The organism is uncultured Veillonella sp., assembly GCF_963543145.1.
In the GTDB taxonomy this organism is placed as follows: Bacteria; Bacillota; Negativicutes; order Veillonellales; family Veillonellaceae; genus Veillonella.
Genome location: NZ_CAUTZP010000001.1, coordinates 288,358 through 340,008, shown reverse-complemented (window position 1 = coordinate 340,008; position 51,651 = coordinate 288,358). Strand labels below are relative to the sequence as shown.

Annotated in this window: 57 protein-coding genes and 1 riboswitch (1 of these 58 only partly in view); of the genes, 5 read left to right on the top strand and 52 right to left on the bottom strand. The window is 35.5% G+C overall.

The annotated features are described in order from the left end of the window. Window positions 1-210 precede the first annotated feature (210 nt). Together RWZ05_RS01645 and RWZ05_RS01640 are read right to left on the bottom strand one after the other, a co-directional pair. A complete protein-coding gene (locus RWZ05_RS01645) occupies window positions 211-828 on the bottom strand; it encodes a phosphatase PAP2 family protein (RefSeq protein WP_314641448.1) in 618 nt (205 codons plus the stop codon). 199 nt (window positions 829-1,027) lie between these two features. Then, on the bottom strand, window positions 1,028-2,383 hold the full coding sequence (locus RWZ05_RS01640) for a VanW family protein (protein ID WP_314641446.1): 1,356 nt from the start codon (window positions 2,381-2,383) through the stop codon (window positions 1,028-1,030). A 105-nt stretch (window positions 2,384-2,488) separates the two neighbouring features. Here RWZ05_RS01640 and RWZ05_RS01635 point away from each other — a divergent pair, with 105 nt between their 5' ends. Then, complete coding sequence (locus RWZ05_RS01635) at window positions 2,489-3,499, top strand: site-specific integrase (protein ID WP_314641443.1); 1,011 nt, start codon at window positions 2,489-2,491, stop codon at window positions 3,497-3,499. A 78-nt stretch (window positions 3,500-3,577) separates the two neighbouring features. On the opposite strand, the gene RWZ05_RS01630 is transcribed toward RWZ05_RS01635, so the two are convergent. Further along, window positions 3,578-3,886: a LysM peptidoglycan-binding domain-containing protein gene (locus tag RWZ05_RS01630; protein ID WP_314641441.1), complete on the bottom strand. Its 309-nt coding sequence runs from the start codon at window positions 3,884-3,886 to the stop codon at window positions 3,578-3,580. Window positions 3,887-4,138: 252 nt separating this feature from the next. Between RWZ05_RS01630 and lexA the strand changes: the two genes are divergently transcribed. Then, entirely contained in the window at window positions 4,139-4,810 is a 672-nt protein-coding gene (lexA, locus tag RWZ05_RS01625; RefSeq protein WP_314641440.1) for a transcriptional repressor LexA, read from the top strand. A gap of 120 nt (window positions 4,811-4,930) precedes the next feature. Here lexA and dapA read toward each other — a convergent pair whose 3' ends face one another. From dapA to cobU, 26 genes are all read right to left on the bottom strand, one after another. Next, the gene (gene dapA / locus RWZ05_RS01620) at window positions 4,931-5,818 is read right to left on the bottom strand and encodes a 4-hydroxy-tetrahydrodipicolinate synthase (protein ID WP_314641438.1); all 888 of its coding nucleotides are present in this window, start codon (window positions 5,816-5,818) and stop codon (window positions 4,931-4,933) included. 20 nt (window positions 5,819-5,838) lie between these two features. Then, a complete protein-coding gene (locus RWZ05_RS01615) occupies window positions 5,839-6,870 on the bottom strand; it encodes an aspartate-semialdehyde dehydrogenase (protein WP_314641436.1) in 1,032 nt (343 codons plus the stop codon). Window positions 6,871-6,893: 23 nt separating this feature from the next. Next, window positions 6,894-7,691, bottom strand: a complete 798-nt coding sequence (dapB, locus tag RWZ05_RS01610) for a 4-hydroxy-tetrahydrodipicolinate reductase (protein WP_314641434.1) — start codon at window positions 7,689-7,691, stop codon at window positions 6,894-6,896. A gap of 76 nt (window positions 7,692-7,767) precedes the next feature. Continuing rightward, window positions 7,768-7,940, bottom strand: a riboswitch (Lysine riboswitch). Between the two features lie 41 nt (window positions 7,941-7,981). Further along, the gene (gene recN, locus RWZ05_RS01605) at window positions 7,982-9,646 is read right to left on the bottom strand and encodes a DNA repair protein RecN (RefSeq protein ID WP_314641431.1); all 1,665 of its coding nucleotides are present in this window, start codon (window positions 9,644-9,646) and stop codon (window positions 7,982-7,984) included. Between the two features lie 4 nt (window positions 9,647-9,650). Next, on the bottom strand, window positions 9,651-10,106 hold the full coding sequence (gene argR, locus RWZ05_RS01600) for an arginine repressor (protein ID WP_004695825.1): 456 nt from the start codon (window positions 10,104-10,106) through the stop codon (window positions 9,651-9,653). Between the two features lie 320 nt (window positions 10,107-10,426). Next, a complete protein-coding gene (locus RWZ05_RS01595; RefSeq protein WP_314641429.1) occupies window positions 10,427-11,002 on the bottom strand; it encodes a class I SAM-dependent methyltransferase in 576 nt (191 codons plus the stop codon). A gap of 24 nt (window positions 11,003-11,026) precedes the next feature. Then, complete coding sequence (locus tag RWZ05_RS01590; RefSeq protein WP_314641427.1) at window positions 11,027-11,911, bottom strand: NAD(+)/NADH kinase; 885 nt, start codon at window positions 11,909-11,911, stop codon at window positions 11,027-11,029. A 9-nt stretch (window positions 11,912-11,920) separates the two neighbouring features. Beyond that, complete coding sequence (locus tag RWZ05_RS01585; RefSeq protein ID WP_314641425.1) at window positions 11,921-12,724, bottom strand: TlyA family RNA methyltransferase; 804 nt, start codon at window positions 12,722-12,724, stop codon at window positions 11,921-11,923. Further along, window positions 12,721-13,200: a divergent PAP2 family protein gene (locus RWZ05_RS01580; RefSeq protein ID WP_314641424.1), complete on the bottom strand. Its 480-nt coding sequence runs from the start codon at window positions 13,198-13,200 to the stop codon at window positions 12,721-12,723. Before RWZ05_RS01580 ends, RWZ05_RS01585 begins: the two co-directional genes overlap by 4 nt. Before the next feature lie 28 nt (window positions 13,201-13,228). After that, a complete protein-coding gene (locus RWZ05_RS01575; protein WP_314641423.1) occupies window positions 13,229-14,107 on the bottom strand; it encodes a farnesyl diphosphate synthase in 879 nt (292 codons plus the stop codon). Window positions 14,108-14,116: 9 nt separating this feature from the next. Beyond that, window positions 14,117-14,323, bottom strand: a complete 207-nt coding sequence (xseB, locus tag RWZ05_RS01570) for an exodeoxyribonuclease VII small subunit (RefSeq protein WP_314641421.1) — start codon at window positions 14,321-14,323, stop codon at window positions 14,117-14,119. Next, on the bottom strand, window positions 14,298-15,521 hold the full coding sequence (gene xseA / locus RWZ05_RS01565) for an exodeoxyribonuclease VII large subunit (protein ID WP_314641417.1): 1,224 nt from the start codon (window positions 15,519-15,521) through the stop codon (window positions 14,298-14,300). The genes xseB and xseA overlap by 26 nt, the downstream gene beginning before the upstream one ends. Then, on the bottom strand, window positions 15,518-16,477 hold the full coding sequence (locus RWZ05_RS01560; protein WP_314641415.1) for a metallohydrolase: 960 nt from the start codon (window positions 16,475-16,477) through the stop codon (window positions 15,518-15,520). Before RWZ05_RS01560 ends, xseA begins: the two co-directional genes overlap by 4 nt. Beyond that, complete coding sequence (nusB, locus tag RWZ05_RS01555) at window positions 16,477-16,881, bottom strand: transcription antitermination factor NusB (RefSeq protein WP_314641411.1); 405 nt, start codon at window positions 16,879-16,881, stop codon at window positions 16,477-16,479. The genes RWZ05_RS01560 and nusB overlap by 1 nt, the downstream gene beginning before the upstream one ends. Then, window positions 16,871-17,266, bottom strand: a complete 396-nt coding sequence (locus RWZ05_RS01550; protein ID WP_314641409.1) for an Asp23/Gls24 family envelope stress response protein — start codon at window positions 17,264-17,266, stop codon at window positions 16,871-16,873. Before RWZ05_RS01550 ends, nusB begins: the two co-directional genes overlap by 11 nt. A gap of 11 nt (window positions 17,267-17,277) precedes the next feature. Next, entirely contained in the window at window positions 17,278-17,658 is a 381-nt protein-coding gene (locus tag RWZ05_RS01545) for an Asp23/Gls24 family envelope stress response protein (protein WP_314641407.1), read from the bottom strand. 134 nt (window positions 17,659-17,792) lie between these two features. Continuing rightward, complete coding sequence (gene efp, locus RWZ05_RS01540) at window positions 17,793-18,350, bottom strand: elongation factor P (protein ID WP_296004860.1); 558 nt, start codon at window positions 18,348-18,350, stop codon at window positions 17,793-17,795. A gap of 15 nt (window positions 18,351-18,365) precedes the next feature. Beyond that, window positions 18,366-19,439 carry a Xaa-Pro peptidase family protein gene (locus tag RWZ05_RS01535; protein ID WP_314641406.1) on the bottom strand — a complete coding sequence of 358 codons (1,074 nt, stop codon included), beginning with the start codon at window positions 19,437-19,439 and terminating at the stop codon, window positions 18,366-18,368. Between the two features lie 70 nt (window positions 19,440-19,509). Then, complete coding sequence (locus RWZ05_RS01530; protein ID WP_314641404.1) at window positions 19,510-20,208, bottom strand: pseudouridine synthase; 699 nt, start codon at window positions 20,206-20,208, stop codon at window positions 19,510-19,512. Continuing rightward, window positions 20,208-20,846: a histidine phosphatase family protein gene (locus tag RWZ05_RS01525; protein ID WP_314641402.1), complete on the bottom strand. Its 639-nt coding sequence runs from the start codon at window positions 20,844-20,846 to the stop codon at window positions 20,208-20,210. The genes RWZ05_RS01530 and RWZ05_RS01525 overlap by 1 nt, the downstream gene beginning before the upstream one ends. A gap of 7 nt (window positions 20,847-20,853) precedes the next feature. Beyond that, window positions 20,854-21,984 carry a threonine-phosphate decarboxylase gene (locus tag RWZ05_RS01520; protein ID WP_314641401.1) on the bottom strand — a complete coding sequence of 377 codons (1,131 nt, stop codon included), beginning with the start codon at window positions 21,982-21,984 and terminating at the stop codon, window positions 20,854-20,856. 24 nt (window positions 21,985-22,008) lie between these two features. Then, window positions 22,009-22,893 (bottom strand): GHMP kinase, encoded by an 885-nt coding sequence (locus tag RWZ05_RS01515; RefSeq protein ID WP_314641400.1) that lies wholly within the window; start codon window positions 22,891-22,893, stop codon window positions 22,009-22,011. Window positions 22,894-22,973: 80 nt separating this feature from the next. Then, complete coding sequence (cobS, locus tag RWZ05_RS01510; protein WP_314641398.1) at window positions 22,974-23,867, bottom strand: adenosylcobinamide-GDP ribazoletransferase; 894 nt, start codon at window positions 23,865-23,867, stop codon at window positions 22,974-22,976. Beyond that, a complete protein-coding gene (gene cbiB, locus RWZ05_RS01505; protein WP_314641396.1) occupies window positions 23,867-24,859 on the bottom strand; it encodes an adenosylcobinamide-phosphate synthase CbiB in 993 nt (330 codons plus the stop codon). The genes cobS and cbiB overlap by 1 nt, the downstream gene beginning before the upstream one ends. A 12-nt stretch (window positions 24,860-24,871) precedes the next feature. Further along, window positions 24,872-26,389, bottom strand: a complete 1,518-nt coding sequence (locus RWZ05_RS01500) for a cobyric acid synthase (protein WP_314641394.1) — start codon at window positions 26,387-26,389, stop codon at window positions 24,872-24,874. Further along, window positions 26,382-26,960: a bifunctional adenosylcobinamide kinase/adenosylcobinamide-phosphate guanylyltransferase gene (gene cobU, locus RWZ05_RS01495; RefSeq protein ID WP_314641392.1), complete on the bottom strand. Its 579-nt coding sequence runs from the start codon at window positions 26,958-26,960 to the stop codon at window positions 26,382-26,384. Before cobU ends, RWZ05_RS01500 begins: the two co-directional genes overlap by 8 nt. Before the next feature lie 63 nt (window positions 26,961-27,023). On the opposite strand from cobU, the gene RWZ05_RS01490 reads away from it, so the two are divergent. Continuing rightward, the gene (locus RWZ05_RS01490; RefSeq protein WP_314641390.1) at window positions 27,024-27,359 is read left to right on the top strand and encodes a hypothetical protein; all 336 of its coding nucleotides are present in this window, start codon (window positions 27,024-27,026) and stop codon (window positions 27,357-27,359) included. 47 nt (window positions 27,360-27,406) lie between these two features. On the opposite strand, the gene RWZ05_RS01485 is transcribed toward RWZ05_RS01490, so the two are convergent. The 11 genes from RWZ05_RS01485 to RWZ05_RS01435 form a co-directional block, all read right to left on the bottom strand. Then, entirely contained in the window at window positions 27,407-27,922 is a 516-nt protein-coding gene (locus RWZ05_RS01485) for a cob(I)yrinic acid a,c-diamide adenosyltransferase (RefSeq protein ID WP_314641388.1), read from the bottom strand. A 64-nt stretch (window positions 27,923-27,986) separates the two neighbouring features. Further along, window positions 27,987-28,394: a nucleoside-diphosphate kinase gene (gene ndk, locus RWZ05_RS01480; RefSeq protein ID WP_314641386.1), complete on the bottom strand. Its 408-nt coding sequence runs from the start codon at window positions 28,392-28,394 to the stop codon at window positions 27,987-27,989. 22 nt (window positions 28,395-28,416) lie between these two features. Continuing rightward, window positions 28,417-29,292 (bottom strand): zinc metalloprotease HtpX, encoded by an 876-nt coding sequence (gene htpX, locus RWZ05_RS01475; protein WP_314641384.1) that lies wholly within the window; start codon window positions 29,290-29,292, stop codon window positions 28,417-28,419. Window positions 29,293-29,347: 55 nt separating this feature from the next. Beyond that, the gene (gene thrB / locus RWZ05_RS01470; protein WP_314641382.1) at window positions 29,348-30,262 is read right to left on the bottom strand and encodes a homoserine kinase; all 915 of its coding nucleotides are present in this window, start codon (window positions 30,260-30,262) and stop codon (window positions 29,348-29,350) included. Between the two features lie 3 nt (window positions 30,263-30,265). Then, on the bottom strand, window positions 30,266-31,555 hold the full coding sequence (locus tag RWZ05_RS01465; protein WP_314641380.1) for a homoserine dehydrogenase: 1,290 nt from the start codon (window positions 31,553-31,555) through the stop codon (window positions 30,266-30,268). Between the two features lie 24 nt (window positions 31,556-31,579). Then, window positions 31,580-32,029 carry an ACT domain-containing protein gene (locus tag RWZ05_RS01460; RefSeq protein WP_314641378.1) on the bottom strand — a complete coding sequence of 150 codons (450 nt, stop codon included), beginning with the start codon at window positions 32,027-32,029 and terminating at the stop codon, window positions 31,580-31,582. 13 nt (window positions 32,030-32,042) lie between these two features. Beyond that, window positions 32,043-33,035 (bottom strand): lysylphosphatidylglycerol synthase transmembrane domain-containing protein, encoded by a 993-nt coding sequence (locus tag RWZ05_RS01455; RefSeq protein ID WP_314641376.1) that lies wholly within the window; start codon window positions 33,033-33,035, stop codon window positions 32,043-32,045. After that, on the bottom strand, window positions 33,032-33,886 hold the full coding sequence (locus tag RWZ05_RS01450; protein WP_314641374.1) for a ChbG/HpnK family deacetylase: 855 nt from the start codon (window positions 33,884-33,886) through the stop codon (window positions 33,032-33,034). Before RWZ05_RS01450 ends, RWZ05_RS01455 begins: the two co-directional genes overlap by 4 nt. A gap of 257 nt (window positions 33,887-34,143) precedes the next feature. After that, entirely contained in the window at window positions 34,144-34,938 is a 795-nt protein-coding gene (locus tag RWZ05_RS01445) for an RNA methyltransferase (RefSeq protein ID WP_314641371.1), read from the bottom strand. A 1-nt stretch (window position 34,939) separates the two neighbouring features. Then, a complete protein-coding gene (locus tag RWZ05_RS01440; protein ID WP_314641369.1) occupies window positions 34,940-36,685 on the bottom strand; it encodes an ABC transporter ATP-binding protein in 1,746 nt (581 codons plus the stop codon). Next, entirely contained in the window at window positions 36,672-38,399 is a 1,728-nt protein-coding gene (locus RWZ05_RS01435) for an ABC transporter ATP-binding protein (protein ID WP_314641366.1), read from the bottom strand. Before RWZ05_RS01435 ends, RWZ05_RS01440 begins: the two co-directional genes overlap by 14 nt. A 299-nt stretch (window positions 38,400-38,698) precedes the next feature. Here RWZ05_RS01435 and tpx point away from each other — a divergent pair, with 299 nt between their 5' ends. Both tpx and RWZ05_RS01425 read left to right on the top strand, forming a co-directional pair. Further along, a complete protein-coding gene (gene tpx / locus RWZ05_RS01430; RefSeq protein WP_314641364.1) occupies window positions 38,699-39,214 on the top strand; it encodes a thiol peroxidase in 516 nt (171 codons plus the stop codon). A gap of 94 nt (window positions 39,215-39,308) precedes the next feature. Continuing rightward, the gene (locus RWZ05_RS01425; protein ID WP_314641360.1) at window positions 39,309-39,704 is read left to right on the top strand and encodes a phosphate-starvation-inducible protein PsiE; all 396 of its coding nucleotides are present in this window, start codon (window positions 39,309-39,311) and stop codon (window positions 39,702-39,704) included. A 122-nt stretch (window positions 39,705-39,826) separates the two neighbouring features. Here the strand turns inward: RWZ05_RS01425 and RWZ05_RS01420 are convergent, their stop codons facing one another. The 12 genes from RWZ05_RS01420 to RWZ05_RS01365 form a co-directional block, all read right to left on the bottom strand. Continuing rightward, entirely contained in the window at window positions 39,827-41,734 is a 1,908-nt protein-coding gene (locus RWZ05_RS01420) for a glutamine synthetase (RefSeq protein WP_314641355.1), read from the bottom strand. Window positions 41,735-41,954: 220 nt separating this feature from the next. Continuing rightward, window positions 41,955-42,398 (bottom strand): GatB/YqeY domain-containing protein, encoded by a 444-nt coding sequence (locus tag RWZ05_RS01415; RefSeq protein WP_314641353.1) that lies wholly within the window; start codon window positions 42,396-42,398, stop codon window positions 41,955-41,957. An 84-nt stretch (window positions 42,399-42,482) separates the two neighbouring features. Further along, entirely contained in the window at window positions 42,483-42,662 is a 180-nt protein-coding gene (gene rpsU, locus RWZ05_RS01410) for a 30S ribosomal protein S21 (RefSeq protein ID WP_004695751.1), read from the bottom strand. Between the two features lie 157 nt (window positions 42,663-42,819). Beyond that, complete coding sequence (locus RWZ05_RS01405) at window positions 42,820-43,164, bottom strand: histidine triad nucleotide-binding protein (RefSeq protein ID WP_314641349.1); 345 nt, start codon at window positions 43,162-43,164, stop codon at window positions 42,820-42,822. Between the two features lie 11 nt (window positions 43,165-43,175). Next, complete coding sequence (gene mtaB / locus RWZ05_RS01400) at window positions 43,176-44,471, bottom strand: tRNA (N(6)-L-threonylcarbamoyladenosine(37)-C(2))-methylthiotransferase MtaB (RefSeq protein WP_314641347.1); 1,296 nt, start codon at window positions 44,469-44,471, stop codon at window positions 43,176-43,178. 24 nt (window positions 44,472-44,495) lie between these two features. Next, window positions 44,496-45,227, bottom strand: a complete 732-nt coding sequence (locus tag RWZ05_RS01395; RefSeq protein WP_314641345.1) for an RsmE family RNA methyltransferase — start codon at window positions 45,225-45,227, stop codon at window positions 44,496-44,498. After that, window positions 45,224-46,087, bottom strand: coding sequence for a 50S ribosomal protein L11 methyltransferase (locus RWZ05_RS01390; RefSeq protein WP_314641342.1), 864 nt, complete (start codon window positions 46,085-46,087; stop codon window positions 45,224-45,226). The genes RWZ05_RS01395 and RWZ05_RS01390 overlap by 4 nt, the downstream gene beginning before the upstream one ends. 55 nt (window positions 46,088-46,142) lie before the next feature. Continuing rightward, window positions 46,143-47,300, bottom strand: a complete 1,158-nt coding sequence (dnaJ, locus tag RWZ05_RS01385; RefSeq protein ID WP_314641339.1) for a molecular chaperone DnaJ — start codon at window positions 47,298-47,300, stop codon at window positions 46,143-46,145. 16 nt (window positions 47,301-47,316) lie between these two features. Further along, the gene (gene dnaK, locus RWZ05_RS01380; protein ID WP_314641336.1) at window positions 47,317-49,158 is read right to left on the bottom strand and encodes a molecular chaperone DnaK; all 1,842 of its coding nucleotides are present in this window, start codon (window positions 49,156-49,158) and stop codon (window positions 47,317-47,319) included. A gap of 28 nt (window positions 49,159-49,186) precedes the next feature. Then, a complete protein-coding gene (gene grpE, locus RWZ05_RS01375) occupies window positions 49,187-49,732 on the bottom strand; it encodes a nucleotide exchange factor GrpE (protein WP_314641334.1) in 546 nt (181 codons plus the stop codon). Further along, complete coding sequence (hrcA, locus tag RWZ05_RS01370) at window positions 49,732-50,760, bottom strand: heat-inducible transcriptional repressor HrcA (RefSeq protein ID WP_314641332.1); 1,029 nt, start codon at window positions 50,758-50,760, stop codon at window positions 49,732-49,734. Before hrcA ends, grpE begins: the two co-directional genes overlap by 1 nt. A 369-nt stretch (window positions 50,761-51,129) precedes the next feature. Beyond that, window positions 51,130-51,651: the 3' portion of a nitrite/sulfite reductase gene (locus tag RWZ05_RS01365; protein ID WP_314641327.1), read on the bottom strand. The gene runs 81 nt beyond the window's last position; 522 of the gene's 603 nt are visible here — the last part of the coding sequence; its start codon lies beyond the right edge, outside the window; it ends in the stop codon at window positions 51,130-51,132.

The following is a 51,651-nucleotide window of genomic DNA, read 5'->3' as shown; positions in this document are numbered from 1 at the left end:
GTTTATTTACCAATCTTTGGGACTGAAATAGCAACACTTTTTGTCCTATAACCCTAAAAAAATAAACTAGCTTATAGAAATATAGGCTAGTTTATTTTTTTAAGTATAATTACTTCCGATAACGATATATTATCGGAAGTAATTATATCAAGAAAATTGGGCCTAAATGGCCCAATCCCTTATGCTATATGGTTTTTCAGCTTATTAAGCTTATTTACGTTTAAATGTATACGGTTCGTATTCTACATCATTATTACGGTTAGTCCACCAGTTCCAACCAACTCTTGCTAACTTCCAAGCGATGAACCCTACAATGATCCCCAATACTAAGCCTGTTAATACATCTGTTGGATAATGTACAAATAAGTAAACTCTAGAGAATGCTACTACCACTGAAAATACCAATGCTAAAATCCCTAAATATCGTTTCTGAGGCGCTATTTGGCTCAAGCCTAGGTAAATAGTCATGGCAGATGCAAATGAACCAAAACTATGGCCTGATGGGAATGAAAAACTTGTCGCTTTAGGTAAAGCTGACTCTAATGGTACCGTAATATTCGGAAAATCTACAAATGGCCTTAAACGAGCCACAGTAGGTTTTAATCCTTGGTCACCGATGATAAACACAAATCCTAAGGCAATAATTATGGCTACGCCTAAAACTCGGTATTTTTTTTGAATCATCAATAATAACGCGATTATAATCCATAATGCGCCATTACTAGTAATCTTAGATATAATTGCCATAATAGGAGTTAAAAAACTATATACAAGGTGTTCATGTACATAGAAAATCACAGAGTGATCAAATTGTAAAATTGAGTCCATAACTTCCTCTTCTATTTTATTAAATGATACTTATTGAGAAACATTGAGAATGAATTAATAATTTTTTCTGTTATTGAGCAATCTATTCTTACATACTTGACTATGTATCAAATGATTTCTCATGTATAGTTCAAATAATAGCCTAAACTATTTCTATCATATGGTCAATAGTTTAGGCTATATTTAATAAAATCTTTAATTATGATTTCTTTTTCTCCGTTTTATTAGGTGGATTTGGTGGCGCTGCTGGTGTTGTAGGCATTGTAATGATCGTATCTACTGGATCATATACAGACTCAAAGGAATCTGTTTGTGTAACCCAGTTACCATAGGTAATGGTTCTATACGTATTCATCGTTAAACCAACATGCCCCTCCTGCACTTCTTTTTCTTTTAATGATGGATCTACCTTAGTGATAGTCTTGTTAGGAATTTCTCCATAATCACCGACCGAAATAGAAACATTTTTAGGCTTATCTTGAGCCGTACCTATAATGTAGATGGTTAACGTTCCGTTGTTCATAGAACTAAGGATATAAATCGATTGTTGGTAAGGATTTCTAAACTTAAAGTCTAAATAGCCCCAAGCTACCGTAGCATCACGACCAGCTTGAATATATCCTACTGGCTCAAAGTGTGGTGTACGTTCGATAATATTCATACCTGATAATAAAGCTGTATTAAATATGGTAGAACTTACTTGGCAAATGCCACCGCCAATACCTGGAACCAATTTACCATCTATCATAACAGGTGCATCATCATAGCCAGCCTCTGCAGTACGTTCACCGACAACATCGTTAAAGGAAAACTGTGCACCTGGTTTGATTAGGGTACCGTTTATTTTATCAGATGCTAATTGGATATTATGGGTTCTGCTTTCATTACCAGGATCATACTCCGTAGTGTAAGAAGCTAATACCGTATTCAATGGTTTTAAATCGGCATCACTTACTTTTACAGTATTCTGTGTAGTAAATACCATAGATAAGGTATTAATACTATCACCGGCTTGTAGATTATCTTTTAATTTCTTAAGAGTCGCATCAATATCGATACGTTTACCTTCTTTTGCTGGATGGAATACAACTTGTCCATTTTCAATGGTAAGGTATGCATCATGTCCTGGCGTATCAATTGTTTTTGCCAATTCAGTAAGATAGGTTTTACCTTTTACTTCATCAAGCTTATATTGTGGCTTAAAATGATGACCGTAGAATAAGGCATTAAATCTATTTGAAAGTAGCATCCGCATATCATTTTCATAGCCATATGTAGAAATAGCCTTTACCATAGCATCTGTATCGATTTGAACTCCTAAATCATGATAGGTAGCTTGTTGTTTTTTATTGTTCCCCATATCTATAGATATAGTTTGAGGGATTTTACTATTTACCTCTTGTAAGCGAGCCTGTAATTCATTCTTAGGTGTATTAGATAAATCTATATCATTGTAATATACACCATAAGAAATGTTTTCTATTGGAATATATGAACAGCCGCTCATCCCCAAAAGAACAAGTATAGTTCCTACTAAAAGATATTTCTTCGTCATTATTTATAAACTCTCCGGAATTAGTTATCATATTCTCTAATTATAGCATATTACCGTCCAATCTATGGTACAATTATATTGATAATTTTAGGGTAAGGGTGAACTATGTCAAAGTCTAAAGAACAACAGAAACATTTCTATTTGCGCAATAATGATGCGCTTATGAATAGCACTAAGTTGTCTATGAAAGCAAAACAAAGTATATTGTTATCTAAGGCTGAAAATACTGTTGATGCATACGAATCGGATTGGGACGATTTCGTAGATTGGTGTACCTATCAAAAGGTATCTTATTTTCCAGCTACACCAGAAACAATTGTGAACTATATAAATGATCTAGCTGATTATGCTAAGGCTAATACAATTTCTCGTCGTATTAGCGCCATATCTGAGAATTATAATGCCTCTGGTCATAGAGATAACCCTTGTATGGCACCTATAGTAAAACAAGCATTACGAGGGATTAGACGTTTAAAGGGTACATTCCAACAAGGTAAAACACCAGTTCTTCTAGAAGATATTGAAGAAATTCTAGAGTGTATGGATAAACTAGATATGCCTGAGTTGCAATTATTACGTGATAAAGCCATTCTTTTAATTGGATTTATGGGTGCTTTTCGTCGTAGTGAGATTGCGGCCATTACAATAGAACATCTTCAGTTTTCTCTACAAGGTGTTGAAATCTTTGTACCATCGTCAAAAGCAGACCAAGAAGGTCAAGGTGCTGTTGTAGCGATTCCTCATTTATCTGGTTCTCCTCTAGACGCAGTATGTGCCTTACAGCAATGGTTACGTGCCTCTGGTATTACTGAAGGGCCTGTATTTAGAGGTTTTACTAAAAATATGTCACTTCGTAAAACAGCCATATCCGATAAAATGATTGCAGAAATTGTAAAGAAATATATTTCTCTCATTGGTCTTGATCCAGCTATGTATGGTGCCCATAGTTTACGTCATGGTTTTGCAACCACTGCTGCAGCTTATGGTGTGGAAGAACGTAATATTATGAGACAAACACGTCATCATAGTGTTAACATGGTTCGTCGTTATATTAATGAAGCCAATAAGTTTGTAGATAATCCTATTTCAACAATCTTTGAAAAACGATTTAAATAAAAAGCAAAATGTAAATAACAAAAAGCAGCTAACTCTATCAGAGTAGCTGCTTTTCGGGTGGGATTATCCCATATATATTTAGTTTTGAGCCACATAGTCCAAAGCTCTAACTGGACTATCATTTTTCTTAACTGGTACTTTTAAAACTGTACCAGGAACTAATGCACCAGAGTCATCAATTTTGTTAAGTTCCTTCATAGCATATACCATTTCACGAATATCCATATCTTTATGAGCTGTGCGAGCTGCAATATCCCACATAGTATCACCTGCTTGAACTTTTACTTCACGAACAGCATGTGTATTTGCTTCTGCTACAGGGGTTGTCATATTATAGCCGAACAAGATAGTTAAGCACATTCCTACCATCATCAATACATTTTTCATCTCATACCTCACATTTATATCGAACATAATATCTAAGAACATTTGTTTGTCTACATGCTTATAATAGCACACGAACGAATGTTCGGTCAAGCGTTTGGAACAAATGTTTGCAAAAACTTTTAAAATTGCCTATAATAGGTATATAAGATAAGTAATTATCTTATATTTTTATTATATAGCACTAAATACGTAAATTTTTCCGCATATACATATTGATATTATTTAACGTTACATCGACTATGGAGGTTTATCGTGAGACGCCCTGCTACAGATATTAATACAAAACAGCGCCGTATATTAGATTTTATTAAAGACTCTTTACATAATGAATATCGTTGTCCTACTGTTCGGGAAATCTGTACGCATGTAGGCCTTAGCTCTACTTCTACTGTGCAATCTCACTTGAATGCGCTTGAAAAGTTTGGTTATATTAAACGTGATCCTAATAAAAATCGCGCTATTACAGTATTAGAGGATATAAAACCTTCTATTTCCGTAGACGGTAATGAAACATCAAGTTCTGATAATTTTGAATTCTTAGGGGCTGGTTTAAAACAAGTTCCTCTTATTGGTACTGTACAAGCTGGTATGCCTATTACAGCAGTAGAAAATTTAGAATCTACTCTTACTTTACCTGTTCAATTAACTGGTGATTCTGACTGCTTCTTATTACGCGTTCAAGGCGAATCGATGATGAATATTGGTATGTATGAAGGTGATATGCTCATCGTACGCCATCAAAATACGGCTAATAATGGTGATGTTGTTGTGGCGCGTATCGATGACGAAGCTACAGTGAAACGTTTCTATAAGGAAAATGGTCACATTCGTTTGCAACCAGAAAATGATGATTTCGATCCAATCATTGTAGATGATTGTCATATTGAAGGACTTGTTATTGGTCTTGTACGAGATAGAATATAATTTTTAAAATGGCTACAGATTAATATGTACCCCCTTTACTGGATAACCAGTAAAGGGGGTATTTTCATAAACAAAACCAGTAGCTACATAGTAGTTACTGGTTTTATGGTTATTACTATATTATTGTAAATATTCTGCTAATGCTTTATCAATATATGCAGCCTCATCAGCAGTTGGCTCACACATTGGTAAATTAAATACACCAGCAGGCAAACCAATTTTACGTGCTGCGTATTTTACAGGAATTGGATTTGTAGTGATAAACATAGCTTTAATAATCTCAGCTAAGCTTTGATGAAGACGAATAGCCTCATGATTATGACCCGCTTCAAACGCTTGAATCATAGCATTCATGTCTTTACCGGCCACATGAGATACTACAGAGACTACCCCACATCCCCCAACAGATAACATTGGTAATGTAAGACCATCATCACCACTGTACACCATGAAGTCATCTTTTGGCATTAAGCGTTTAATTTCTGATGCAATCATCAAATTTCCACTTGCTTCTTTGATAGCACAAATATGTGGATATTCATTGTGAAGTTGGACTAAGGTAGTTGGGAAAACCCCTGTTCCTACACGACTTGGTACATTGTACACCATGATTGGTAATGTAGTAGCTTCTGCAATAGCTTTAAAATGTAAATATTGACCTTGTTGGTTCGGTTTATTGTAATAAGGTACTACAACTAGCAAACCATCAATACCATCGATTTTAGAAACTTCTTTTACGAATTCTACGGAAGTTTTTGTATCATTAGTACCAACATTGGCAATAATTGTACCTTTATGACCACACTCTTTAGCGATAGCCCTAAATAAAGCTAATTTGTCCTCTTTAGACATACTTGGATTTTCACCCGTTGTACCGCATACAACAAGGCCATCGGAGCCATTATCTAATAGATGATTTGCAATAGCTACACTATTTTCTAGGTTTAGGGATCCATCATTATTAAATGATGTAATCATAGCCGTTAATACTCGACCAAAGGTTTTCATAGTTTCCTCCCCTTGATAGATTAAAATGCTTGTTTTTCTACCAAGTACTCAGCAATTTGCAACGCATTAAGAGCTGCACCTTTACGAATTTGGTCCCCTACAATCCAGAAATTCATCCCTTTATCGTTATATAAGTCTTTACGAATACGGCCGATTTCACAGTCGTTTTGATTAGATGTATATAAAGGCATTGGATAAATTTGATCTGCAGGATTATCTTTTACTTGTAAACCTGGGAATTTTTCACAAGCCGCTTTGAAAGCTTCAACAGATACAGGTTCTGCTGTTTCTACTAACACAGACTCAGAATGGGAACGATATACTGGAACACGTACAGTAGTTGGAACTACTTGAATAGTTTCATCATGAAGAATTTTTTGTGTTTCGTAAACCATCTTCATTTCTTCTTTTGTATAATCGTTGTCTAAGAACACGTCAATTTGTGGCAATAAGTTAAATGCTATAGGATAATGTTTTGGTGCAGAACCTGTAGGCAACAAGTTTGCTGTCATTTCTTCACCTGCAGTAAATTGTTTTACTTGGTTTTCAAGTTCTTCAATACCTTCTTTACCTGCACCAGATACAGCTTGGTATGTGCTTACAATAACGCGTTTAATAGGAGAAATATCATAAAGAGGTTTCAAACCTAGACTCATGATAATTGTAGAGCAGTTAGGATTTGCAATAATACCTTTATGTTTCAAAATATCTTCTGGATTAACTTCTGGCACTACGAGTGGAACCTCAGGATCCATACGGAATGCGCTAGAGTTATCGATAACAATAGCCCCGCGTTTCGCAGCTTCTGGTGCCAAAGTTTTAGATATGGAACCACCAGCGAAAAGTGCAATATCAATATCATCAAAAGATTCAGGCTTTGCTTCTTCTACAACATATGTTTTGCCATTTACAGTAAGTTCAGTACCAGCAGAACGAGCAGAAGCCAATAATTTTAGGTTTTCGTAAGGGAAGTTACGTTCTTCAATAAGTGTAATAAATTCAGCACCTACTGCACCAGTAGCACCTAGGATTGCAACATTAGGTTTTTTCATTGATAAATCTCCTTGCTCAAATATTATAAATAATGTTCTAAACCGTATGTTAAACCTGTTTTAGAACTAATTTTTTTACATGCTAATACAACACCAGGCATGAAAGATAAACGACTTAAACTATCGTGACGAATAGTAAGTGTTTCGTCATAGCCACCAAATAGTACTTCTTGATGAGCTACATAACCTGGTAGACGCACACTATGAATAGTAACATCATCAACCTTGGCACCACGAGCACCTGGTAAGCTTTCACGTGTTAAATCCTCATCGGCAGTCACCTTCGCTGCTTTTTTAGCATCATTAATTAATTTTGCTGTTAGAATTGCAGTGCCAGAAGGAGCATCATACTTGTGATTATGATGTAATTCTATAATTTCCACATTAGGGAAATATGGAGCTAATTCCGCTGATACTTTCATCATCATAACAGCACCAAGTGAGAAGTTTGGCGCTACTAGACAATTTGCATTATTAGCGCGGCCAATTGCATCGAGCTCAGCTCGTTGCTCTGCAGTTAAACCAGTAGTACCAATAACAACATGAATCCCAGCAGATAACATTTTTTTAGCGTTTTCATAGATAACAGCTGGATTTGTAAAATCTACAATAACATCAGGTTTATTTGTATCAATTACCTCATCGACGGAGGCATTCATCTTGATATTTAATTGTTCGATTCCTGCTACGGAGCCTACATCTTCACCTGCCTTAGTCGGATCAATGCCACCTACTAATGTTAATTCAGGATCATTATGTACTGCTTTGACTACTTCACGACCCATTTTGCCGCCAGCGCCATTTACCATTACTCGAATCATATATACCTCCAAAAAAGCCAGTGGATGCATCCACTGGCTTTATAGATTATATAGCTATATATACTCTTACTAAAAGCTCAATGATAGCACTCCACCAATACAAGATTGATGACAGTTGTCTATCTATTAAATAGACAACCAGAACGATGAGTTGCAATCATCGAACTTCGGCAAGCATCCCTTTTATCATGGATCAATGCATGCCGGCTCCTCATGATTACTCTTAATACTCGCACCTCTATCAACATATTTACTTAATACTATTAGTATAAGGAATTATGCGATTTTAGTCAATTAAAATGGTCAATAAGTTCTTTAGCCGCAGCTAGAGCTGTAGCAGACATTCCACGACCAGACATCATTGATGCAATCTGAGTAACTCGTTCTTCATCATTTAGTACTGCTAATGTAGATATTGTGCGATCATCTTGTTCAATTTTAGATAAATGATAGTGTTGTTTTGCAATACTAGCTGTCTGTGGCAAATGGGTAATACAAAATACTTGATTTGTTTTAGATAAATTCAAGATTTTTTCAGCTACTTTAAGTGCAATATCACCACTGATGCCAACATCAATTTCGTCAAATACCATAGTTTTGAAAGTATCACTACGGAATACTGATTTAAATGCTAAGGCGATACGAGCCAATTCACCGCCAGATGCAACTTTATGTAATGGCAGCAATTGCTCCCCTTTATTAGCAGAAAATAGCATTTCAATGGATTTAGCACCTAATGAAGATAGTTCATCCCCTTCTTCAATATTAAATTGAATATCACCCTTAGGCATTCCTAAATCAACTAATTCCTGATGTAAAGCGGTGACAATCACTTTAGCATTTTTAATTCTAACCTTGTGCAAAACTGTTAATGCTTCCTCTGCTACCTTTTTTGCTTCTTCAAGACGAGCTTCTAATTCATCTTGAGCAAATACAAGTCCTTCTAATTCTTCTAAACGAGCTTGAGCCTTTTCTTCGTATGCCAGAATTTCTTCTACCGTTTTGCCATATTTTTTCTTTAAACCATAGATGGTAGTATCTCGATCTTGGCAATATTTATATCGTTCTTCATCATAGCTAATCGTATCTCTGTAACGATCTAAGGACTGTGCCGCTTCTTCTAGTTGGAAATAAGCAGAGTCAACCATTTCAGATACTTCTTTTAATTCTGCATCGTATTTTACAAGGTCACTAACCTCAACCTTTATTGAGTTAATCGTATCTAATAATGGTTGACGACCATTATAAAATGCATCATAGCAAGAACTGAGTACCTTATCAATGTGTTCAAAACTATCTAGACGCTTAAGTTCTTCACCGATAGAAATGTCTTCACCAATACTTAAACCAGCATCTTCAATTTCGTCGATTTGATATCGTAACATATCGAGCTCTCTAGCACGCTCTGACATGTTCTCTTGTAAATTATCTACTTCTTGCTTAGCTTGCTTGTAGACTTTATAAGCCTCAATATAAGCCTTATAAGCAGTTTTACCTTCCTGATTAAAAGTATCTAAATATTCATGATGTGTATCAGCATCAAGTAATCGTTGGTTACTATATTGGCCATGAATATCTGCTAAATGTTGACCAATTTCTTTTAATGCTTTTAGTGGTATCGGATGATCATTAGCTAAGATCGATGATTTACCATTACGGTTAAAAGAGCGTGATAGAATTAATTGGCCGTCTTCAACCATTATATTTTTAGACTCTAATAATTTTTGAATACTTTGGTGATTAGCAATATCAAATATTCCGTCTATAACAAAACTATCTTTACCGTGACGAATAAACTCGCTGCTCGCGCGTTCTCCTAATAGGATACTAAAGGCATCCATAAGAATGGATTTCCCTGCCCCAGTTTCGCCGGTAAAGATAGTTATGCCATCATTAAATGAAATATTCATTTGCTCAATCAACGCAAAGTTGCGAATGCTCATTTGCGTTAACATATGATTAGTCCTTCATTAAATCTTGGATTTTCGCTAAAATCGCTGGAACTTCAGCTTCCGATTTTGCAATTAACAAAATAGTATCATCCCCTGCTAAGGTACCGATAATTTCAGTCCATTTTGCATGGTCGATAGAAAATGCTACAGATTGAGCAGAGCCAGGAATTGTATGTAATACAACTTGGTTTAAGCTGTGATCAACCTTAATTAAAGAATCTTGGAATAATCTGTTAATGCGACTGCGAGATAAAACTACGTTTTCCTCTGGAGATAAGGCATAACGATAATGTCCATCGCCTGTAGGAATTTTGATTAACATTAATTCCTTAATGTCACGAGAGACTGTAGCTTGTGTTACTTCAATACCTTCTTCTAATAAGGCCGCTGCTAGTTCCTCTTGTGTTTCAATCGCCTTGGACTGCACGATTTCTTTAATTTTGTTATAGCGATAGCGTTTCATTTTGAACTCCCTTTTTTAAAACTTGCACATAAAAGAGAATAATATCTTTCTGATAATATTATACCATATATTCATAATTAATATATGGTATAAATCGCATATATCATACTCGTTATGCATATTATACTAATATTTAAAATATTGTTAATTTTCTATATACTGATAACGTACAAACACTTAGCCTATAAGCTTCATCTATTTATAGAGAATTAATAATTTAAAAGTAGAAAAATATACATGTATAAATAAAAGCCCCTATAAAGGGGCTTTTACATATTGATTATGAGTTTTATTCATAATGAATAAAGATATATAGTTTTTTATCTTTTTTGTAATATAAACAACTCTGGTGGGTTATTAACTTGATTTAACGGCTGCCAATGACATACATTATACAATTTCTGTTCTAAATCTGATAAATATGATATAAGAGACTTCATTTCATCCATCCCTTCTGGTGTTCCAGGATAAGCAACAATTGTGATAATTCCCGACTTAGATAATTTATTTAGTCCTTCTTTAATGGCATCTATAGTATGATGCGGTTTTGTAATGATTTCATGATTACTACCAGGAAGATATCCTAAATTAAAAATCATTAAATCAATTACTTTATCTTTTAATTGATGTGCTACTGCTAAATCATGAGAGTCATGAATGAATGTTAAGCTCACTTCTGGCGCAATATCATTAGATTGTAATAAATCTTTACTAGACTTAATTGCTTTCATTTGAATATCAATACCATATAAGTGACATCCTTTTTGAGCTCGTTTAGCAAGATATAAAAGATCATGTCCATTACCACATGTGGCATCCACCACAACTTTGGCTTTTTTCATTGCCCGATCCCAAATTAAATGTTGAAATTGAACAGCATTGTTAATGTTAATCACGAAGCCACCCCACTTGAGATTTTGTTATAACAATTCGTCTCGACGAGACGCTAACTTTTTAAATAATGTACCAAAGAAACATTGATCTTTAAAACGTACAAATAAACAATATACTGGATTAGAGCTAATATGTAATGTTTCTTTGTTAGTAAACGTATAATCGAAGGTACCATCAATACAAATATGTAATTGTGGTTCTCTTTCAGGCATTGTAATTTGGATAGTATCATGTTCTTCTAATACTAGAGATACACCTTGAATTAAATGTGGAGCTACAGGTGTAACGATAATGGATCTATTATCTGGTTTCATAATAGGTCCACCAGCAGATAAATTATATCCCGTAGAACCTGTAGCAGAAGAAATAATTAATCCATCAGATGGATACATTTGTGTATGCTGATTATTAATAGACATATTAATTCGTGCCATTTTTGCTGGTTCTGCACGGGTAATAACAATCTCGTTAATAATAGGAACAAGTTCTTCCTCTTTCCCATCATTACAATCTATATATGCATATAAATGACCGCGTTTTTCAATATTATAATCACCTTTAGCAATACGCTTAATATGACTTTGAATTTGGTGAATTTCAATTTGATTTAAGAAGCCTAGTTCACCAAGGTTAATACCACATACTGGTACATTATATGGATAGATCTGTCGAGCTAAATGAATGATGGTCCCATCTCCACCAAAACTAAAAGCAATATCTATTTGTTTAAAGATTTCTGGTCGGCTTATAATATGAGTTTTCGGAATTTTAAGTACTCTTGCAGGTGCATCTGATTCGAGATCATCTGGCAAAAATACTTCAATACCTTCTTCTTTACAAATATGTGCAGCCATTTTTAAGACCGCCATAATATTGCTTTTCCCCATATTTGGGAAGAATCCGATACGCATAGTAATCTCCTATAGCGAATGAGCTTCAGTAACGACTGCATCAATTAATTCATCGTTAATAGTTAAAGCTCCTTCTTCGTACTTTTTAAAATAACCTAAGAACTCAATATTTCCTTCCATTCCTTTGATTGGTGAGAAGGTTAAACCATGGATATACAGTCCACAGTCATAAGCAACTTGTAGTATTCGGTGTAGAACCTCTTTGTGGATCGCACTATCTCGTACTATACCACCCTTACCAACATTTTCTTTGCCCGCTTCAAATTGAGGTTTTATTAAGGCCACAAGCGATCCCCTATCTTTTAATAAGGTAGTAGCAACTGGTAGAACTTTGTCTAAAGAAATAAAGGCCACATCAATAGAAATAAAATCTACAAGTTCACCTAATTGCTCTGGTGTGACAGTACGGATATTTTGTTTTTCCATATTGATAACACGAGGATCTTGACGTAATTTCCAAGCCAATTGGTTGTATCCAACATCAATGGCAAACACTTTAGCTGCACCATTTTGTAATGCACAATCAGTAAAACCACCTGTACTAGCACCTATATCAACCATGACAGCATCTTGTAAATCAATAGGATATGTTTGGATAGCTTTTTCCAATTTAAGCCCACCACGACTTACATAAGGCAAGGTATTGCCTTTTACAACAATATTAGCATCCACAGGAATTTTTATACCCGCTTTATCAATGCGCGTCGTATCCATAAAGATAAGTCCCGCCATAATAGCGGCTTTTGCTTTTTCTCTACTTTCAAAAAGTCCTCGATTGACAAGGAGTATATCTAACCGTTCTTTACTACTCATAGTACACCATTATAAAAATAAAAAAAATGAATATAGGCTATGAGAATACCGAGAATTAAACCACCAAATACCTCCACACGCGTATGTCCTAATAACTCTTTAAGCGCCTCATTACGAGTTATATGAACAGGAATATTTTTCTTCGTAAAATATTCCATAATTTGATTAAGTATTTGAGCTTGTCTTCCAGCCTCTAATCGAACACCTGCTGCATCGTACATAACGACTATAGAAAATACTAAGGATAAAATAAAGAGATCCGATACCCCATTTTTAAGGTAAATAGCCGTAGTAGTAGCAATGACAAATGAGGTATGGGAACTAGGGAATCCACCGGAGCCTACAAGGCGTTCTGGGCGAAATTTACCATGTCTTACCAGCTGCCATACGAATTTGATAGCTTGAGCAGTAAACCAACCCCCAAAAGCGGCTTGCGCTATGTAGTTATGTGCTATTTGTGGTAATATATCAATCATTCTTTGTACCTTCTGTAAGTAATACTTATTAATTCGTACGTTTTAAAAGATAATCAATTAATGCAGCTAATATAGATGTGTCATGTGAAACGGAGTTTAATGCGTCATGAGCTTGTTTACCTGCTGTAGCGGCTTGCTCTTTTGCTCCCTCTAGTCCAAGTAAGGATACATAAGTGGATTTGTGTTGGCGCATATCACTGCCAGGAGTTTTCCCTAATTCTTCAATAGTACCTGTTACATCTAGAATATCATCAGTAATTTGGAATAACAATCCTAAACAATTAGCATATTCCATTAACGCTGTTCTCGTAGCAGCATCTGCATTGCCTAAAATAAGGCCTAATTCTACAGAAGCATTAAATAAAGCGCCTGTTTTGCCGCGATGTAAAACTTGTAACTCTTCTAATGGAATTTGTTTATCTTCACTAAGCATATCAAAAGCTTGACCGCCAACCATACCTTCTGGGCCAGCTGCAGTTGCCACACATTGAATGGCATCGAGTTTTTCTTGAGCAGAGGCCTTCTTATTAGCTGTCATTAATTGAAAGGCGTACGTCAATAATCCATCGCCCGCTAAAATAGCTAAACCTTCACCATAAACTTTATGATTTGTTAAATTACCTCTACGATAATCATCATTATCCATGGCTGGTAAATCATCATGAACTAAGGAATACGTATGGATACACTCCATTGCACATAGAAACTCTTTATAATCAGCAGGATCCTTATGAAGCATTTCTAATACTGCTTTAGATAAGATTGGTCGGATTCGTTTTCCACCTTGCATTAAACTGTAATTCATGGATTCATAAAGAGGCTTAAATTCTGGATTTGGACTAGTTAATACCTCACCTAACCATTGTTCAATATTTTGTTTACTAGACACTAAATATTCTTTGAACATAGGATCTCCTTATTCGCTGATGCGGACTTCTTCGATAATTTGTTGTACCTCAGCTTCAACGGAATCGAGCATTTCTGCACATTCCTTAACTAAGGTTAACCCTTTCTTATATTGATTTAAGAGCTCAGAGATGGTCATCTCACCATCGTCTAACTGCTTAACAATCTCTTCTAAGGCTTTATATTTTTTTTCATAACTTTTTAGTGATGCGGCCATCTTTGTGCGCCTCCTTTACCGTGGCAGTAACATAACCATCTGCTAATGTAACTCGTATATCATCATTCGGTTGTAATTGGGACACCGAAGTTATAGGTTTATTATTATGCTCTACCTTGGCGAACCCTTTAACCATCATTTGTAATGGATTTAAAGACTCTAATTGTTGGGCTAATAATGCTAAACTATGCTTTTCAGTATTACATCTCTCTTTCGTAACATTTGTTAAGGTCTGTGAAAGTTCTTGTAAATATGATTTTTGCTTATGTAAAAACTGAAGTGCCGGTATACCGAGTCTTCGATTAAATAGTAATGTTAAATCTGTTCGTTTTTGTTGTAGTGTATAACGTATATATTCGTGTAAATATTCTTCTTTTTCTGTTAACTGATCTTGCAATGTAGTAAGTGGCAAAACCGCCATCTCTGCAGCATGACTCGGCGTAGCACCGCGTGCATCTGCCACATAGTCACATAAGGTGTAATCAGTTTCATGTCCTACAGCAGAAATAATTGGTGTGTTAGCCTTATAAATAGCTTCTACTACAGCTCTGTCATTGAAGCACCACAAGTCTTCCATAGAACCGCCACCACGACCAACGATAATAACATCTACATCTGGATCTGCATCAGCAGCAGCAATACCTTTGGCAATAATTGGTCCCGCAGTATTACCTTGTACAGGAACAGAGAACAATTTAAATTGAGCTAATGGATTACGTCGCTCGCTAACATGCAAAATATCATGTAATACAGCACCAGATTGAGATGTAACAATACCTATACAACTTGCCATGTACGGTAAACTTTGTTTATGACTATCATCAAAGTATCCTAAAGCAGTTAACTCACGTTTTAATGCATCAAATTCGAGCTGTAATGGGCTTTTAGATCCTATTTGCATATCGGATGCAATGAGATTTAAACGGCCCATTTTATTGTAAAAATTAACAGATGCTTTTACAGTAACTAATAATCCATTTTGAATGGCATTAGCTAGGCCTTTTTGCATTACCGTACTAGACCACATGGTAACATCAATAGCAGATTCCTCATCTTTCAAAGAAAAATACATGTGCCCACTACTATGACGTTTAGCATTGATGATAGTACCGCTTACATAAACATTTTTTAACAGATACTCCCTATCTAGGGTGCGCTTTATGAGATTGTTCAATTGTGTAATGGTTAATACATTCACGATGATCCTCTAGATTCTTGTAAAAAAGCAGCGCCAAAAGCATTGCCTGTGGCATTATCAACAGAATATTGTGGCTGTGCCACATGCAATGTCATACGATTCCGTTTACAATAGCTTTCCATTCGCTTACGAAGTAAACTATTGCTCATCACACCACCTACAGCGATAAGTGTATGAACTGGTTTTTCTTTTATATGATAGGTAATCATTTTTTCTAAAGCATTGCCCATAGAGGTAAATACTGCTCTAGCTAAATTCGATTTATCCATATCACTCATAGTTTCATTTATACGTCGCATAGCTGCACTACAAGGACCGGCAAAACTAATCCATCCATCTTTCATAGATGATGGTAATGGCTCATACTCTGTAGTTTGTAATGCTAACGCCTCTAGATGTCTACCGGCAGGAAATGGTAAGCCCATAGCAACACCGATGCGATCAACATATTGACCACCTTGTAAATCTTTAGAACCGCCAATGATGTGAGATTCAAAAATCCCATCACCTTGATAATGGCAATAGACTAATTCTGTAGTTCCACCTGACAGATGTAAGGCTAAAAATGGCTCAGTCGGAATATGTTCTAAATCTCTCAGTGCTGCCAAAATATGATTTTCTTGGTGCGCAAAAATATGTAAAGGCACATTTAACATATGACTCAAGGTTTGTCCTTGGCCTAAACCAACCATAAAGGCGGGCATGTAAGAATTTTCCTCTCGACGTGGAAAGCCACTAACACCGATACCGCTAATTGGTACTTGAGGTAACTCTGATATTAGCTTAGGCAATGCCTTTGTATGTTGAAAGACCATATTTGATTGTTGTAGTCCTCGCTCACCAGGTTTAACCTCTAATAGTTTACGTGCCTCTCCTACTATATGAAAGTCACTATCTATAATGGCACAACTCGTAGTGTAGCAGCTTGTATCAATGCCTAAGTAATATCGTTTCATTATCTACTCTTGTTATATGCATCTAATATTGCATTAATTAATTTATAAGAAGAATCAGAGCCAAATTCTTTTGCTAATTGAATGGCTTCATTAATAGCAATAGATGGTTCTAATGGTTCTACCTCGTTAGTCATTTCCCATACGGCAATACGTAGAATAGCGCGATCAACTTTATCTAGATTTGCTACTTTACGAGATTTACAGAATGGTTGTAAATCTGCATCTATTTTCTCTGCTGTTGCTAATACACCTTGTATAATGCTATTAGCATATGCTCTATCCATAGCTTTTTGAATATGACCTTCAGGAAACTGAACATCATTTTGATTACTATGAAATTCATTAGCATATAACATTTGAAATGCGTATTGACGTGCTTCCCGTCGATTTCGCTTAGTTACCATGTAAAACTGGCTCCTTTTCTTTTACAATACCTTCAATATGCACATCAACCTTTATATCATCTAGGTCAAGCATATTTTTTAAGGTTTGTTTGATTTCTAATTGTAATTGTTTAGATAATTCAATGAGATTATATCCGTACAATGCTTTAATATAAATGTTGATTTCAATAAAGCCTTTACGATGTTTTACATTAATACCTGGCAAACTGCGTTGCCCAAAAGCATGAGAAATACCTTCTACTAACTCATCGTAAAAGCGTGGGCTTAAAGAATGGATACCAGGAATTGTACTCAAAGTTTTAGTTGCTACATCTATGATGACAGAATCGGCAATATCAATAGTATCCGTATCTAAGCCATAATTTAATTGATTGTCTTCACTCATATAGATACCTCCTATGGTAGTTGTGGATTAACTAAATCATCAATAATGATATCTTGTACAACTACATCAATGGTTTGAACCTCAATTTCTGTGTAAGATACTAAGGCTGTCTTAATTCGTTCCTGTAGTCTTAAGACTACGTCTGGAATACGGTATCCATATTGAATACATACATATAGTGTAACAGAAATAGCCCCTTCATCGTTAAAGGAAATCTTTACACCTTCATGATCAGACTTACGTCTAAAAAATGTATTAACTCCATCATTAAAGGTGGAGCTCATATGATGTATACCCTTTGTCTCAAGTGCTGCCATTGTAGCAATTGTAGCGTATACATCTTCATTAATCTTAATTTTACCCGACTCTAGTTCAGTATTTTTCTTCGTCATACTGGCCTCTTTCAAAAAAAGCACTTGTCCCTATATATAATTACATAGACGACAAGTGCTTACAGTGCAAATGTTACGATATATGGGAATACGATTCCATGAAAAGATCTAGTCCCAATACATATCAATGAGTATTAGGCACGTTCAATGTATTGACCTGTACGAGTATCAATACGAAGTACATCGTCAACTTCAATGAAGAGAGGTACTTTTACAGTGTAGCCTGTTTCTAATACAGCTGGTTTGTTACCACCAGTTGCAGTATCGCCACGGATACCAGGATCTGTTTCAACTACGCGAAGCTCTACAGCTACAGGTAAGTCAAGACCGATTACGATACCTTGGAAGAACATAATGGATACTTCCATATTTTCAAGAAGGAAGTTTTTAGCTTCGCCTAATTGTTCAAGGCTAAGTTCAACTTGATCATAAGTTTCGTTATCCATGAATGTATAGGCGCCATCAGACTCATATAAGTATTGCATGCGACGACGATCAACATGTGCTTTAGGCACTTTTTCACCTGCATTGAATGTACGCTCTACTACAGAACCAGTTTGCAAGTTTTTCATTTTAGTACGTACAAATGCAGCACCTTTACCTGGTTTAACGTGTTGGAAATCTACTACTTGCCATACATTACCGTCGATTTCAACGGTTACACCTGGGCGAAAATCATTACTGGAAATCATCTAACTCTTCTCCTTCTAAATACTTATTTCAATTAACTCTTTTGGACTATGTGTCAACACCTCATAGCCGTCAGATTTGACGATGACACTATCCTCTATTCTCAATCCGATAGTACCGCTAATATAAATACCGGGCTCTACCGTAATGATCATATTTTCTGTAAATACCGTATCGGATTTAGTATTGGCTACTGGTTCTTCGTGAATTTCAAGGCCTAAGCCATGACCAGTACCGTGATTAAATTCCTTGGTATATCCATGCTCTTTAATATAATCACGACAAATTGCATCTAGTTCTTTACCAGTAATACCAGCTCGAACAGCTGCAACGCCGCGTTTTTGTGCTTCTAAAACTATACTATACAATTTCTTTTGTAAGTCAGACGCAGGTCCCATTACGATGGTTCTTGTCATATCAGAATGATAACCTTTGTAAACAGAACCAAAATCGATGGTTACAAAATCACCTGCTTCAATAACCTTATCACTAGCTACACCATGAGGCATGCTAGAACGACTACCTGAAGCAATGATAGTGGCAAAGGAAGGCTCCTCAGAACCGCGTTTTAACATTTCTGTTTCTAAAATGATGCGGACTTCGTTTTCTGTCATTCCCACTTTAAGTTGTGGTAGCAATGCGGCAAAAGCGTCATCACCAATTTTTGCAGCAATACGTAATAACTCTAATTCATCCTCTCGCTTCACCGCTCGAAGTTTGGCAAAATTAACAGATGTAAAGTTAAAGTTTTCATCTAATGTATCACATAAAGATTCATAAGTATCTACAGGCATTTGTTTGCCCTCTATAGCGAATAAACCTTCGTGAATATGATGTTCGTTGAATATATCTACAAGAGTATCCATAACAGTTGTTTCATATTGAATAACCGTATACCCTTCACATTGTTTTGTAGCTTGTTCAGTATATCTGAAATCGGTAATCATAAAGGCTCTATCTTCTGTAATAATAGCAAAGCCTGTAGTACCGGTAAAACCAGCAAAATAATGTAAGTTTATAGGGCTCATCAAAATAGCACCTGTTAATTCTTGCTCTTTAATATACTGTTGTAGCAGATTTAATCCATTCATAATCGTGCTCCTAGTCTATAAAGTACAATTAATCTTACCATAAAATACCTATATTGAATAGAATTTTATGCTATTTTTTAAAGCCCTCTACGTCCTCAATAGACAAGTCCATTACAGAACCGACCTCTTCAATACCACATAAATCTATATGACCTATGGTAAGACGCTTTAAATACGTTACGGTACCACCAGCAGCACCTATCATACGTTTTACTTGATGATATTTGCCTTCTTCAATAGTAATAGTAGCTGATTGATCTGATAATAATCCAATTGAAGCCGGTTTACATTGAGTTCCATCACCTAATACTATGCCCTCTTTAATGCGCTGGATTCCCTCCTCAGAGAGTTCCCCCTCAAATTCTACGTAATAAACTTTAGGTACATGCTTATTTCCGTTGATGATTGAGTGTCCCCATACACCATCATTCGTAAGTAGTAGAAGGCCTTCTGTATCTTTATCTAATCGCCCAACGGGAACTACGCCCATTTTTAAATACTCAGGCGGTAATAGATCCATAACGACAGGATGAGTAGAATCTTCTACAGCCGTAACATATCCCTTAGGCTTGTGAAACTTAACATAATATAGTTGTGTGGTATTAACAGTTTGACCATCTACAGCTACTATATCTATGTCGATATCAATATGAGTATCCTTTTTAGTGGTAATCTCACCATTAATAGTAACTCTTCTATCCTTTATGAGTTGATGAACTTCTTTCCGACTACCATATGCTTTATTAGCTAATAATTTATCGAGTCGCATTATTCATGTCCTTGTAATACATCTACATGGGCAGTATCGTTAAGCAAATTCAAAACATTATGATCAAATTCTCCCATTCCATTGTAGAAAATACGATTGATAGCTGTGTTGCCTTGACTAAAGTTCCAACAGTGACTAATAGAGATATCTAATAATTTGCAGATTAATGTTCGTATTGTACCACCATGACAAGTAATAAGTAGAGTTTCATCCACATCATTAGCATTAATAAATTCCTCTAAACCTGCCCATGCACGATCTTGCAAATCTTTAAAGCTTTCACCATTAGGCACCTTAACTAGATGAGGGCACAAATACATTTCATCGATTAAACCAGGCCAACGTGCTTCAATATCGCAGAACAGCATAGCCTCCCAATCACCAAAATTTAACTCTCTTAAACGTTCATCTACAGTAATCGGTGTTGTACGATCACCACGAATAACTTCAGCAGTAACTAAAGCACGGCTTAAATCGCTAGATAATATACGATCAAACTGTACATCTTTAAGGGCTTCACCACATGCTTTTGCTTGGTTTAAACCATTTTCATTGAGTGGAACATCGGTAATACCTTGGTATTTCCCCATTTTATTCCAATCTGTTTCACCGTGGCGCACAATATATAATGTCTTCATAATCTACCTATACTTTCAAAATATCTGCTAATGCATCAACTAATCTAACATTATTATCATGGTCTTTAATAGCGATGCGAACCCATTGACTATTTAAGCCTATATAGGAATCACAATTGCGAACAATCATTTTATGTTTTTTTAGAGCTTCATTAATTGAATCTGCTGTCACCCCATCTTGTTCAATATGGAACAAAATAAAGTTAGCTGAAGGCGGATAAACAGTGATGCCTGCTATAGCATCTAATGCATTGTACATGTAGTGTTGTTCTTCGCGCAATACTTGTTTTGTACGCTTTACATACTCTACATCGTTTAAAGCAGATTCTGTATATGCTTGGGCCAATGTATTAACAGACCATGTAGGAATAAATTTAGTTAATTTGTCAACGATTTGAGAATTGCTGAAAGCAGCTCCAATTCGTAGACCAGGAACAGCATAAAACTTTGTAAAGGAATGAACAATAATGATATTATCAAAATCATTTACTAAAGAACGCATAGAGTATTCATTATCTTGTAATGTATGATTTCCTACAAAGTCGATAAAGGACTCGTCAATGACAAGTAAACTATTAGCCTCTTTGAGCATACTTGCAACAGTACGAATATGATTTTTATCAAGTAATGTGCCATCCGGATTATTTGGATTCCCTAAAAATACGATGATACGGCCATCTTGCCCTTTTAGTTCAGCAGCAAAAGTTTCGAGTGCTAAATAAGGAACCTCAAAATATGGTTTTCCATTATCATCCTCTCGTGGTCGATAATAAATATCGCGCACAGGAATTCGACTAGCCTCTAATGCTTCTTTATATTCAGAGAAGCCTGGCGCTGGTACGAAAGCACCTGTATAACCAGGTAAACGACATATTGCATATAATAGCTCTGCCGCCCCATTACCAACTACAATTTGGTTTTTATTCATGCCATAGATATCTGCAATGGCATTCAACACATCATCATTGGTAGCATCTGGATAATGGGAAATATATCGTAATTGAGCCTCTAATGCAGATAAGCCTCGTTGACTTGGACCGAGAGGATTAATATTAGCGCTAAAATCAATAACCTCATACGGTTCAATTCTTTGTTCATGGGCAAATTGGAATATATTGCCCCCATGTATATTAGACATTCTATTCTCTTTCTATGAAATACGTTACCGCTTAATATATGTTAAGCCTTCATTCGTGGTTTCTACTGTATCAACGTAGGATAATTGTGGCAACTTACGTATAATCTCATTTTTACAATCATCAATGCGGCCATAATCAACAGGAAATAATAATCCCATAATGGTACCGCTATGAGCGATGATTGTACCAACACTGTTATAATAATTTCCTATATCGTGAAAGTCATATAAATTCGGTTTATACAAGATCCTTTGATTACCAAAGGCACTTAATGTGGCCGCTTGACCAATGAGCTTAATATCATGAGTTATAAGGCCATGTTTAAATAGTTCTAGAGACTCTCGTATAATCGATTCTTTCTCTAATATCTTATTTTGTAAATCTGCTTGTTTATTAAAGCTTACAGTATCGATACTGCCACCTTCATCAAATACGAGTATTTTTAAAGGAGGGCACATACCTAACGGTTGAGATATGGTTCCTTTAATATAATCAAACTGAGTAACACCTTGATAAAAAGAGGCGTCTGTAGGCTCTACAGACAAACAGATTTGCTCTAGCTCTTTAAATGATAATTCGTAATCCATTGCTAGAGCGGTAGCCATAGCCGTTACAGAAATATCAGCTGAACTAGATGCCATGCCCTTACCCTGTATAATATCAGAACGAACATAAACAGGAGGACATATACTAGTATTTTTTTTTGTATTTACTAATTGTTCGACTAATTTTCTAGCTTGAGCTGACTTAGGTTGTAGCGCACAATAACTTTGTGAAAAAGGATGCACTACATTACTTAATGCGTAGGAGTATCGATTGATTGGACATGTGACTAAGAATGATTGCCCATCAATAGAACCTTGTAGAAATTCCCCACATGTTCCTGGGGCTCTTACATAATAGGTCACATTAAACTCCTTTCACATTAAACTAAATGAAATATTAAATAACTCATACCGGTTAATAACTAGACAAAATTATCAAATCATTAGAACATAGTTGGATTTGATACAACTGTAGCGGATAATATGGATAGAATAATGACGTATACTAAGATTAATAATACTTCAGTTACCTCTACAACAAATCCATATGTATCACCAGTAGTGCCACCTAATTCTTTTACAATATAACGATTCAACAAACGGTTGATAATATAGGTAATTATCATACTAATAATATTGATTTGGAAAATTCCTATTGTCGCATAGACTAATACGCCTAAACCTACTACATACGCTACATCAGGAACGGCAAAAATTGCAAAAGCACCGTATAACAAGGTGTACAATAAAAAGCCAATTAATAGTAATACAATAGGCATAAAGAATGTGGAAATGGTATTGTAGGTTATAACATGTTTAGGTGCTAAATTAGCAAATGCTGCCCCCATTCCTTGCTCTCTAGCGTAAGGATAGGAACGAATGCTAAATACCATAGACCAACGACTCATCAAAGGCATCATAATCAGTGCCATAGGAATAAAATCAGCAGTAGGAATGGCAGCTAATAATTGCCATTTTAAAAGAGTAACAAATACGAAAGCTACAACCCCGAAAGAGCCTATGCGGCTATCTTTCATAATTGCTAGTTTTCGTTCTCTTTCACGACCGGAAAACAAACCATCACTAGTATCCATCAACCCATCTGCATGAAGACCACCGGTCAATAAAAACTCGGCCACAACGATGATCAACATCAACGGCATTAAAGGAATAAATGGAGATAATACGCCATAGAGTAATGCTAAGATGAGACCAATAATAAGGCCTACATAAGGAAAGGCTACCACGGATTTACCAAAGTCTTCTACGGTCCACTCTGTTTGGTTTACAAGTTTTAACCGTGTTAAAAATTGTAAGGCTATAAAAAAAGGTGTCATTATACATTCATCCTATAGATAATAACTGTACTAATGATAACCATTAGTATAGTCGTAAAATACATCATATAAATTGTTCGCGTAATATGATTACGATTTAGTTTTTCAATAGGATCTCCCATATATTCACGGAAGGTCATTTTTTTGAAATACTGATTGTACCCACCTAAACGGATATGTAATGCTCCTGCAACAGGTGCTTCAGCATACCCCCCATTTGGACTCGGATGTTTTTTTGCATCACGCAAGCCAATTTGTACTGCTTTTTTTGCATCAAAGCGTAAAAAGAAGGCAGAAATAACAAATAATATAAAGGTAATGCGTGCAGGAATCCAGTTTAATGCATCGTCAAGACGAGCTGCCACACGGCCAAAATATAAGTACTTTTGATTTTTATAGCCTAACATAGAGTCCATAGTATTGGCAGTTCGATATAAAATAGCCCCCATAGGCCCACCCAATATAAAGAAGAATAAAGGTGCAACAATACCATCCACAGTATTTTCAGCAATTGTTTCTACTGTAGCGCGAGTAATTTCACTTTCATCTAAATCTTCTGTATCACGGCCTACAATCCAAGATAGTTTTTGACGAGCTTCTACAATATTACCTTGTTTGATGAGTTGACTAATAGTAAAACCTGCTCTAGCCAATGATCTTGGAGAAATTGAAATATAAAGTATGATAACCTCTAAAGCATATGCCACCCACTCATTAATAACGGCACCAAGCCATAATATGAGAGAAACTATGATGTATACTGATACAAGTATTAATCCAACAGCTATACCACCGTACCATAATTTTTTTGTATCATTGTCAGTATCCTTATAAAGAACGGCTTCAAAAAAGGATATAATGCGTCCAATTATGGCAACTGGATGGTATTTACTATTTGGATCACCAATAATTAAATCTAGTAAGAATGCTAAAACTGGTATACATACAAATCTATACTTTGTAAACCAGTGCAAAATATCTAAATGTTCCATATATCGCCCCTACTAACCCAAGGTAAACATAATATAATCCATATCTAAATGTTTCTCCACAATATCAGCTAAACGATCATATGCTGCATTTTTATGGTCAAAGTAATGGAATACTACATCTAATGGTTTTAACCCCTTACGTTCACGCAATTGATTGATAATAAAGCGTCTAAACTCATCATTATCAAATACACCATGAATATATGTGCCCATTACTTGATGATTACCATCGATAAAACCATCGACAACGTTAACAGTCTCCTCGCTACGGCTTGTAATGGTAAAACAACGCGTAACTGTATCTACTAATGGTGTAGTATCGCCCATATGGATTTCATAGCCTACTAAATTTTCACCTGTGAAAGTACCATTTAAGAATTTAAAATTAGACACATTAAATTGTACTTGATGCGTCATTTTTTGATCCTTCATGGTCGTTGAGGATTCCACAAGGCCAAGACCTTCTATCTCTTCAATATCACCTTCCATATGATGCGGATCATAAATGGTTTTCCCCAACATTTGGTTGCCTCCACAAACACCAATAACTGGAGTTCCTTTAGCAGCCAATTTTTTAATTTCCTCAGCGAAACCTGAATCGCGTAAATACGTTAAATCTGCCAATGTATTTTTAGAACCTGGTAGAATAATTAAATCTGGTTTCCCAATCACGTCGCCAGGGCCTACAAATCGAACAGATACATCTGGCTCGTAATTAAGGGCATCAAAGTCTGTGAAATTTGAGATTTTAGGTGTTTGCATTACTACAACTTGTATTTCTTTAGTACCACTATTCCGTTTATTTTCTAATGCCACAGAATCTTCTTCATCAATATCAAGGTTTTCAATAGCAGGAATAACGCCTACCACTTTTTTACCTGTTTTTTCTTCAATGAAAGTAAGGGCTGGTTCTAGTAATTTAATATCCCCACGGAATTTATTGATAACAATACCTTTAATAAGATCACGTTCTTCTGGCTCTAGTAGTTCTAATGTACCTACGATAGAAGCAATAGCTCCACCACGATCGATGTCGGCAATTAAATAAACTGGAGCTTGCGTCATTTTTGCAATGCGCATATTAACAATATCATTAGCTTTAAGGTTAACCTCTGCAGGGCTACCTGCACCTTCGATAACCATAACATCGAAATTTGAATCTAAGAAATCGATAGATTCTTTTACTTTATCAAGAGCCGTTAAAGAGTATTTAGTGTGGTATTCTTTAGCACTATAGACGCCTACTGGTTTGCCCATTAAAACAACTTGAGAGGATTGATTCCCTGTTGGTTTTAATAAAACAGGATTCATTTGTACAATTGGATCAATGCCAGCCGCTTCTGCTTGTGCCACTTGGGCACGACCAATTTCATCGCCCCATTTTGTAACGTATGAATTGAGGGCCATATTTTGCGCTTTGAAAGGAACCGTTTTAAAACCTTTTCTGTAAAAGATACGGCATAATGCAGTACAAAGAATACTTTTACCTACATTAGAACTTGTTCCTTGGAACATGATTTTCTTAGCCATTTATATGAACCTCCTGTGATTTTAATTCAATGGTAACACCGCTAATTGTTACATATAGTTTATCTGCAGCCGTTGCTACAGTACGATTTACTCGACCAGCAATGTCTCTAAAATATCTAGCAAGTTTATTGTCAGGCACAATGCCTAAACCAATTTCGTTGGTTACAAATATAACTGTTTTACCTTCACATGATTTTATAGAGGTTAGCAATGTTTCTAATTCAGCAATAACCGTAGCCTCTAATTGATTGGCATCTTGTTGTCCTTGTATAGAACCATGGGCCATCATGTGATTAGTAGTAAACATAGTTAAACAATCTATAAGAATTACATCAGCAGTTTGGCTGATTCTCTGCCATTCTTTAGCTAAATGTAATGGTACTTCAAAATTATTCCATAGGTCACCACGTCGTTCTTGATGTTTCTTTATGCGATCAACCATTTCTTCATCAAAAGCTTGGCCTGTTGCTACATACGCTTTACGTCCTTCAGTAGCAAGTGCTAAACGTTCAGCAAATTCACTTTTTCCACTACGTGCTCCACCGGAACATAATATAATTTTGGATTTCATAATGCACCTATACAAGAATTTATAATTTCAGTATCATTATAAGTATAACAAAGGAGCGATACTATGGAAATTATGAATATGAAACTAAAAATGATGGCTACCTTATGGGATAATACATATCGTGTTGCCATCGATGATGGACAAGGAAAATATATTGGTACTGTACGCGTAGTAGTGAATGTTCCACTACCGCCAGAAGCATTACCTGACAATGCACCACAAGTAGAAGCTCAACTATTAGTACTAGTAGAAGATTTTGATTTTGATGCTGATAAAATTATAAACTTTGAAGCAACACTTGCCGATTTATTGAGAGAGAAATTTCGCTACGAAATTCCTCATATTTTCTTCTACTATCCAAGCCCTCAAGATGTGTTAAATCAAACAATTTCACAATAAGGTCTATAACGAGCAAAAAGCTATGTAAAATACATAGCTTTTTTTATTTATTCAGCTCCAATTTCCTCTTCTACACGACACATGATGAAGCATAGGTCGGATAGACGATTTAAATATTTTAAATTAGATTCGTGAACACTTTCTCCAGCATCTAATACACGCCACAAATCACGTTCAGCACGTCTAGTGATCGTTCTAGCTACGTGTAAATAAGCAGAAGATTGTTTTTCACCGGGAATGACAAAACTAGATAATGGTTCTAGCTTTTCATCAAAGCGATCGATGACTTTTTCCAAATGTTTTACATGTTGCTCAGTAATTACTGGAGCCGCATTTAGACTAGCAATATCGGCCATTAATGTCCATAAGTTGCGCTCAATATCATATAATTCCGCTGCAACACGAGGGTTTTCAGCATAGGAGCGAGCCAAGCCTAAGAAAGCTTGTAATTCATCGATTGTACCATAAGCTTCTACGCGTAAAGATGACTTCGGTACACGTTCACCTGTGTATAAACCAGTTGTACCAGCATCACCTGTTTTTGTGTAAACACTACTTGCCATATTATTGCCTCCTATAGATATACATGGATGTAGGAATAAAAGCTACATGATCTCAATCTAGAGATTATTTGTATTCTGGGAACCAAAGACTAATTTCACGAGCAGCTGATTCTGGAGAATCAGAAGCATGTACTACATTAGCGTCCATTGTTAAGGCATAGTCACCACGAATACTACCAGGGGCAGCATCTACAGGATTTGTTGCCCCGTTTAAAGCACGTACGGATACAATTGCATTCTCACCAGCTAAAACAAAAGCGAGAACTGGACCAGATGTAATAAAGTCAACTAATTTACCAAAGAATGGTTTTTCTTTGTGCTCAGCATAGTGCTCTTCAGCGAGTTCACGAGGTGCCTGTAATAATTTTAATGCTTTAATAACAAGACCTTTACGTTCATAGCGACTAAGAATTTCACCGCTTAATTGACGCTTAACAGCATCTGGCTTAATTAAAACTAATGTTTCTTGCATGATATCCTCCTGTAGATATTAATTAGAATTTTGCCTTTTCTTTATATTTAGGATTCATTGCTTGTTTTTTTAGCTTTTCAATACGTTCTTCTGTACGAGGATGTGTGCTAAAAAGATTACTCAAGCTTTCACCAATACCTATCATAGGGTTAATAATAAACATATGGGCTGTTGCATTACTTGCATTAGGCAATGCACCATGTTTAGAATAATAATCGATTTTAGCAAGCGCAGAAGCCAAAGCTAGTGGATTACGACACATGTCTCCACCACCTTCATCAGCTAAGAATTCTCTAGTACGAGAAATGCTCATCTGAATAAGACCTGCTGCGATAGGAGCAATAATAATCGTACCTATTAATGCTAAAGGATTAGAACCTTCTCGATCATCAGAGCGACCAAAGATTGCAGAAAATTGAAGAACTTGAGCAATCATAGAAATAGCCCCCGCCATCATCGCAGCAATGGTACTGATTAAAGTATCGCGATTCTTAATATGTGTTAATTCGTGTGCCAATACACCTTCTAATTCATCATCAGTTAATAAGTGTTGGATACCTTCAGTAACTGCAACTGCGGCATTACTTGGATTTCTACCTGTTGCAAATGCATTAGGTACTTCACTAGGAATGATATATACCTTGGGCATTGGTAAATTACCATTTTTAGCCAATTGTTCTACCATACCATATAGTTTTGGATTAGATTGTGCAGTAACTTGTTGAGCATTATATTGAGCTAATACGATTTTATCGCTAAACCAATAAGACACAAAATTCATGCCCATAGATATAACGAACATAGCCATCATGCCTGTTCTACCGCCAATCATATTACCTAAGACCACTAAAATGGCCGTTAGAGTCGCTAATAGAAGCGTTGTTTTCATACTGTTCATAGTTTCCTCCAATTAAAGTTATGGACTATGCCTAACACTATAATTATATCATAAACTATATAATGGATGCTCCTGTTGTATCAGCTTCTAAGCAATAGGTTCTATTATCAATACCATTAGCAGTAAATACGGCCCCCATCGCATTAGCTACATCTTGTACATGTGCTTTATCTACATAAGCAATTAATGTAGAACCAGAACCACTAATAGTAGCACCATAAGCACCAGCAGCTTTTGCTGCATTGAATACTTCATCACAATGTGGAATCAATGTTTTACGGTAAGGTACATGCAAATTATCATCTAATGCTACAGATAAATTACTCAATTGATGCGTAATAAGGCTGGTCACAAACAAAGACGCATGACTTACGTTTTGTACTGCCTCTTTAAAAGGCACATGATTAGGTAATACAGAACGAGCATATTCAGTAGATACCATGACCTCAGGCACTACAACAGCAAAATGTAATTCAGAGGGTACAGAAATAACTGTGTTAAGTACTTTATTTTTTAAACCAGTTGCACAGCATAGATTACCATAAATAGCAGGTGCTACATTATCTGGATGACCTTCCATGCGATTGGCAATAACAAGTAACTCTTCCTTTGAAAGAGGATGTTTTACTAATGCGTTCGCTAGTAAAAGCCCACCTACAATAGCCGTACTACTACTACCTAAACCACGAGATGGTGGAATTAAGGTTTCAGACGTAATATGACCATATTGAATTGGTTCTTGTGCTGTAGCAAAAACTTGATCCATGGCAAAGCCAATAAGATTTTTTTTCGGATCTTCAGCGCGTAAAATATCTGCACCGAAGCCCTTAAAAGTATATGTATATTCAGTAGCATTTACATCTGGTGTAAAACTAAAAATATTATAAAGGTTTAAGGCTAAACCTAAGCAATCAAAACCAGGGCCACAGTTAGCACTAGTGGCTGGTACTTGTACGCGAACAATGTTCATAGTTTAAGCTTCCATAATACGAATTACACTATTAACAGACTTAACGGAACGCAAGCTATTAAAGGATTCGATAAGATTTAAAATATAAGATCTAGGACATTTGGATGTTACAATGGCTAATACTGCAGTTTCTGGATCTTTATTACGTTGAACAATAGATAGAACAGAAATCTTTTGCTCTGCTAATTTTGCAGAAATTTTTGCCAATACACCTGTTTTATTATCTACAGCTAAATGCAAATAGTAGCTAGATTGAATTTTACCTGGAGAGTAAATATCTTTTTGATCGTAATAGAATGGTTTTAAACGACCTGTTTCATTATAAGAAACATTTTTAGCTACTTCCATAATGTCAGATACTACAGAGCTACCTGTTGGTAAGCTACCTGCACCACGACCATAAAGCATTACATCATCAATACCATTACCCTTAACATAAATCGCATTATAAGAACCACGAACAGAGGCCAATGGATGTGTGGTAGGAATAAATGCTGGATACACATTTAGGGACAAACCTTGAGCAGTTTCTTTAGCAATACCTAATAATTTGATATTATAACCAAACTCTTTACCGAATTTAATGTCCTCTGTATCAATACTTGTGATACCTTCTACAGATACATCTTCAAAGAAAATACGACGATTGAAACTAATGGATGCTAGAATAGCTAATTTACGAGCTGCATCTAGACCTTCAACGTCTGCTGTAGGATCAGCTTCTGCATAACCTAAATCTTGTGCCTCTTTTAATACTTCTTGATAGCTTAAACCTTCTTCAGACATTTTAGTCAAAATAAAGTTTGTCGTACCATTCATAATACCGATAAGTTCAGTAATACGGTTACCTGCTAAGGACTCATACAACGTACGAATAATTGGGATACCACCTAATACAGATGCTTCAAAACGTAAATCTACTCCATTTTTACTTGCTAAATCTAATAAATATGGACCAGATTCAGCCAATAAATCTTTATTAGCTGTGACAACATTTTTCTTTGCTTTTAATGCACCTTCAACACATTCCTTAGCAAAGGTTGTACCACCCATTAGTTCAACAACCATTTGAATATTATCATCTTTTAATACATCATCAATATTTGTTACATATTGAGCTGTTTCAGGTAAAGTAATATGGCTATATTTTTCTGGATTACGTACATATATTTTAGAAATTTCTACATTTACCCCCGTACGATTTTTGATTAGTTCCGCATTATCTTGCAACAAATTGAATGTACCTTGTGCAACAGTACCGAATCCTAATAAAGCAATTTTTATAGTGGTCATAATAGTCCTACTCTCTTAATTAGCCTATGCTTGGCCTAAAATCTCTACTTTAATAATGCCCTTCATAGAGCGGATATCTAATAATAAATCTTCTAATGAGCCTTGTAAGTCTTTAGTTTCAAAAGAAATACTGCTGTTAGCAATACCTTGTAATGGAATATCTTGATTGATTGTCAGAATACTGCCATTACGTTCAGCAATAGCTTTCAAAACACTAGATAACATGCCCGATTCATTAGACATAGAAACATAAATACTAACTATTTTCCCTTGAGCAATTTCAAAGAATGGAAATACATAGTCTTTGTATTTGTAATATGCAGAACGACTTAGATCCATTTTTTCAACAGCTTCATTGATTGTTTTAACTTCACCTAATTTAAGAATTTCTTTTACTTTGATTGTCTTTTTAATCGCTTCTGGTAAAATATCTTCTTGCACCAGATAAAACTTATCTTTTTTTTGTTTAGACATAGAGTACACTCCCTTATTGTTCTCTTGAAGTTTCTTGGGCCACAAATTGCCGCCCATATAGTGTTAATACTGCATACATACCGATAAAAAATGGCAAATATTCAGCCACAACACGCCATGCTACAGCAACAATACCAATGGTTCCATTTGGTACAAAGGCACTAAACAATACTACAAATAGTCCTTCTGCAATCCCTGTTCCACCTGGAGTTGGTGCAAAATATAAAATAAGATTTAATAGAATCATACGATTTAATATATCGATGATAGGAATATCTGGTGTAAAAGCATACATTAATGCTGGTGCAATACAATACAAGCTTAATAAACTTAAACCAGATTCAATAAATACTATAAAAGATTGAATTGGCTCTTTATAGAGTAAACCAAGGCCTTGATTTAACGTTTCTAACTTAGAAAGCCAATTCTTTGTTTTATGAGCTTTAAAACGTTGCGCTAAATTATAGACAAACTGTCTCATATATTTAGTCTGTAAAATATATGTTCCCAGTAATGTTGCTATAACAGCAAGCACAGCAAACAGTAATAACATATCTCGTGAAATATAGGGAATTTCAATATCATCTCGTAAGAATACTAAAGGCAACATAATGACCAAAAACATAATGGAAAATACGGTGCGTATTAATACGATTGGCGTACCTTTTGATATGGGTACTCCATAACTTTTTAAAACTAGTACTTGCGCTACGGCACCCCCACTAGCACCAGGTGTTAACATGGCCATAAAATAGTTACTAAAAATAACACGCAGTACTGCTTGAATAGATAGTTTGTAGCCCCCTATTTTCACAAGGCGTTGCAACCGGAGTCCATCAAAATACATACCTGCCGCAAGTGCTACAATTGCCAATAATAAAGATACACTATTAAAAGATGATATAGTTTTTAATGATTCTAAATCGATGGTATAGTAGATAATTCCTATAGATACGGCTAATAACAAGAGAAACATAAAAAAGCCTCTCTTCATCATTTTACTCATATTAAGTCTCCATAATTAATTAGCTCTATGCCATGTTGTCTTATATACAATCGAGTATGACTGGAACAAAGTGCTTGTAACTCATCCTCCCAATGATATCCCCAATTATAACACTTACCTAGAATTGAATTACTTATACCAGGATGAACCATCAATTCATGGGTACCAGAATTATGATTTACCTTTTTCAAAATGCCCATTAATGATTTTTGATCTATATTTCCGCCATTGACCATTCCCCAGAAGTATTGCGTGGTCAACATATTGTTATTACGTACTGTTGGTCGTGCATTAGCAGCAACAGTTGATAAGCCAACTTTACCTAAAAAACGGGATGGAGAATATATGTAGTTCATAAATCCTGTTAATTCATCTGGCACACGAATAGCATTTATACCAAAGGATTTTGCTTGCTCAATGACAATAGGTAAAACTGTAGGTAATACATGCATATGTTGATGACCGTCAACATGAGTAACCTTTAATCCAGACTCTATGATTTTAGCCATTTGTGCATTAATTTCTTTACGTAACTCACTATAGTTGATTTTGCCAGAGTAAATTCGTTTAATAAAATCGATATAACTTTCTGGTAAAATACCTTCTGGTGTTACTAGTGATGGAACCTCAGTGGGATCACATACTGGTTTTAGACCGCCAACTAAGGCAATATGAATACCAATGCCCAACTTAGGGTTTTCCTTCGCCATACTTACGGCTTCTGTAAAGGCCTCTCCTCGTGCTAATAAAGAGGTGCTAGTAATAATACCTGTACGATGACCGTCAATAATGCCTGCATTAACCGCACTATGAAGGCCAAAATCGTCAGCATTTACAATTAATTTGGACATAGTTATCTTCCTTTTTATTAAAAAAAGGGAGAACTTTGTTCTCCCACAAAGGATATATGTTATTGTACCAAATACACAGCTAATAAATCAACACAAAAGCCCTCTATTTGTATACTAGTAGAGGACTTTTTATAATGTTATAAATTTTTATCATAAATATAAAGTTGAATACATTTTACGAAGGTTAAATTAAAAACGTTATGCTCTACATAAATTAATACTATATAAAAAATACAGTATTATTTAGTAATACGAATTTAACTCATCAATTGTTCTTGAACCTTATAGATACATAATGCAGCTGCTACACTGACATTTAATGACTCCATATCTCCATACATAGGAATCATGATGCGATTAGTGCAGAGATTCATCACCTCTGGTGTCACACCATTACCTTCGTTGCCTAATACTAACATAGTTCGTTTAGCATACGCCACAGAATGATAAGGATCAGAATCTTCTAGGGCAGTAACATATGTGGTCATATTTGATTCAGCTACAATATCATTTAACTTAGATAAGGTGACATCTTCATATAAAGGTATTTTATGTAAGGCACTCATTGTACTGCGTACCGTTTTATCATTAAAAGGGTCTACGGTACCTTTCATCAAAAATATACCTTTTACACCTGCTGCTACTGCGGTACGAATAATAGTACCTAAATTACCAGGATCTTGAACGCCATCTAGTGTAATATATAAACCGTCTTGAATAGTAACAGAATCAATATCATGTTTTGGCTTGGCTACTATGGCGACTACACCTTGACCATTTACAGTATTATCTACTTTATCAAATACAGGATCTTGTACGATATACGTAGGCACCGATTGAATAGAGTCTAATGTTAATAAATCTAATACATTTTTATCTTGTGATTTAGATTCTCGAATAGCAATTATTTTGATTGCACCCATAGCAGCTATATCGCGAATAGAACGGATGCCTTCAACAATATATTCACCACTTTTTTGACGATTCTTACGCTGACCTAATGAGATAATGCGCTTTATAGTTTTATTATCTTTTGATTGGATACATTCCATACTAACTCCCGCTTTGTTGATTATTCCAGAGATTATAAAAGGCACCTTTTGAATTGATAAGCTCTTCAAACAATCCTTTTTCTATTATTTTACCATATTCTATATATACTATTTGATTAGCGTCTTGTACCGTGGAAAGTCGATGAGCAATACTTACAATGGTTTTAGTACCACGAATATTTTCAATACTAGCTTGAATTTGTTTCTCCGTATGACTATCAATATTGGCTGTAGCCTCATCTAGTAATAGAATAGGTGTTTTTTTTATTAGAGTGCGTCCAAATGCCAATAATTGCTTTTGTCCATCAGATAACAAGGAGCCTAAATAACCTACAGGTGTATTATAACCCTCTGGCAATTGTTCAATCATACTGTGTAAATTTACTTGTTTTGCTGCATCTACCATATCTTCATATGAAATCGACGTATCAAAAAGTGTTAAGTTATCCTTTATAGAACCCTTAAATAGATACGCTTGCTGGAAAACATAGCCCATCAAATGACGCAGTACCGAACTATCATAATTCGCAATATCAATGCCATTAATATAGATTGATCCCTTAGTTGGTTTGTAAAGACCCATTAACAAGGATAAAAGCGTTGATTTACCACTACCTGAAGGGCCTACGATACCAATAAATTCCCCTGCCTTAATACTTAACGTAAAATTCTTTAACGCATATACATCGTTATTGTCATAGGAAAACCATACATGATCAAAATCAATAGACTCTATATGTTTAAATTCATGAGGAACTTCATTAACGATTTGACGCTCCTCTTCCTCCAATAAAGGGACTAATCGTTCTGCACCAGCTAATGCGCTTTGTAGGGAATTATATTTATCAGCAATCTCTTTTAATGGTTGGAAAAATCGATCCATATATTGAATGAAAGCAAAAACAGTACCAGCATCGGCCACAGAATCTATTATATATGTAGTAGTAAAAATAACGATTAATGCCACAAAGAATAGACCATCTACGAGAGGTCTAAAAATAGAAAACGTAGTAACTTCAAATAGACCTGCTTCTAAGAAACCTTTATTAACCGTATTGTAACGTTCTTCAATTTCTTTTTCACCGCCATAAGATTTGACGATAACTATGTAGTTTAATAGCTCTTTAATGCTTGCATTAGAGGCCGCTACAGAACGGCGAACTTGGCGGAATGCTTTACGAGAAAACTTTTGGAATACCCAAATGATTACACCCATTATTGGTAATAAAATGGTCATAATGATTGCTAAAGGTACATTAATAGCATACATGAATCCTAAAATACCAATGATCATTAGACCGCTACTCACTAAATTCAGTAATACATCTGTATATAAGGTGCGCAATGACTCTATATCATTTGTGATACGAGTTACCCAATTACCAATGGGTAATTTATAAAATTCATCATGGGACTTATGAAGTATCTTTTGAAATATAATGGCACGTATATTATAAATAATTTTTTGTCCAAAACTTTTTAAAAAATAATTTTCTACAAAGATAAATAACACACTACCAATAATAGTAAGACCATATATGACAGCATAATATTCAATAATATTAATATCATTTGTAGCAAAGCCCAGATCAATAACTTGCTTAGTTAAATAAGGTCTTAAAAGCAGAAGTACTAAATTACCAGCTAGAGCAATGGTAGCTAAGAATAAAATACCCAAATAAGGCTTAATATATGCAGTTATATAGGAGAACAAAGCCCAATCATTTTTAAAATTACGCTTTTTCATAATGAGCTCCTCCTTTCTGCGCTTCATATAAGGTGTGATATAAGCCTTTTTTTGTTAATAATTCTTCATGAGTACCTTCTTCTACAATACGCCCCTCATCAAATACTAGGATTTTATCTGCATTCTCTATAACCTCTAAACGCTGTGATATACACAGAATAGTCTGATTTTTCACATTATTCAAAGTATTTAATATAGTTGTAACTGTTGTAGCATCTAAAGCAGAAAAACAGTCATCTAGTAATAAATATGGTGCATTCTTGTAGAAACCACGTGCCATATTAATACGTTGCTTTTGTCCACCTGATAAGTCTTGACCTTCTTCAGCCAATTTATGTAAATCATTGTTTAGCAAATCCCTCAAATCTCTGTATAAATCGGCCTTTTTCGCTGCCCTCCCAACAGTTTCGTGCATGGGTAACTCTCTACCGAATTTTATATTGTCAGAAATGGTAGTACTTAATAAGTAAGATTGAGTAGGTACATAGGCAATGGAATTTCGAAGTTTTGTTAAAGATATATTCCTCAAATCTTGATTGCCAAAATAGATGGATTTTTCAGGACATTCTTGTAATCCAATCAGCAATTTAAACAAAGTACTTTTCCCAGAACCAGGTTTACCCACAAGCCCAATAAAAGAACCTTTAGGTATTGTGGTGGTTACATGAAATAATGCATTCCCTTTAGAGTTTTCATAATTAAAATCTAAATAACGAATGTGAATATCTTCAAGGCCCAATACGTCTACACTATCCTCTACTGTTTCAGTGGGCAACTGCAAGAATTCCGCAATGCGATCTAAAGAGGCTAAACCTTTTTGAACAATTGAAATAAGACCACCAAATCCAATTAAAGGGCCTACAATCAACATGATAAATGAATTGATGGTTACAAACTCCCCTATAGTCATTTGCCCTTCTACAGCTAGGTGTCCACAAATAAAGATGCTTATACTAATACAAATGAACGGGGCAATTCTTGTTAATGGTGTTAATATAGCATCTAGCAAGGCAACATCCATATTTTTTTTATAGTTAAGTTTATTGATTTTTTCAAAGGCCTCTGAAATGATGCTTTCACGATTAAAGGCTCGAATAACATCCATTCCTTGAAATAGTTCTTGCCCAAACTCTGTCATATCACTATATGTAGCTTGAGCACTACGTTGTTTAGCTCTTAATTTTCTACCTAATACAAATATGGCAACGATAATAAAGAATATAGGTGTCATAATTTTAAAAGCTAAGACACCATTTATTTTTTGAATTAAAATTATGGATCCTACGATGGAATAGAAAACAATATCTACTATTATCATTACACCTAAACCAAGTGCAACACGTAACGATGTAACATCATTGGTCATAAGCGCCATAACTTTACCAGGTCCGTTTGTTTCATAGTATGTTGTTTTTACTTGTAGAGCTTTACGGCATAGAATTTCACGGAAAAGATATTCCATACGTCGAATAGAACCCAATAAGGTTCTACGAGAGATGACTTTTAAAATAGTAATAATGATAAATAGCAAAATAAAGTAATAAATATAATTCACTAAACCTTCTTTATTATTGTTCAATGTATCTATTGCATTGCCGATAAATTGAGGTACAAATAAAAATGCTACATTTATAGCTATCAGCATTGTTAAACCGATGGCATATGTCCAACCTTCACGGCGGAAAAATCGGATAAATAAATCTATAGGTTTCATAGGACCTCTCAAATACACTATGTTTTATAAATATTAGATACCTTAATAGTGATTTACTACTAATAGAAAATAATAAAAATTTAATTTATAAAGCAGTATATATAGATTAAGGTAATATTAATGTAAATGTACTCTTTATAGTATACACATTTTTTTGTTATTCATTAATACACCTATACGTATAATTACACTATATCGAATTTTTTAGTTTACTTATGATAATGTAAGTGTTATACTAGGCATAGATACAAAACGTGTCTTTAATAAATTGGAATTAAAACTCTTAGGAGGAATACAACATGGAAAAACGTACTGGCGTAGTAACATTTGCAGGTAGCCCTATCACATTGGTTGGTCCAGAAGTAAAAGTAGGTCAACAAGCTCCTGACTTTACAGTAATTAGCAATGACTTACAAGCTAAAACATTAAAAGATTTCGAAGGTAAAGTAAAAGTTATCTCCGTTGTTCCTTCCCTTGATACTGGTGTTTGTGACGCTCAAACTCGTTGGTTCAACCAAGATGCAACTGCTCTTTCCGAAGACGTTGTAGTATTGACAGTATCTATGGACTTGCCGTTCGCCCAAAAACGTTGGTGTGGCGCAGCTGGCGTAGATAAAGTTATTACTTTATCTGACCACAGAGATGCATCCTTCGGTGAAAACTATGGCTTCTTGATCGAAGAACTTCGTCTTTTGACTCGTGGTGTTGTAGTAATCAACAAAGAAAACAAAGTAACTTATGTTGAATACGTACCAGAAGTAACTCAAGCAGTTAACTTCGACGCTGCATTAGAAGCTATTAAAGCTGATATCTAATCGTTATATAATTATTATATAAGCGTTAAAAAGACCGTACGTTGTACGGTCTTTTTATGTATTGTGTTCTTATTATATTTTAGTTGGAGTATTCATGTGGATTCGTATCTCTCGTCTTCTATTAACCATTAAAAATATTGCCCTTATAGGCGTGGGTATTGGTCTATGCATTGCAATGATAAATAGTATAGTAAACTTTGGTATTGTTGCATGGGCTAATATTCAAGGCTATAGTACATATTCTTTATTGATTGAAGAATTAATTACCTTCTTCCTCTACTTTGAGTTTATTGCACTCATCGTTAAATACTTTAAAAACAATTTCCATTTCCCGCTTGATTTCTTCTTATATATTGGTATTACCGCATTAGTTCGCTTACTCATTATAGAGCATGAATCAGCCTTAGATATGTTATTATTATCTTTTTCCATTTTTGTACTAGCATGTAGTTTAGTATTAGTAGAAAGATTCATTAATAATAAAGAATAATATTATATTTTTAAGAGCTACAATAAATTAATAATCTGTAACTTGAAAAGGAGACTCTACCTATTGGTAGAGTCTCTTTTTTGATTTGTATGTTGTGGAATTTTTAAATAGGGTCTATTCAATTAGAAAATATTTTTAGCATAGTTAGCGTATTTAGCTTCTAACTCTTCCATTTTATCATTCATTTCAATTTGTAATTTAGATGCTAAATCATAATCACCTTCATGTAACGCATCAATTAAGCGTGTGAATAAGGATTTACGATCATCACTATCTTTAGCAAGATAAAAACGCAAGTCATTAACTTCTGCAAAACGTTTATCATCTACGCTATTGCGGCTATCTGTATGAATTGCAACCATGTTACGTACAGTTTCAAGATTGTTAGGAATTAAACGATGTGCTAAAACGAGTTTCCAACGTTTCAAGATTGAAGCAATGAAGGAATCCATTAAATCTTTAGCAAACGCATTACCTTGTGACAAGGTTTCTACTAATTTAGGATTATTTTGATAACCTTTAATATTTTCCCAAACAGTTGCAGGTGCTACGCCAAACATTTGGTTACGTTCTTCTTGAGTGAAGTCTTCAAACACATCTTTTTCAGAACGATACGCACGATTTGTAGCAAGGTAATCAGCTGGTTCCCCCACTTCTTTTGAAAGTTCTGCTTCCAATTGAGCTTGTGTTTTACCAGATGTAATAGCATATTTCATACCATCAAATGCAGAGATAAAAATCAATGCCAATGCAGTATATGTATTGGTATAAGGGTTTGGAGAACGCAATTCATAACGAGTAGCCATTGGATTGTCGATATCACGAATCAAACCACAAAGGATTGTACGGTTACGGCTAGGTTCGGAAGGATCTGTACCTAAAGATGTAACGATACATACTGGAGCTTCAAAACCAGGTTTTAAACGATTTAAGGAATCTGTTGTGGAGCTAATAAATGGATTGATTGCTTCATAGTGTTTCAATAGACCCATAATAGCACCAATACCTAAGGAGCTAGCAGATTCTTTACGCATATCTTCTGGGCTAAACAAGTTAACAAGCTTACCAGATTTCAATTTAGCCATAACACCAAAGTGTGTATGTTCACCGGAGCCAGCTACACCAATAATTGGTTTCGCATTGAATGTTACATCGAGACCATTTTCACGGAATACTTCACGAACGATAATACGTGCTTGTAATTCATTATCTGCAGTTTGCAATGGGTTACCAGAGAATTTCCAGTCAATTTCCAATTGTTCCAATACAACTGCTTCATGACCATCTTCATCAAGTTTAGCTTTAACGCCACCTACTTCTTTATGGCCCATTTCTGCATCCATACCATATTTGTCTAAACGTTCTACCGCTTGTTCTAATGCAGTACGAACTGTACCATGAGTACGTTGCCAGTATTGTTCTTGTAATTTTTGAGATACAGATAACTCTTTTTTAGTAACTGTTCGAGATGGAGTTTTTACCCAGAATTCTAATTCTGTTGCAGATGTAAAGATAATGTCTACAACATCATCAGCTTTCACATGAGGCATACCAGGTAAACCATGTTCTTTAATTAAAGATAATAACTCTGCTCGAACATAATCACAGCTATTTTTCAAGATAGAACGAGAATCAACATAACGATAGTTATGCATTAAGAATGCTGGAATACGAAGTGTACCAGTTGGCAAGCCTGTAGCTTCGTCAATATTTTCATAGTTATAATCTACGAACCAGTTTACGCTTGGATCGCCCCACATATCTACACGTGCATTATTTAATGTAGCAATGTTTGTAAGTACTACAGAGGAACCATCAGTTTGTACTGCACGACCTTCAAAGAATGCTTCATAATCATCAAAGAATGCAGACATAGGAATTTTTTCATCTGTATCATTACCTGCTAAGTCGATACCTACAAGAGATACGAACTTAATTTCTGGATGCTGTTCTAGTAATGCGAGTACACCTTCCTTACCATATTGACCTGCAGGGATATAATACAATAATTCATGATTAGTAGTAGCCATATCTGTTCCTCCTAAAAATAAAAAAGACTCCAACAAATAGATATACACATATATATATCTAAAGTGGAGTCTTCGTTGACTAATTATTTTGTTGGATTCATATTATCATAAGTTGAAAATATATGTCAATAAATTTCTATAGAATTTTTTCTTTTACAAGCTATTTTAATGACAATGTATTATCAGTGTAAAAGTTAGTCATATTAATTTACCAATACTATTAACCAAGCAACTCTTTAACAATAGTATTAACTACTTTACCATCTGCGCGACCTTTAGTTTTAGGCATAACATGTTTCATAACATTACCCATATTTACAGCATCGCCACAAGCAGTAATAGCTTCTTTTACAACGTCACGAATTTCATCTTCAGTCAATTGTGCAGGCATATATTTTTGTAAAACCGCCATTTCTTCTTTTACATGTGCCACTAAATCTTCACGACCAGCTTTTTCAAACTCTGCTAAAGAATCTTGACGAGTTTTCATTTCTTTAGCTAAAATACCAAGAATACCATTATCATCAAGTTCTACTTTGTCATTAATTTCTGTATTTTTAATAGCGCTATTAACCATACGAATTACAGATAAAGCTGTTTTACCTTCTTCACGAGCTTTCATAGCCGCTTTCATATCTTCTTTTAATTGATCCTTTAAGCTCATAGTAAGCCTCCTTATTTATAAAATAAAGAAACCCCAATTCTGGATTTCATGAAGCCATGAAAAGGCAGAATTAGGGTAATCATCTTATGCTCTGAATTTGCGTTTTCTTGCTGCTTCAGATTTTTTCTTTCTTTTTACGCTTGGTTTTTCGTAGTGTTCGCGTTTTCTTACTTCAGACAAAACACCCGCTTTTTGGCAGGAGCGTTTGAATCGACGAAGAGCACTTTCAAGCGTTTCGTTTTTACCGACTTTGATTTCAGACATCTATATCCCTCCCTCCAAAAATAATCTCGGGAAGTGCTGATAATTTACATACGCACATATAATATTATATGTATAGGTATAGAAGTTGTCAATATTTTACGGTATATTTTATAGGAATTTTAATAAGTATTATAAAAATAATACATTATACACAATGTTAAGCTTCTGGCCAGCCCATTTCTTCACCGCCTAATAGATGTGCATGCATATGGAATACAGTTTGACCAGCTTTTGCGCCAGTGTTAAAAATCAAGCGATACCCATCTTTAGAAATGCCTAATTCTTTTGCTACATCACGAACAAATGGAAGCAAACCCTCTACATAGTCAGCATTTTTTTCTGTAAGATGTGCAATATTAGATACATGGTTTTTAGGCACGATTAGAACATGCACCTTTTTCACCGGTTGAATATCATGGAATGCATAGAATTTGTCATTTTCTAATACTTTATTGGAAGGAATTTCACCATTAATAATTTTACAGAAAATGCAATCGCTCATAATTAGACTCCTTATTCAATAATTAAATAATTATCTTCTAAACCAACAACAGTTCCGCCAATAAGATCACCAATTTTATGTAATCCATCAGACTTTACTTTACCATTTACATATTCGCTAGTTAAACCAGTATAGTAACCATTTTCTTCCTTTTCAATAAGAATTTCACCTGGTTTACCAATACGAGATTTAGCGTATGCTTCATAACCAGCTTGACTAAGACCATTTAACAGGGCAACACGAGTCTTTTTTACGGCTTCAGGTACTTGATCAGGCATAGTCGCAGCCGGCGTACCTTCACGAATAGAATATGGGAAAGCGTGAATATGGGTAAACCCAATTTCACGTACTGTATTCAATGTTTCTTCAAAATCTTCATCTGTTTCTTGTGGAAAACCTGCAATGATATCAGTCGTAATAGATAAATCTTTAATGCGAGAACGTAATTTTGTAATGAGATTTTTATACTCTTGTAGTGTATAGTGACGTCTCATCAATTTCAATACATGGTCTGAACCCGCTTGTAGTGGCAAGTGAAGATTTGGACATACTCGTTTATCTGTAGCCATTAATTCTACAAGCTCATCAGAAACCTCAACAGATTCAATAGATCCAAAACGAATACGATATAACTCAGGTATTTCTAATAAGGCTTTTACTACATCAGCTAAAGTAGGTCTACCTGGTAATTCAACGCCATAATTACCTAAATGAATGCCTGTTAGTACGATTTCGTGGAAACCATGGTCTACTAAACGCTTAGCTTCTTCTACGATATCGTCAATCTTACGAGATTTCAATTTACCGCGAGTATATGGAATGATGCAGAAAGAACAATAGTTATTACAACCTTCTTGAATTTTCATGAAAGCTCGAGCCTTATCTGATTCATTACCAAATAATGGCATTTCCTCAAAATTGGACTCTTTCATAATATCTCGAACAGCATTAATTTGACGTTCTGTAGATTCCAATTCCTCGACTAGCTCAACGATTTTTGATCGATTGTTTGTACCTATAACAAGGTTTACACCATCAATTGCAGCAATTGCATCTGGATCGAGTTGAGCGTAACAACCAGTAACAATTACATAAGCATCTTCATTTTGGCGTTTTGCTTTCCGTATCAATTGACGGGATTTCTTTTCTCCCATATTTGTTACAGAACATGTATTAATTACATATATATCAGCTTTTTCATCGAAGTCTACTGCTTCGTAATTATTTTGTAAAAATAAACCTTTCATAGCATCTGTGTCATACTGATTTACACGACAGCCTAAGGTTGTAAAAGCAACGGTTTTCATTGCACCTCTCTATTCTTGTTTAATTTATAGTTCTAATTCATATTGAATCATCGCTAATGATCCAACAGCAGCAGTTTCGGCTCGCAAAATAGTATTACCAAGAGAAACTGATTTTCCACCACTTTCTATAATAGCATTGATTTCCTTCTCTTGATAGCCCCCTTCAGGACCAATACAGATAAGAATGTCAGTTATATTTTGATTAGTATGTATTGATTGAAGTGTAGTCTTAATGGTATGGCCTTCTTCATTTTCATAGGCCACTAGTTTTAATGCGTCATTCTCGATTTCAAGTACTTGTGAAAGCTTTTCGCCTACTACAAGCGTGGGCAGTTGATTACGCCCACATTGTTGGGCTGCTTCTAGCATGATTTTTTTCCAACGACTAACTTTTGATTGTAATTTCTTATCATCGTATTTAGCTACACAGTTAGTCGTAGATACAAGATAAATAGTATCTACATTTAACTCTGTTGCCTTTTGCAATACCCATTCTAACTTTTCACCTTTTAAGAAAGATTGAACAAGAATTGTTCGATACGACGCTACATCAGACTCTACAAATTCAATAAGTTTAGCGTGTGCTATACCATCAACTTCTTCAGTAATCTGATAGATACCACAACGATTATCACTACCTGTTACAGTGATCGGTTTTTCCATATTATGACGAAATACATGTAACACATGATGTGTTACATCTTGTGGTAATTGTATGATTTCATCTAATGGTGTAGGAGTAAATATTTTCTTCATAGCTTTTCTAACGCAAAAGTATGCCAAGGGCCTGCCACGCGTTCCTCTATAATATGCCAATATTCAGTGATAGACGGCAAGATTTCATCGTACCGATCATCAATAATACCACTAATGATTAAAATGCCATTATCTTCAAGCTTCTTACCTATTTGGGGTAACAATATCTTTAAAGGATCTACCGTCAAATTAGCTAAAATTAATTGAGCAGTACCTTCAAAATCCGTATCTAAATCACCACAAATAATTTCGGCATGTACTTTGTTGTTTTCGCAGTTAATTTTTGCTTGATTGGCTGCATACTCTTCAATATCAATGCCAACTAAATGTTTTATACCTAATTTGGCAGCTACTAATAAAAGTATCCCTGTACCTGTACCGATATCTAAACATGTAACCTTATCAAGATCCATAGATTCACTATACACTTTTAAAAGTTCTGCACAAGTTTTAGTCGTTTCATGGGAACCAGTGCCAAAAGAAATATCTGAATCGATTTCTATAATTGTTTTATTGTCGACATTGTCATATTCTTGCCAAGCAGGTTTAATTACGATATTGGGTAATATTTCTGTAGGCTCAATATACTGTTGCCAAGAATGTAACCAAGTAGATTCGTCTAGTATATGTGCATCTACTGATTTCACCGTAATATTTGCCCCTATAAGACGTTTTTCTAAGTCTGCCTTAACCACATCGGTATCAAGTGTTGGATCAGCGTAGAGCGTTAATTTTATTAAATTAGGTTGTTCTTCAATATCTTCTTCTATAATTCCATTGTCTGCGTAATCGTCAAAAAGAGTAGTCACCTCATCGGTGGCTACTCTTTCACAGACAATGGATATTTCTATCCATTGCATATATGCTCCTTTATAGGGAATGTGATGGAACAAACCATTCCTTCACATGAGCTGTTCATTTTGTTAAACAGTCCTTGATTTTTTCAAAAAGACTTTTGCTCACTTGTAAGTTATTTACATCTTCATTGCTTTCATTAGCAAAACGTAATAATAACTCACGTTGAGTATCAGTCAATTTTTTAGGCGTTTGGACATTTACTACAATATGTTGGTCCCCTCGTTGTTTAGGGTTACGCAAATAAGGAATACCTTTGCCCTTTACGCGGAATGCCGTTCCCGTTTGAGTACCTTCCGGAATCTTTAACTCTACTTTACCATCTAAGGTGTTAACTTGTATAGTCGCACCAAGAGCAGCTTGAGCAAAGCTAATATTTACACGGCTAATAACGTCATTACCATTACGCTCAAATTCCTTGTGAGGACGAACAAAGATATATACATAAAGGTCACCCTTAGGACCGCCCAAAATACCTGGTTCCCCTTCATTAGCTACACGTAAGCGAGAACCGCTGTCTACGCCAGCAGGAATCTTGATAGAAATCTTGCGTTTAGCAAGCATTTCACCAGTACCACGGCATTTAGAACAAGGTTTTTCAATGCTTTTACCAGAACCATGACAACGGGAACAAGTGCGCACGGATTGCATACGTCCAAATGGCGTATTTTGAATAACCGCTTCTTGACCAGAACCATGACAGTTTGGGCAAGTATCGACACGAGAGCCTGGTTCACCACCAGTACCATGACAGTGATCACATTCTTCATGACGATGCACTTCGATTTCCATGGACTTACCAAAGGCTGCATCTTCAAAGGAGATATCGATATCTTCACGCAAGTCATTACCTTTTTGAGGGCCTTGTTGTTGACGACCGCCGCCAAACATACCGCCAAAAATGTCGCCAAAGATATCACCAAAGCCACCAGCTTGACCTCCAAAACCACCAAAGCCGCCTTGGAAACCACCGGCCCCAGCGCCGCCTCCTTGTTTGAAGGCGTCGTGGCCGAATTGGTCATATTGAGCTTTTTTAGTTTCGTCAGACAATACTTCGTAAGCTTCGTTCGCTTCTTTGAACTTTGCTTCCGCTTCCTTTGGATTATCTTTATTTACATCTGGATGGTATTGGCGTGCCTTTTTACGGAAGGCTTTTTTGATTTCATCTTGAGTGGCATTTTTGCTAACCCCAAGAATGTCATAATAATCACGTGCCATTAGTTACCAACCCTTCTTATTTCTTGTCGTCATCCACTACTGTGTAATCAGCATCAACTACATTGTCATCACCTTTTGCTTGTTGTTGACCTTGTTCTGCACCACCAGCTGCTTGTTGAGCTTGTTGTGCTGCTGCATACATTTGTTCAGCTAATTTATGTAATGGTTGTTCCAAAGCTTCGCTATCTTTTTTGATGTCTTCGATGTTGCCAGCTTCGATAGATTTCTTCAATTTATCTTTTGCTTCTTCAACTTCTTTCAATAAAGCTGCATCGCCTTTACCATCAAGTTCTTTCAATGCTTTTTCGGCTTGATATACCAAGGAATCTGCATTATTTTTAATATCTAATTCTTCTTTTCTAGCTTTATCTTCTGCTGCATGAGCTTCAGCTTCTTTAACCATACGATCGATTTCGTCTTCTTTCAAGCCGCTAGAAGAAGTGATTGTAATTTTTTGTTCTTTTTGAGTGCCCAAATCTTTTGCTTTTACATGTACGATACCGTTAGCATCAATGTCGAATGTTACTTCGATTTGAGGAACCCCACGAGGAGCTGCTGGGATACCATCCAAGTTGAATCGACCCAATGTTTTATTATCTGCTGCGAACTCACGTTCACCTTGCAATACGTGAATATCTACAGATGGTTGGTTATCTGCTGCAGTGGAGAATACTTGAGATTTAGATGTAGGAATTGTAGTGTTACGATCGATAATACGTGTGAATACACCACCCATTGTTTCGATACCAAGAGACAATGGAGTTACGTCAAGTAACAATACGTCTTTAACTTCACCTACTAATACACCACCTTGAATAGCAGCACCAATAGCTACACATTCATCTGGGTTAACATTTTTAGTTGGTTCTTTATCCAATACTTTTTTAATAGCTTCTTGTACAGCTGGGATACGGCTAGAACCACCAACTAACAATACTTTATCGATATCGGATGCAGATAAGCCAGCATCGTTCATAGCTTTACGAGTAGGTTCGATAGTAGCTTGTACCAAATCAGCAGTTAATTCTTCAAATTTAGCACGAGTCAATGTTACATCCAAATGTTTAGGACCAGTAGCATCAGCTGTGATGAATGGCAAGTTGATGTTTGTACTAGCTACGCCAGACAACTCAATTTTTGCTTTTTCAGCAGCTTCTTTTAAACGTTGATCAGCTAATTTATCATTGGATAAATCAATACCAGTTTCTTTTTTAAATTCTTCGATAAGGTAGTTCATGATGCGTTGGTCGAAGTCATCGCCACCAAGGTGGTTGTTACCAGATGTTGCTAATACTTCAAATACACCATCACCTAGTTCAAGAATGGATACGTCGAATGTACCACCACCAAGGTCAAATACAAGAACTTTGCCATCTTCATCTTTATCTACACCATATGCAAGAGCAGCTGCTGTAGGTTCGTTGATAATACGAAGCACTTCAAGGCCTGCAATAGCACCAGCGTCTTTTGTAGCTTGACGTTGAGCATCTGTGAAATATGCAGGAACTGTAATAACTGCTTGTTTAACAGGTTCGCCCAAGTATGCTTCTGCATCAGCTTTGATTTTTTGAAGAATCATTGCAGAAATTTCTTGAGGAGTATAAGATTTACCGTCTACAGTTACTTTGTAGTCAGTACCCATGTGACGTTTAATAGAAATGATTGTGTTTTCTGGGTTAGATACAGCTTGACGTTTAGCCAATTGACCAACTAGACGTTCGCCATTTTTTGCAAACCCAACAACGGAAGGAGTTGTACGTGCGCCTTCTTGGTTAGTAATAACCGTAGGTTCGCCGCCTTCCATAACCGCAACACAAGAGTTTGTAGTACCTAAATCAATACCAATTACCTTTGCCATAATATATGCCTCCTAAAATTTTTATAATCTATTCAACAACTTTTACCATTGCTGGACGAATACAACGACCATCAACAGTATAGCCAGTTTGCAATACTTCACATACCGTATCAGATTCATATTCATCTGACGGCACTCGCATAATCGCTTGATGGAAATTTGGATCAAATGGTTGACCTACTGCTTCAATAACAGCTAATCCATGTTTAGATAACATTGCCATCAAGTTTTGATGAATCATGATAAATCCATCAAGGAATACCTTTGCATCACCTTCTACTGGGCTTTGGACAGCTCGTTCAAAGTTATCTAATACAGGAAGTAAATCTGTAAGTACATCCCCTTTAACATATCCAGCAAGTTGCTCTTTTTCTTGATTAGTACGACGCTTGAAGTTTTCAAAGTCCGCTTGTAAACGCTTATAACGATTATCAAAGTCGGTTTTAAGTTCTTCTAATACTTGAGCAGCATCAGCCACAACTTCTTCAGTCGCTTCCACAGTTGTTTCCTCTACATTCGTAGTATCTACTGTTTCATCAACTATTTCTTGTTTAATGTCTTGTTCTTCAGCCATTATATGCCCTTTCTATTTTGTTCTTTTACCATAGTTTCCATTATATGTTTCATATGAGATAGCATACCGATAATTCGTCCGTATTCCATTCGTGTTGGTCCTAGTATAGCAAGAGTTCCTACAAGCTGATCTTGATTAGTAAAATCAGCTTGTACCACACTCATCGATTGAAGTGCTTCAGTTTCATGCTCTATACCAATCTTAACCTTAACTGGTGTTGGTGAATCATCTTTTAATAACTGTCCCAATTGATTTTGTTCTTCCACTAATGAAAGTAAGGGTTGTACCTTCTCAACAGACTTAAACTCTGGTTGATTTAACAACTCTGTAGTACCTACCGAATAGAACAACTTACGTTTATTAATAGCTCGTAATAATGTTTCCGAAAGGATTAATAAAATTCCCTGCGGACCTTCCATATGAATCAATAAGTTTCCCAGAGCTTCAGCCGTTACATGACCAATACTAACATTCTGTAATGCATTGCTAAATTGCATGGCTAGACTTTGTAAAAGCTCTGGTGAAACACTTTCACCAAAGTACATCAGTTCATTATCGAGTGCACCTGTTTCGGTGATGACTACCATAATGGCTTGATGACTATCTAGCGGTAATACATGAATGTATTTAATTAATGCTCTATCATGGGCTGGAGCTAGGAATAAACTCATACTATGGCTCACTTGTGAAAGTAGTTTAGCCATATTTAAGAAGAGCTCACTCGTCGATCCATTGGAATGTTTCCATAACATTTCAATTTTTTCAGCATCCTGTAATGGAACAGGTTGTTGACTCAACATAGAATCAACATATAAGCGATAGCCCTTAGCTGAAGGAATACGTCCAGCCGATGTATGAGGTTGCTCTAAATAGCCTAATTCCTCTAAATCGGACATTTCGTTCCGTACTGTAGCAGGACTAATGCCAAGATTATAGTTCTTAGCAATCGTTCGAGACCCTACAGGTTCTGCGGATTTAACGTAGTCTTCAATTATGGCTCGCAAGATGCGCTGTTTTCTTTCATCCATAATGACACCTCTTGTTAGCACTCATAAACTTTGAGTGCTAATCGCATGTATAATATTATCACATTGGCAAAAATTGTCAAGCAAAAAAATACCGAAAAAGTCAAATAATATCTATTTAGTCAAAAAGACAATTGCATATTTTAAATTAATTAGTCAAAAAATCAAAGTCTAATAATAAGAAAACACTTATACTACCTCACTTTATGTCATCTTCTAAATTTATTAATTAAATTGATTTATTCTAATTAATAAAATTAGAAAACCTATAAAATAGTATAAGTGTTTTAATTTCTTTGATTACATTGTTATCTTTACTGAAAACTTCGGTAATATTCGTTTATGCTGTTTTATTACTAATACAACTAAAAATTATAATTCCATACCCTCCAATGGATTCCCTAATCTAGCTAATAATTTACCCATACGCTCACGAGGTTCACCATGTTCAGCATACCAATCAACTAAAATATCGACAGCTTTTTTAGCTTGTTCTACTGTTAGATTTCTAGCTAAAATTGTGCCTGCTTCAGGTTTAATACCTGTATTACCACCAACAGCAAGCATATAACCTCGAGAGGTGCCTATAAAGGCAATATCTTTTACCATTGCATCTGGGCAATTACGACCACATCCACTGATACCAATTTTGCATTTATGTGATGTTTTTCGTCCGTAATGTTTTCTCTCTACATAATCAGCCAATTCTTTAGTTTCCATTTGGCCATTTTTACAATATCCTTTACCTACACAGGCAATTAAGGAATTTACACCTCTATGAATAACAGTAGTTACACCTTCTGGTAATTCAGAGATAAGTAAGTCCTTATCGTCTTTTTCAATACCTGTAATTTGTAAACCTGTTACTACATGACGGAAAGATCCACCATATTT

What these genes read in the sequence shown, in the direction of transcription:
- thrB (WP_314641382.1), bottom strand. Translation starts at nt 30,262, where the DNA reads ATGAACATTGTTCGCGTACAAGTACCAGCCACTAGTGCTAACTGTGGC.
- efp (WP_296004860.1), bottom strand. Translation starts at nt 18,350, where the DNA reads ATGATTTCCAGTAATGATTTTCGCCCAGGTGTAACCGTTGAAATCGAC.
- RWZ05_RS01455 (WP_314641376.1), bottom strand. Translation starts at nt 33,035, where the DNA reads ATGAGTAAAATGATGAAGAGAGGCTTTTTTATGTTTCTCTTGTTATTA.
- mtaB (WP_314641347.1), bottom strand. Translation starts at nt 44,471, where the DNA reads ATGAAAACCGTTGCTTTTACAACCTTAGGCTGTCGTGTAAATCAGTAT.
- dnaJ (WP_314641339.1), bottom strand. Translation starts at nt 47,300, where the DNA reads ATGGCACGTGATTATTATGACATTCTTGGGGTTAGCAAAAATGCCACT.
- RWZ05_RS01450 (WP_314641374.1), bottom strand. Translation starts at nt 33,886, where the DNA reads ATGTCCAAATTAATTGTAAATGCTGACGATTTTGGCCTTCATAGTGCG.
- RWZ05_RS01630 (WP_314641441.1), bottom strand. Translation starts at nt 3,886, where the DNA reads ATGAAAAATGTATTGATGATGGTAGGAATGTGCTTAACTATCTTGTTC.
- RWZ05_RS01500 (WP_314641394.1), bottom strand. Translation starts at nt 26,389, where the DNA reads ATGGCTAAGAAAATCATGTTCCAAGGAACAAGTTCTAATGTAGGTAAA.
- ndk (WP_314641386.1), bottom strand. Translation starts at nt 28,394, where the DNA reads ATGCAAGAAACATTAGTTTTAATTAAGCCAGATGCTGTTAAGCGTCAA.
- RWZ05_RS01535 (WP_314641406.1), bottom strand. Translation starts at nt 19,439, where the DNA reads ATGAATGGATTAAATCTGCTACAACAGTATATTAAAGAGCAAGAATTA.
- dapA (WP_314641438.1), bottom strand. Translation starts at nt 5,818, where the DNA reads ATGAAAACCTTTGGTCGAGTATTAACGGCTATGATTACATCATTTAAT.
- RWZ05_RS01530 (WP_314641404.1), bottom strand. Translation starts at nt 20,208, where the DNA reads ATGCGACTCGATAAATTATTAGCTAATAAAGCATATGGTAGTCGGAAA.
- RWZ05_RS01405 (WP_314641349.1), bottom strand. Translation starts at nt 43,164, where the DNA reads ATGAGCGATTGCATTTTCTGTAAAATTATTAATGGTGAAATTCCTTCC.
- RWZ05_RS01460 (WP_314641378.1), bottom strand. Translation starts at nt 32,029, where the DNA reads ATGTCTAAACAAAAAAAAGATAAGTTTTATCTGGTGCAAGAAGATATT.
- RWZ05_RS01575 (WP_314641423.1), bottom strand. Translation starts at nt 14,107, where the DNA reads ATGTTCAAAGAATATTTAGTGTCTAGTAAACAAAATATTGAACAATGG.
- RWZ05_RS01465 (WP_314641380.1), bottom strand. Translation starts at nt 31,555, where the DNA reads ATGACCACTATAAAAATTGCTTTATTAGGATTCGGTACTGTTGCACAA.
- hrcA (WP_314641332.1), bottom strand. Translation starts at nt 50,760, where the DNA reads ATGGATGAAAGAAAACAGCGCATCTTGCGAGCCATAATTGAAGACTAC.
- RWZ05_RS01445 (WP_314641371.1), bottom strand. Translation starts at nt 34,938, where the DNA reads ATGGAATGTATCCAATCAAAAGATAATAAAACTATAAAGCGCATTATC.
- RWZ05_RS01615 (WP_314641436.1), bottom strand. Translation starts at nt 6,870, where the DNA reads ATGAAAAAACCTAATGTTGCAATCCTAGGTGCTACTGGTGCAGTAGGT.
- RWZ05_RS01585 (WP_314641425.1), bottom strand. Translation starts at nt 12,724, where the DNA reads ATGAGTAGTAAAGAACGGTTAGATATACTCCTTGTCAATCGAGGACTT.
- RWZ05_RS01435 (WP_314641366.1), bottom strand. Translation starts at nt 38,399, where the DNA reads ATGAAACCTATAGATTTATTTATCCGATTTTTCCGCCGTGAAGGTTGG.
- RWZ05_RS01640 (WP_314641446.1), bottom strand. Translation starts at nt 2,383, where the DNA reads ATGACGAAGAAATATCTTTTAGTAGGAACTATACTTGTTCTTTTGGGG.
- dnaK (WP_314641336.1), bottom strand. Translation starts at nt 49,158, where the DNA reads ATGGCAAAGGTAATTGGTATTGATTTAGGTACTACAAACTCTTGTGTT.
- RWZ05_RS01550 (WP_314641409.1), bottom strand. Translation starts at nt 17,266, where the DNA reads ATGAGTGAAGACAATCAATTAAATTATGGCTTAGATACGGATACTATT.
- RWZ05_RS01590 (WP_314641427.1), bottom strand. Translation starts at nt 11,911, where the DNA reads ATGCGTATCGGATTCTTCCCAAATATGGGGAAAAGCAATATTATGGCG.
- RWZ05_RS01525 (WP_314641402.1), bottom strand. Translation starts at nt 20,846, where the DNA reads ATGAAGACATTATATATTGTGCGCCACGGTGAAACAGATTGGAATAAA.
- rpsU (WP_004695751.1), bottom strand. Translation starts at nt 42,662, where the DNA reads ATGTCTGAAATCAAAGTCGGTAAAAACGAAACGCTTGAAAGTGCTCTT.
- cobS (WP_314641398.1), bottom strand. Translation starts at nt 23,867, where the DNA reads ATGACACCTTTTTTTATAGCCTTACAATTTTTAACACGGTTAAAACTT.
- RWZ05_RS01390 (WP_314641342.1), bottom strand. Translation starts at nt 46,087, where the DNA reads ATGCAATGGATAGAAATATCCATTGTCTGTGAAAGAGTAGCCACCGAT.
- RWZ05_RS01490 (WP_314641390.1), top strand. Translation starts at nt 27,024, where the DNA reads ATGGAAATTATGAATATGAAACTAAAAATGATGGCTACCTTATGGGAT.
- RWZ05_RS01440 (WP_314641369.1), bottom strand. Translation starts at nt 36,685, where the DNA reads ATGAAAAAGCGTAATTTTAAAAATGATTGGGCTTTGTTCTCCTATATA.
- nusB (WP_314641411.1), bottom strand. Translation starts at nt 16,881, where the DNA reads ATGGTAACTAAGCGAAATCGACGGGAAGCACGTCAATACGCATTTCAA.
- tpx (WP_314641364.1), top strand. Translation starts at nt 38,699, where the DNA reads ATGGAAAAACGTACTGGCGTAGTAACATTTGCAGGTAGCCCTATCACA.
- RWZ05_RS01520 (WP_314641401.1), bottom strand. Translation starts at nt 21,984, where the DNA reads ATGTCTAATATACATGGGGGCAATATATTCCAATTTGCCCATGAACAA.
- cobU (WP_314641392.1), bottom strand. Translation starts at nt 26,960, where the DNA reads ATGAAATCCAAAATTATATTATGTTCCGGTGGAGCACGTAGTGGAAAA.
- argR (WP_004695825.1), bottom strand. Translation starts at nt 10,106, where the DNA reads ATGAAACGCTATCGCTATAACAAAATTAAAGAAATCGTGCAGTCCAAG.
- RWZ05_RS01420 (WP_314641355.1), bottom strand. Translation starts at nt 41,734, where the DNA reads ATGGCTACTACTAATCATGAATTATTGTATTATATCCCTGCAGGTCAA.
- cbiB (WP_314641396.1), bottom strand. Translation starts at nt 24,859, where the DNA reads ATGGAACATTTAGATATTTTGCACTGGTTTACAAAGTATAGATTTGTA.
- xseB (WP_314641421.1), bottom strand. Translation starts at nt 14,323, where the DNA reads ATGGCCGCATCACTAAAAAGTTATGAAAAAAAATATAAAGCCTTAGAA.
- RWZ05_RS01395 (WP_314641345.1), bottom strand. Translation starts at nt 45,227, where the DNA reads ATGAAGAAAATATTTACTCCTACACCATTAGATGAAATCATACAATTA.
- recN (WP_314641431.1), bottom strand. Translation starts at nt 9,646, where the DNA reads ATGTTAACGCAAATGAGCATTCGCAACTTTGCGTTGATTGAGCAAATG.
- dapB (WP_314641434.1), bottom strand. Translation starts at nt 7,691, where the DNA reads ATGATTCGAGTAATGGTAAATGGCGCTGGCGGCAAAATGGGTCGTGAA.
- RWZ05_RS01415 (WP_314641353.1), bottom strand. Translation starts at nt 42,398, where the DNA reads ATGAGCTTAAAGGATCAATTAAAAGAAGATATGAAAGCGGCTATGAAA.
- RWZ05_RS01645 (WP_314641448.1), bottom strand. Translation starts at nt 828, where the DNA reads ATGGACTCAATTTTACAATTTGATCACTCTGTGATTTTCTATGTACAT.
- RWZ05_RS01425 (WP_314641360.1), top strand. Translation starts at nt 39,309, where the DNA reads ATGTGGATTCGTATCTCTCGTCTTCTATTAACCATTAAAAATATTGCC.
- RWZ05_RS01485 (WP_314641388.1), bottom strand. Translation starts at nt 27,922, where the DNA reads ATGGCAAGTAGTGTTTACACAAAAACAGGTGATGCTGGTACAACTGGT.
- RWZ05_RS01580 (WP_314641424.1), bottom strand. Translation starts at nt 13,200, where the DNA reads ATGATTGATATATTACCACAAATAGCACATAACTACATAGCGCAAGCC.
- RWZ05_RS01560 (WP_314641415.1), bottom strand. Translation starts at nt 16,477, where the DNA reads ATGAAACGATATTACTTAGGCATTGATACAAGCTGCTACACTACGAGT.
- grpE (WP_314641334.1), bottom strand. Translation starts at nt 49,732, where the DNA reads ATGGCTGAAGAACAAGACATTAAACAAGAAATAGTTGATGAAACAGTA.
- RWZ05_RS01545 (WP_314641407.1), bottom strand. Translation starts at nt 17,658, where the DNA reads ATGACGAAGAAAAATACTGAACTAGAGTCGGGTAAAATTAAGATTAAT.
- RWZ05_RS01635 (WP_314641443.1), top strand. Translation starts at nt 2,489, where the DNA reads ATGTCAAAGTCTAAAGAACAACAGAAACATTTCTATTTGCGCAATAAT.
- htpX (WP_314641384.1), bottom strand. Translation starts at nt 29,292, where the DNA reads ATGAACAGTATGAAAACAACGCTTCTATTAGCGACTCTAACGGCCATT.